Here is a 48,658-nt window from a genome sequence, read left to right as displayed (position 1 = left end):
TCACCACCCCCCCCTCCGTCATCCTCGGGTTTGTCCCGAGGACCCATTCGTCCGCCGCACGAACCGCAAGGGTGGGGTCGCGGCCGGGACCCCAGGGCAACCGTTCGCGGCAGCTTGCCGATGGGTCCTCGGGACGAGCCCGAGGATGACGGATTGGGGGAGGGTGCCGACAAGGATGACTCTCCCCTCTCCACCCCCTAACCTGCCGGACCAAATCCCTGGGGAGGGCGTCATGAAGCTTGTTGGGAAGGTCGCGCTGGGCGCGGTCGCCATCGTTGCGGTGCTGGTCGCGGTGGTGCTGGTCCGCACCTTCACCTGGAAGCCGCCGGCGGCGGTCGACCTCACCACCGTCACCCTGGCCCAGGCCCCCGCCATCGACCAGGCCCGCGCCGCCCAGCGGCTCGGGGAGGCCATCCGCTTCAAGACCATCTCCAACCAGGACAAGGCCGCCAACGACTGGGCCGAGTGGGACAAGCTCCACGCCTGGCTGGCCGCCACCTACCCCGCCGCCCACGCCGCCATGACCCGCGAGATCCTGCCCAACAAGGCCCTGGTCTATACCTGGACTGGCAGCGACGCGGCGCTCAAACCCATCGTCCTGATGGCCCACCAGGATGTGGTGCCGATCACTCCCGGCACCGAGAAGGACTGGAAACACGCTCCCTTCGGCGGCGAGATCGCCGAGGGTTCGGTTTGGGGCCGGGGCGCCATCGACGACAAGGGCAGCCTGGTCGCCATCTTCGAGGGCCTCGACGCCCTGGCCGCCTCCGGGTTCAAACCCAAGCGCACGGTGATCATTGTCAGCGGCCAGGACGAGGAGGTCGGCGGCACCGGCGCCCAGGCCGCCGCCGCCCTGCTGACCAGCCGGGGCATCAAGGCCGACTGGGTCCTCGACGAAGGCTCGGCCGCGATCACTGAACACCCGATCACCGGCGGCCCGGCAGCGATCATCGGCGTGGCGGAAAAGGGCTACGCCACCCTGCGCATCACCGCCCGCGCCCCTGGCGGCCACAGCTCCGCCCCGCCCAAGGAGACCGGCGTCGCCACCCTGGCCAAGGCGATCACCGCCATCAGCGAGGACCCATTCCCGCTGAAGCTCTCCGGTCCCGGCGCCGACATGGTCCGCGCCCTCAGCGGCGAGGCGGGCTTTGTCATGCGCATGGCCCTGGCGAACGAGTGGCTGTTCGGCCCGCTGATCAAGGCCCAGTTCGCCCAGACCCCGGCCGGCGCCGCCCTGCTGCACACCACCATCGCCCCGACCATGCTCAAGGGCAGCCCGAAGGAAAACGTCCTGCCCCAAGACGCCACCGCCTGGATCAACTACCGCATCGCCCCCGGCCAGACCCGCGACGCCGTCATGGCCCGCGCGAAAGCCGCCGTGAAAGGCCTCAACGTCGAACTGGCCTGGGAAGGAAGCCCCAACAACCCCTCGCCCGTCTCCCCGACCGACACCGACGGTTGGCGCGTCATCGCGGCTCTCGCCTCGGACGGCGGCAAGCTGCCCGTCGCCCCTGGCCTGGTCGGCGCCGGGACCGACAGCCGCTACATGACCGGCGTCTCCGACAACATCTACCGCTACCAGCCCCTTCTGGCCTCGCTGGACACCTTCGGCATGATCCACGGGACGAACGAGCGGATGACGCTGGATAACCTCAGCCGCATGACCACCTTCTACGCCCGGCTGGTGGCCACGGCGGCGGGGTAGGGTCCAAGGTGACTGTCTTCCGGCGCAGCTGGATGACTGTCACCGTCCAGCGCCGGACGGTGACAGTCACGCTTCGCGAGACAGTCACCAAGCCAGAAAATTGTCGAGTGTTGTCGGGACTCCCGCTCCCGGTCCGTCCTAGGCTCGACCCCGGCTGATCGGGACAGTGAGAGGACCCCCCATGCGCATGATTTTCGTCAACCTGCCGGTCAGGGACGTCCAGGCCAGCCGCAAGTTCTTCGAGGCCCTGGGCTTCGAGATCAACGAGCAGTTCTGCAGCGAGGACAGCGCCTGTGTGGTGTTCGCAGAGAACGCCTACGCCATGCTGCTCAGCCACAAGCACTTCCAGAACTTCATCAAGGGCGACATCGCCGACACGTCCAAGGGCAAGGAGGTGCTGACCTGTCTCTCCTGCGAGAGCCGCGCCGAGGTCGAGGCGCTCAAGAAGAAGGCTCTGGCCGCTGGCGGGTCCGACTGGGTGGCGCTTCAGGACTACGGCTTCATGTACGGCGACAGTTTCCTCGATCTGGACGGCCACGTCTGGGAGCTGATGTGGATGGACCAGGAAGCCGCCGCCCGCGGCGACCACATGGACATCGAAATCAACCCGGCCGGCGCCTGATGAACGAGAAGGTCGAAGTCGAGAACGTCAACCATCCCGGCAAGACCGAACGGGTTGACCGGGCCAAGTATGAGGCGATGCGGGCGGCCATGCTGGCCGCCCTGCCGTCCGGCGGCGCTTCCCTCAACGCCGCCGAGCTGAAGGCCGCCATCCTGCCGGCCCTGCCGGACGCCCTGTTCCCCGGCGGGTCCACCGCCGGCTGGTGGCTCAAATGCGTCCAGCTCGACCTCGAGGCGGGCGTCATCGGCCGCGAGGGCAAGCCCCTGCGCTTCCGCCGCACCTGACCCCTCACGCCACCCGCGACAGCTTCCCGAGATCCCGGATGATCCAGCGACCCATATGCTTGTCCAGGATCCCGGCCGCCTTAAGGGCACTGATCTCCCGCTGAACGCTCTGGCGGGTGACATCGAAGTGGTCGCCGATGTCGCTCTGGGTGATCGGCACGCGGATGGTGCAGCTCTGCCCGACCCGGGCCTCGCCGCAGCGCTGGGCCAGGCTTTCGAACAGGATGGCGATCCGCTTGCCCAGCCGGTGGTTGGCCCGCATGTCGCGGCTGGCCATCTGCCGCGAAATCGAACCGGCGAACTTGCGGCACAGCGCCTCCGGAATTTCCGGATGGGTCCGGTAGAGCGCCCAGAAGTCCTCCGCGCTCAGCACCCGCACCCGGCAATCGGTCATCGCCAGGGTGGTGTGGTGATAGGGCCGCCGGGCGATCACCGCGGTCTCGGAGAAGCAGTTGCCGGGCGAATAGATGGTGATGATCGACTGGCGCCCGTCCTCCAGCAGCCCGACCAGCTTCACATAGCCGCTCTCCATCTGGTGCATGCGGCTGGGCGACTCGCCCGCCCGCTTCAGCGGCTCGCCGGCCGCGAAGTCGAGCGTGGTCATCCGCTCACGAATCGCGGCCGCCACGGTGGGCGGCAGCTCGGCGATCCAGTTCTCGTCGCTGGTGATTCCGTTCATGGCGGCGTCTTGGGCGCGTTTCCCCTTGATAGGCTTTGACCATACCCCGTCCGGCTTGGGGCGAAAATTTCGCGGAATGTAAAAAAGGTGTCACGGCTTTCGGGCCTCCGCCCGCCACACCTCACGCCAACGAGCCCAGACGGCGTCCAACGCCGCGGCATCGGGAGGAGGATAACCATGAAACACCGCAAGACCCTGCGCACCCTGCTGTGCGCCGCCACCGCCCTGTCCGGCGCCGCCATGGCTGCGCCCGTTCTGGCCCAGGAGGCCGAGCCCGCCGCCGTCGAGCCCGCCGCCGTCGAGGAGGTGATCATCACCGCCCGCAAGAAGGCCGAGTCCCTGCAGGACACCCCGGTCACCGTCACCGCCTTCAGCGGCGAGAAGCTGCAGGAAGAGGGCATCACCGACTTCCAGAAGCTGGCCGACGCCACCCCCGGCCTGACCATCGACGCCTTCCCGCGCGCCGCCCCGCGCCCCTTCTTCCGCGGCATCGGCAGCAGCAACCAGAGCGCCGGCGGCGATCCCAGCTCCGTCGCCTTCCTGGACGGCGTCTACCTCGGCCGCGGCGCCATGCTGGCCGTCGACACCTTCGACCTGGAGCGGGTCGAGGTGCTCAAAGGTCCGCAAGGCACCCTGTGGGGCAAGAACGTGGTCGGAGGCGCGGTCAACTTCGTCACCGCCCGGCCCCAGCCGGAGTTCCTCGGCCGGGCCGCGGTCACCGTCGCTGAGTTCGACCAGCTCAACGCCAACCTGATGCTGAACATCCCGTTGGGCGAGTCCGTCGCCTTCCGGGGCTCGCTCGGCCGCCAGTACAACGAGGGCTTCCGCAAGAACACCAACACCGGCGAGGGCCTGGACGACGACAACCGCTGGAGCGGCCGCGCCCACCTGTTGGTCGATGTCGGCGCGACCTCCAGCCTGCTGTTCAGCGCCGACTACGTCACCGACGACCTGGCCGGCGGCGCCCGTTTCAACCTGCGCCCACGCGGCGACCGCGATATCGACAAGCCCCGCAACGCCAACCCCGACCGGCCGGGCTTCATCGAACGCGACACCGGCGGGCTGAAGGTCGAGTACAACACCGATGCGCTGGGCTGGGCCTCGCTGACCGGCATCGCCAGCTGGCGCACCCTCGATTACGACAGCTCCGAGGACCTCGACGGCACCGACGTGGCGGGCAACGCCGCCGCCGGTCTTGGCCCGGTCACCGGCCTGCAGGTCCTGGCCAAGGAGGAGGCCGACAGCTACTCCACCGAGTGGCGGATGGCCTCGCGCGGAGACGGCCCGGTCAGCTGGACCGCCGGCCTCTTCTACCTGAAGGACGAGGTGCGCCGGGAGCGGGAGACCGAAACCGCCGCCGTCGATCTCACCGAAAACCGCTTCATCGGCGAGAACACCACCAAGAGCTTCGCCGCCTTCGGCGAGGTCGAATACGGCTTCGACTTCGGCCTCAATCTGTTCGCCGGCCTGCGCTACACCGACGAGGAAAAGGAATACACCGTCACCCGCCTGACCGGCGCCCAGAGCGCCCCGACGGTCAACTTCACCACCCGCGGCAATCCCGGCGTCAGCAGCGAGCAGATGGTCACCTGGCGGGTCGGCGGCGACTGGCGGTTCAACGAAAACGTCTTCGCCTTCGCCAGCGTCTCCACCGGCTTCAAGTCGGGCGCCTTCCAGGAGCAGCCCAACGTCGCCACCGCCCGCATCCCCACCGATCCGGAAGAGGTGATCAACTACGAGGCCGGGGTGAAGACCGACTGGTGGAACCGCCGCCTGCGCGCCAACGCCTCGATCTTCCTGGCCGAGTACACCAACCTCCAGACCATCCAGTCCGTGCCTGACGCCAGCGCCGGCCCGGGTGGGGCGACCATTGTCACCGACACCGGCGATGCGACCATCTTCGGGGTGGAAACCGAGTTCCGCTTCGTCCCGGACGACCACTGGGAGGCCGGCCTCAGCTACACCTATCTCGACGCCACCTTCGACAGCCTGATCCAGACCTCGGCCATCCTGGCCGACGGCACCCCGGTCCGGGCAGACCTGGCCGGCAACCGCCTCAGCCGCACTCCGGAACACGCGGTCAGCGCCGACGTCAGCTACACCACCAGCGAATTCTCCTGGGGCTGGGTGAAGCTGGGCGTCTCGGCCAACTATGAGAGCGAGGTCTTCGACGACAATGCCAACGACTTCGTCGAGTACCGCAAGGCCCGCACCCTGGTGGACGCCAGCGTCACCTGGCACTTCAACGACAGCTACAGCCTGCAGCTCTGGGGCCGGAACCTGACCGACGTCGAGTACCGGACCCACCAGGTGGAGACCGGCGGCGGCTTCTTCGTCCAGTACGGCCCGCCCCGCCAGATCGGCCTGACCCTGACCGCCGAGTTCTAGAGACTGTCCTCCCTACGCCATCCCGACCCCCGGTCGGGATGGCGGTTCTTTGTTTGCGTCGCGGAGCCTGCCATGCCCACCCCCGTCAAGGTTCTCGTGCCCTCCGGCGTCCTCGGCTCCGGCTGCCCGGAAGACGCCTTCCAGCGCGGCGTATCGCTAGGCCCGGACGCCCTGGCCGTCGACGGCGGCTCCACCGACTCCGGCCCCTACTACCTCGGCGCCGCCGTCTCGAAGATGACCGACGCCGCCACCAAACAGGATCTGCGCCAGCTGATGCTGGCCCGCGACCGGCTGGGCGTGCCCCTGATCGTCGGCTCCTGCGGCACCAGCGGGACCAACGCCGGCGTCGACTGGATGGCCGGCCTCTGCGAGCAGATCGCGGTGGAGGAGGGCCTCACCGCCAAGGTGACCCTGGTCTATTCCGAACAGACCGCCGCGGGCCTCGCCCCCTATCTCGCCAACGGCGCCATCACCCCCCTGCCGCCGATGGGCGATCTTGCCCAATCGCGGCTGGACGAATGCGACCACATCGTCGGCCTGCTCGGCTACGAGCCCCTGGCCAAGGCCATCGCCGAGGGCGCCGACATCGTCCTGGCCGGCCGCACCACCGACACCGCGGTGATCGCCGCCGTGCCGCTGATGCGCGGCCTGCCCGCCGGGGCCAGCTGGCATGCGGCCAAAACCAGCGAGTGCGGCGGCCTTTGCACGGTCCACACCCGCCGTGGCGGCGTTATCCTGACCATCGACGACGAAGGCTTCGACATCGAACCCCTGGCCGCCGACAACGCCTGCACCCCCTTCACCATCTCCGCCCACCTGCTCTACGAGAACGCCGACCCCTACCGGCTGACCGAGCCCGGCGTGGTGCTCGACGCCCAGGGGGCCAGCTATGCGGCGCTGGACGCGCGCAGCGTCCGCGTCACCGGCTCCCGGGCCGAGGCCCGGCCCTACACCATGAAGCTGGAGGGCAGCGGCGCCGCCGGCTTCCGCACCATGGTCTTCACCGCCATCGCCGACCCGAAGATCATGGACCGCATCGGCGACTGGCTGGACCGGCTGGAAACCTTCCTGCGCGAGGGCATCGACCGGGTTCTGCGCATCCCCGCAGTCGACTACCGGCTGGACCTGCGCCCTTACGGCTGGAACGCTCTCGACCCCCGCCACGGGCCGACCGATCGGCCGCCGCTCGAGGTCGGGCTGATGGTGCTGGTGACCGCCGCCACCCAGGCGCGGGCGACCGAGATCGCCAAATACTGCAACCCCTACCTGCTGCATTTCCCGCTGAACCAGGACGACCCGCTGCCCAGCTTTGCCTTCCCCTTCTCGCCGGCCGAGGTGGCGCTGGGGCCGCAGTACGAGTTCAAGCTCAACCATGTGGTCCATCTCGCCGACCCCTGCGAGCTGGCGACCACGCGCACCTTCGTCGCCGGCCTGGGAGAGTTCCATGTCGCCGCTTAAGGACGTGGCCCGCTACGTCCGCTCCAAGAACGCCGGGCCCTTCTGGGTGACCATCGACGTCTTCTGCGACGACCGGGCCGCTTACGAGCGCCTCTGCGCGGCCCCGGCCCTGGGCGCGGTGGCCATCGCCGACCTCTACGGCGTCGGCTCCAACCAGGTGCGGATCTTCCACGATGACAATCTGAAGGTCCTGAAGATCTCCTTCCCCCGGCCCATCGCCCAGGGCTCGACCGAGGATGTGGACTCCCACGCCGGCCAGCAGTTCGTGCCGCTGCTGTCGGTCATGGTCTGAGCGCCATGAGCCTCGCCCTGCTCGGCTTTGCCATGGTGGCGGTGTTCATGACCCTGGTCATGACCCGACGGACCTCCGCCGTGGTCGCCCTGATCGTCGTGCCGGTCATCTTCGCCCTCATTGCCGGGGCGGGGGTCGATACCGGCCCGATGATGCTCAAGGGTCTGGTTCAGACCGCACCCACGGCCATCATGCTGATGTTCGCCATCCTCTACTTCGGGGTGATGGTCGACGCCGGCCTGTTCCAGCCCCTGGTCCGCCGCATCGTCGGCTGGGCGGGCGAGAACCCGGTCAAGCTGATGCTCGGCCACGTCGCCCTGGTGGCTATCGTGGGGCTCGATGGAGACGGGACCACCACCGTGCTGGTCACCGTCTCGGCCCTGCTGCCGGTCTATCGCAAGCTGGGAATCAACGTCCTGAAGTTCGCCGTCCTCGGCTCGATGACCTTCATCCTGATGAACATGAGCCCCTGGGGCGGACCCGCCGCGCGGGTGGCCGCCTCGCTGAAGATCGACCCTTCCGAGCTGTTCGTCCCCATGCTGCCGGTCGTGGCCGTAGGCCTGCTGTCCGTCTTCCTGCTGGCCTGGCGCTTCGGCCTGGCCGAACGCCGCCGCCTGGCCGCCGCCCCGCCGGCGCCTGTTCCTCAGGAAGACGCCCCCCGCATCGACGACGCAGCCCTGGCCGGCGCCTTCCAGAGCGACACGGCGGCCCTGCGACCTAGGCTGATCTGGGTGAACTTCGCGCTCACCGCCGTCTTGATGGTCGCCGTGGTCATGCGGCTCGCGCCCCTGCCGGCCCTGTTCATGGGCGGCGTCGCGCTGGCGCTGATGATCAACTATCCCCGCCTGGCAGACCAGCGCGAGCGGCTCCTGGCCCACAGCGGCAATGTGCTCAGCGTCGGCATCCTGGTCCTGGCGGCGGGCGCCTTCACCGGGGTGATGACCGGCACGGGGATGATCGGGGCCATGGCGAACAGCCTGCTCACCGTCCTGCCGCCGCAGGCCGGGCCCTACCTTGGCCCGATCACCGCCCTCATCAGCATCCCGGCCAACTTCCTGCTGTCCGCCGACGCCTGGTACTTCGGGGTCCTGCCGGTGATCTCGGAGACGGCCGGTCACTACGGCGTCACCCCCGAACAGATCGGCCGCGCCTCCTTGCTGGGCGGGCCGGTGCACAGCCTCAGCCCGCTGGTCGCGGCCGTCTACCTCAAGTGCGCCCTGCTCGACATCGAACTGGCCGAGCTGCAGCGCTACGCCTGGAAATACGCCCTGGCCCTCTGCGGGGTGCTGATCGCCGCGGCCCTGCTGTTCGGGGTGGTGCCGCTCGCGGCGGCGCCGCTGGCGGCGGGCTGATCAGCCCTCGACGGCGGTGTCCGGCCGGTCGCCGCCCAGCGCCAGCTCCTCGCGCCACTCGCCCTTCTCGTCCTCCCAGGTGATCGCTGCGGTCTCACCGCCGACCTGCTGCTCTGCCGCCGCCCGCCGCGCGGCGGCCGCCGCCTCGTCGTGGCTCCGAAAAGTCTCCGAATAGGTGCCATCCACCTGGTAGGCCCAGCCGCCGTCATGCTCGACGATGTGATAGGTGACCTTGGTCATGGGGGCTCTCCTCAGGCTCTCCTGGCAGTAAGACGCCCGGCGGGCGACGGTTGCAATCATCCGATGGTTTCACCCGGGTAAAAGTCCGCCGCTGGCTTGCGGCTTGGCGCCGGTCGGCTAGGGTCGGGCCGAGTATTGGGGGAGTCAGCCGTGGCCAGAGCCCGGAAACCACAGGCGGAATCAGGGGTAGAGGCGGCGGCCAGACCGGCGCTGACCACGGTCGATCCGATCGAGCTGGCGCTCGACGCCGAGGCGCGCGGCGCCCCGGCCGACGGCCCCGCGCAACGGGTGCTGCGCAAGCACGAGAAGCTGATCGACTGGCAGATCGCCGGCCAGCGCGCCGGGTTCGCCCTGAAGGTGCTGACCGGCCTGGCCGGGCTGGCGGCGGCCTTTGTGGTCGGCTGGGCGGTCTGGGACGCCTCCCGCTACCAGGGGCTGGTGGTCCAGGCCTTTTCGGCCCCGCCGGACCTGGCGACCCGGGGCGTGACCGGCGAGGTGATCGCCGGGAAGCTGCTCGACGAGCTGGTCCGCATGCAGGCCGGCACCAACTCCGTCCGCGCGGCCGGCAGCTACGCCATCGACTGGGGCGACAAGGTCGAGGTCCAGATCCCCCAGACCGGCGTCTCCATCGGCGACCTGCAGCGGATGCTCCGCGAGCAGTTCGGCCGCGAGACCCGCATCTCCGGCGTCGTCTACCGCCTGCCCGACGGCCGGCTGTCGGTCACCGCCCGCACCGGCGGCGCCGCCGGCGAGACCTTCGTCGGAACCGAGGCGGAGTTCGACAGCCTGGTGCTCAAGGCCGCCGAGAGCGTCTACGGCCAGACCCAGCCCTACCGCTACTCGGTCTATCTGAAGACCACCGGCCGCACCGAGGAGGCGGTCAAGGTGCTGGCCGCCTTCCAGGGCCGCAAGGATATCGAGGCCGCCTGGGCCCTGCGCGGCTGGGCCTATATCGATATGGACGCCGGTCGCCCGCGCGATGCCCTGGCCAAGATGCGCCAGGCGAACGCCATCGCCCCGGATACGGCCGCCTTCCTCTACACCCTGCACCAGGCGCAGGCCCGGCTGGGCCACGAGGAGGCCGCCCTGACCTCCCTGCGCCGCGCCAAGCAGCTGTTCCGCAGCGGCCGCAGCAAGGAGATCTCGCCGGACGGCCTGGCCACCATGGTCTTCCTGCTGGACAGCCAGGAAAAGGCGCTGACCGGCGACTATCGCGGCCTGGCCGAGATGGAGCGACCCAACGAGGGCTTCGGCCTCGGCGGCCAATCGGCCGTTATCGACAAGGCCATGGCCTGGGCGCCGGCTCATGAGCCCGAGAAGGTGATGGCCCTGCTGGCCATGCAGCCCCTGTGGAACGACAGCGATCCGCTGCACCGGCTCAATGACGGCCGCCACCACTATGCGCTCGCCGCGAGGCTGACCGCCGCCGGGGACTGGGCCGCCGCCGTCCCCCATTTCAGGGCCGCCTGGTCGGGGATCGAGGCCGTGGCCGGCGCGGAATCGACCAAAAGTTTCGTCGGCTCCCCGATCGCCGAGGCCCTGGCGCGCACCGGTCGTCTGGACGAGGCGCGGGCGATGCTGGCCGGCATGCCGGAGGACTGCGACGAGTGCCTGCGGACCCGCGCTACCGTCGCGGCGCTGGCCGGCGATCGGGCGGGGTCCGACCGCCTGTTCGCGCGGTTGATCGCGCGGGCCCCGTCGATTCCGGCCGGTTATGTCGCTTGGGGTGAGGCGCGCCTGGCCCGTGGCGAGGCCGCCGAGGCGCTCAAGCTGTTCCGCCAGGCCGCTGAGCGCGGCCCCCGCTGGGCGGACCCGCTGAAGCTGGAGGGCGACGCCCTGATGGCGCTGGGGCGCGGCGGCCAGGCCCGCCAGGCCTACGCCCGCGCCGCCCGGCTGGCTCCCCGCTGGGGCGCCCTGCACCTGGCCTGGGGCGAAGCCCTGGCCAAGGCGGGCAAGGCGGACGAGGCTCGTCGGACATGGCGGCTGGCCGCCGGAATGCTGCTGTCTCCCGCCGACCGGACGCGGCTCAACGCCCGCCTCGCCGGTCGCTGATTGACGCCCCCGGCCCCAGTCGTTAGCCCAGCCCCATGACCGACCTGCCCACCGGCCTTTCCGCCCTGCGCGACCGCTACGATGTCCTGCTCTGTGATGTCTGGGGCGTGATCCACAACGGCCGCGAAAGCTGGCCGGACGCCTGCGCGGCCCTGGTCCGCTGGCGGGCGGAGGTTGGCCCCGTGGTGCTGATCTCCAACAGCCCGCGCCCTTCCAAGGACGTGGTCGCCCAGCTCGACAGCCTGGGCGTCCCCCGCGAGGCCTGGAGCGCCTTCGTCACCAGCGGCGACGCCACTCGCGCCCTCCTGGCTCCCCGCGCGCCGGGCCCGGCTCTGAAGATCGGCCCCGACCGCGACTGGCCCCTCTATGACGGCCTGGGCGTGGTCTTCGGCCCGGTGGAAGAGGCGACCTTCGTGGCCGTCACCGGCCCCACCAACGACGAGGTCGAGACGCCGGAGGACTACCGCGCGTCTCTCACCGCCGCCGCGGCGCGCGGCATCCCGCTGATCTGCGCCAACCCCGACCGGGTGGTCCAGCGCGGCGACAAGCTGATCTACTGCGGCGGCGCCCTGGCCGATCTCTATGAGACCCTGGGCGGCGAAGTCCTCATGGCCGGCAAGCCCTTCACCCCGATCTATGAGCTCAGCCTGGCGGAGGGCGAGGCCCTGCTCGGCAAGCCGCTGGACCGCTCTCGCGTGCTCTGCATCGGCGACGGGGTGATCACCGACGTGAAGGGCGCCAACGACCATGGTCTGGACTGCCTGTTCATCGCCAAGGGCATCCATGGCGTGAAGGCGCTGGGCGCCGACGGAAAGCTCGACGCGGCCAAGGTCGCCGTCCTGCTGGACGAAGAGGGCGTGACGGCCGCCCACGCCATGGCCGATCTGGTGTGGTGAAGGAGACAACGATGCAGGGCCTGTTCCTCGAAGATCTGACCATCGGCCAATCGGCCGAAATGACCCGCACCGCCGACGAGCGGACCATCCAGCTGTTCGCCGAGGTCAGCGGGGACGACAACCCGCTGCATTTGGACGAGGCCTATGCGGCCACCACCCAGTTCAAGGGCCGCATCGCCCACGGCATGCTGTCGGCCGGCTACATCTCCGCCGTGATCGGCACCCAGCTGCCCGGCCCGGGCTCGGTCTATATGAGCCAGACCTTGAGCTTCCGCCGCCCGGTCCGGGTCGGGGACGAGGTCCACACCGTCTGCACCATCAAGGAGATCGACCTGGAGAAGGCCCGCGCCACCATCGACACCGTCTGCTCGGTGAACGGCAAGGCGGTGCTGACCGGCGAGGCCCTGATCCTGGTTCCCCGGCGCGGATGAGCCTGAAGATCGTCCATGGCTGGAAGTCGCTGGACCCCGCCGACCGCGGCGCGGCGGTGGCGCTCGGCAACTTCGACGGGGTGCACCTGGGCCACCAGGCGGTGATCGCCCAGGCCGCTGCGGCGGCCCGCCAGAGCGGCGCGCCGCTGGGGGTCATCACCTTCGACCCGCACCCCCGCCGCCTGTTCCACCCGGACGAGCCCAGTTTCCGCCTGATGACCCTGGACCAGCAGGCCCGCGCCCTGGAAACCCTCGGCGTCGAGCGCTTCTACGTCCTCAACTTCGACTTCGAGATGGCCAGCTTCTCGGACCGCGAGTTCGCCCAGTTCGTGCTTCATGAGGGCCTAGGCGTCGCCCATGTGGCCGTGGGCTTCGACATCAGCTTCGGCAAGGGCCGCACCGGTAGCCCAGCCCTGATGAAGGCCTACGGCGAGGCCTTCGGCTTCGGCGTCTCGGTCGCCGAGGCGGTGGGAGAGGGGGAGGGCAAGTTCAGCTCCACCGGCGTGCGCGAGGCCCTGCGCGACGGCCGTCCCGAACTCGCCGCCGCAATCCTCGGCCGCCCCTTCGCCATCGAGGGCGTGGTCCGCCGGGGCCAGCAGCTGGGCCGCCAGCTGGGCTTCCCGACCGCCAACGTCTTCATGGCCGACTACGTCACCCCCCGCCTGGGCGTCTACGCGACGAGAACCCGCCTGCCCGGCGGCCGCCTCCTCCCCGGCGTCGCCAACATCGGCAACAACCCCACCACCGGCGAGGTCGAGACCCGGCTGGAAGTCTGGATCTTCGATTTCGACGAGGACCTCTACGGCCAGGTCATTGAAACCGAATTGGTCGCCTTCCTCCGGCCGGAGGAGAAGTTCGGGTCGATCGAGCTGATGGTCGAACAGATTCACCGCGACGAGGCGGCGGCGCGCCAAATCTTGGCCAGCTAGCCTTCGCTCTCCCCCATCGCAGATGGGGGAACCATCCTCTGGCGAGCGCTGCAAGCGAGCCAGACCGAGGGGGTCCCCACCGGCGGTGGAATGCCAATTCCCGACCGCCGGCGCTGCCCCGCCTCCTGGTCCGTCGCTATCGCTCCAAACCGTCCTCCGCCCCCTCTCGGGGGCGGAGAGCGAAGGCGGCGCGCCGGCCGAAAAGAAAAAGGGCCGGACGTTTCCGTCCGGCCCCCAATCTTCAGCGGTGAAGGGCGATCAGCCCAGCGCCGCCATCAGTTCCGGGACGACCGTCTTGTAGTCGCCCACGATGCCGTAGTCGGCGACCTGGAAGATCGGCGCGTCGGCGTCCTTGTTGATGGCCACGATGACCTTGCTGTCCTTCATCCCGGCCAGATGCTGGATGGCGCCCGAGATGCCGACCGCGATGTAGAGGGCCGGGGCGACGACCTTGCCGGTCTGGCCGACCTGGTAGTCGTTGGGGGCATAGCCCGCATCGACCGCCGCGCGGCTAGCGCCGACGGCGGCGCCCAGCTTGTCGGCCAGGGGCTCGATCACCTTGCTGAACTCCTCGGCCGAGCCCATGGCGCGGCCGCCGGAGACGACGATCTTGGCCGCCGCCAGTTCCGGACGGTCGGACTTGACCATCTCTTCGCTGACGAAGGTCGTGCCCGAGCCGTTGGCGCCGGCCGAGGCCGATTCCACCGAGGCCGAGCCGCCTTCACCCGCCGCCTTGAAGGCGGTCGGACGGACGGTGAGGACCTTCTTGGCGTCCGAGGACTGCACGGTCTCCAGCGCGTTGCCGGCGTAGATCGGCCGCACGAAGGTGTCGGCGCTGACCACCTCGATCACGTCGGTGATCGGGGCGACGTCCAGCTTGGCGGCGATGCGGGGGGCGTAGTTCTTGCCGCCCGAGGTGGCCGGGATCAGGACGGCGTCGTAGCCGCCCATCAAGCCTTCGACCGTGGCCGCCTGAGCTTCGGCGACGCCGTGGCCCAGATCGGCGCTGTCGGCCAGCAGGACCTTGCGCACGCCTTCGATCTTGGCGGCCGCGTCGGCGACGGCCTGGGCGCCGGCGCCCATGACCAGGAGGTCCACGTCCCCGCCGAACGCCAGGGCGGCGGTGACGGTCTTGTGGGTGGAGTCGCGCAGGTGCGCGTTGTCGTTATCCGCGACGACCAGGACGGCCATTAGAGCACCCCCGCTTCGGTCTTGAGTTTGGTGACGAGTTCGGCGGCGTTCTCGACCTTGATCCCGGCCGAGCGCTTCGGCGGCTCAGTGACCTTCAGCACCTTGAGGCGCGGCGCCGTATCGACGCCGTAGTCGGCGACCGCCTTCATGGCGATCTCCTTCTTCTTGGCCTTCATGATGTTGGGCAGGGAGGCGTAGCGCGGCTCGTTGAGGCGCAGGTCGGCGGTGACGATCGCCGGGGTCGGTACGTCCAGCACCTGCAGGCCGCCGTCAACCTCGCGGGTCACGGTCGCCTTGCCGCCGGCCACTTCGACCTTGGAGGCGAAGGTGGCTTGCGGCCAGCCCAGCAGGGCCGAGAGCATCTGGCCGACCGCGGCGTTGTCACCGTCGATGGCCTGTTTGCCCATGACCACCAGGTCCGGCTTCTCCTCGTCGACCACGGCCTTGAGCAGCTTGGCCACGGCCAGGGGCTCAACGTCGGTGTCCGACTGGATCAGGATGCCCCGGTCGCCGCCCATGGCCAGGGCGGTGCGGATGGTTTCCTGCGCCTGCTGCGGGCCGATGGAGACGATGACCACCTCGGTGGCGACGCCCTTTTCCTTGAGGCGCACGGCTTCCTCGACCGCGATCTCGCAGAAGGGGTTCATGCTCATCTTGACGTTGGCCAGATCGACGCCGGTCTGATCGGCCTTCACCCTGGCTTTGACGTTGTAATCGATAACCCGTTTGACCGGGACCAGCACCTTCATGGGTATTGTCCGCCCGTGTTGCGTTGCGAAAAATCTTGCGCGGACAGGCTGATACTAGCTTGGGCGCGCATTGCAAGTTTCCCCAAGGGGCAACAGGGGCCGAAAATCGCCCCGTTCCGCGTGGCTGGATAGGCTCCCGCATTTCCGCTAGAGCGCAGCGCCATGAACATCACAATCGACCGGCTCAAGATCATCTTCCTCGGCATCTTCGCCGTGGCCGTGGTTGCCATCTGGGGCTACCAGATCTTCTACGTCTGGCCGGCCAAGGCCTGCGAGCGCGACCAGCGCTGGTGGGACGGCGCCACCCGCACCTGCGCCACCCCCATCTTTATCCCTGACATCACCGGCCGTCCGGCCGGCGTCAGCCGCGAGGACTGGTCCAAGCAGCAGGCCGCCAAGGCCCAGCAGCGCGAGAGGATGGGACCGAATGCGCAGGGTTCGACCCCCAAGGTCGAGGCGCCCAAGCCCGCCGAAGCGTCCAGCCCGGCCGAAAAGCCCGCCGCCAAATAGCCTAGCGGTTGGCCCCCGGCGTCCACAGCACATCGCCGGCGCCCTTTTCGTTGGCCCAGCGGCCGGCCACAAACAGCAGGTCGGACAGGCGGTTCAGGAATTTCAGCGCCGCCGGGCTCACCACCTCATCCTCAAGGGCCGCCAGCGCCACCGCCTCGCGCTCGGCGCGGCGGCAGACGGTGCGGGCCAGGTGCAGGGCGGCGGCGGCGGGCGTGCCGCCGGGCAGGACGAAGCTGGTCAGGTCCGACAGCTCGCCGTTCAGCAGGTCGATCTCGCGCTCCAGCCGGTCCACCTGGCTCTGGACGATACGCAAGGGCTCCCATTCCAGCTTCTGGCCGCGATCGGGCGTGGCAAGGTCGGCGCCCAGGTCGAAGAGGTCGTTCTGGGCGCGCATCAGAATGCCGTCCAGAACCGCATCGCCGCCGGTATGCAGCCGGACTAGCCCCAGGCAGGCGTTGGTCTCGTCCACCGCCCCATAGGCGCTTACCCGGGGATGGGTCTTGCTGACCGGCTCGCCGCTGGCCAGCCGGGTGCCGCCGCCATCGCCCGTGCGGGTGTAGATTCGGTTGAGCGTGACCATTAGCTCTTCGTCCGCCACCAGAAGGCCGCCACCAGCACAAGGATGGCGATGAACTGCATCACAACCCGGAGCCTCATCAACTTGTTGGATTTGGAGCGACCGGTGTCGCCTCCGCGCCACAGGGCATAGAGGCCGAAGCCCAGAGTGATCAGGACCGCGGCCAGGGCAAGCGGGATGAGGAGGTCGAAGATGTCGCGCACGGCCCACCTTACCGCCCGCGATCCCTTCTGAGCCAAGGATTTCTGCGATCCGTGGTCGCCCGAATTGAAATTCTCCCGTTCGGCGCCATGTGTTCAATGATCGCGTTCAGTGAGTGCAAATGTCGCATTTCCGACAGAGATCGTTGAATGATATCGGTATCATCAGCTCAGTTCTGTAGCGCGTGATATAGTTTTTACGTCTTGATCTCGCCTTTTGCAGTCGATAAAGGCGCGCCCCCACAACCGCTGACGGCGGTTCGCTGAACATGATCGACCCCTTACCGCGGATCGGTTCGGCCAAATGTCACAGCGGGAAGGCATGAGAGGCTCGAAGGTTATGGCAGCCATGCCGAGACCGGCGGACAGTCCGTCGGCCGATGAAATGAACGAAACCATGGCGGAAGTCCGCCAGTTGATCACCGATCTGCGCGATGCGGCGCAGGACGGCCGGGAGCTCGCCCGTCGTTATTCCGAGATCCTGCAGAACGTAGTCGACGAGTACTGCGTTGAATTCGAGCAGCGCGCCGCCAGCGCTCTCGCCAAGTTGGAGTCCAATCGATGAACCATATCCCGATGCGCGTGATCGCCTCCCCGGCCGTGCGTCCCGCCAAGCCGACCCGCCGCGCGCTCGCCAAGCAGCGCACCCGCGAGAAGGTTCTGGCCGCCGCCCGTCAGCTGTTCACCGAGCGTGGCTATGAGGGCGCCACAATCCGTGACATCGCCAAGGCCGCCGGCATGTCGACCGGCGCGGTGTTCGCCAGCTTCGCCGACAAGAGCGAACTGTTCGACGAGATCCTGGCCCAGGACTACGCCCTGCTGAACGAAGCCATGCAGGACGCCGCCCGGAGCAGCGACGATGTCGCCGCCAACCTGACCAACCTGTTCTCGGTGGCCTATCGCTTCCACATGAGCCAGCTGCCCCTGCTTCAGGCCGGAATCTCCGCGTCCTGGACCCGCAGCGATGTGGCCGAGAAACGCAACCGAGAGGCGCTGAAGCCGGTCCAGACCCTGGTCAGCGACACCCTGCGCAGCGGTGTGGAGCGCGGCGAACTGTCGCAGCGCGCCGACCTGCGCTTGATCGCGGGCGTTCTGTGGGACGTTTACCTCGCCGGTTACCGTCGCGCAGTGTTCGACGGATGGACTGCAGACGACCTGACCTCACGCCTGTCGGATCAGATCAATCTGATCCTGGCCGGCGCGCGTAGTTAGAGGCGCAAACAAGACGCCTCGGCACTGTCGGGGCGTCTTTTCATATCAACCCCGGGGGAACAGTTGGGGGTACGGGACGCTCAAAAGGCGGCGACGCGCGAGAAGGTGCTGTCGGCCGCCCGTGATCTCTTCCATGAGATCGGTTACGAAGAAACGACGATCCGCGCGATCGCCGATCGGGCGGGCGTCTCCGTCGGCAGCGTCTTCACTACCTTCAGCTCCAAGGCCGATGTTCTGAGCCAGGTGATGGCCGACCGGGTGGAGCCCTTGCAGGCCGAGCTGGTCAGGGTGCTGCCCTATCTGCGGGGGTCCACGGCCGATCGCATCTGCTCGATCTTCGCCATTCACTACGATTTCGAATGCCGGCGGGTGAAGCTGTTCCTGGCCCACATCGCCGCCTCCTTCAGCCCCTCGCTGGAGGAAACCACCATACCGTTCGGCCGCAATCAGGGCTTCCGGGGCATGCTGCTCGACATCCTGGCCGAGGGCATCACGCGGGGCGACATCCGGCCTGACGCCGACCTCGACCTGGTCCTGGAATGTCTGATGGCCGCCTACGCCTGGAACTACAGCCATGCGGCCCAGCTCGGCGCCGACGCGGTGGCCCTGACCGCGAGGATGGACAAGCAGGTGCATATCATCCTGTCGGGCGTCCGGCCGCAGACGAGCTATGGGGCGATGTAGGCTCCAATTCCTCCCCCGCCTCGCGCGAGGAAGGAACTCAACCCGCCCCTCAGTTCCCATCCTCAAGCAGGCGCCGGGCGATCACCTGCGCCTGGATCTCACCCGCGCCTTCGAAGATGTTCAAAATCCGCGCGTCGGCCAGCACGCGGCTGACCTCGTATTCCATCGCAAATCCATTGCCGCCGTGGATTTGCAGGGCGTTGTCGGCGGCGGCCCAGGCGACGCGGGCGGCGATCAGCTTGGCCATGCCGGCCTCCAGGTCGCAGCGCTTGCCCTCGTCCTTCTGGCGGGCGGCATAGTAGGTCAGCTGGCGAACCCCCATCAGCTCGGCGGCCATCATGGCCAGCTTGTTGGCCACGCGGGGGAAGCCGAAGATCGGTCCGCCGAACTGCTTGCGGTCCAGCGCGTAGTTGAGGCCCAGTTCCAGTCCACGCTGGGCGACGCCGACCGCGCGGGCGGCGGTCTGGATGCGGGCGCTCTCGAAGGTGGCCATCAGCTGCTTGAAGCCCTGGCCCGGCTGGCCGCCCAGCAGGTTGGCAGCCGGAACGACGAACCCGTCGAAGCCGATCTCGTACTCCTTCATGCCGCGATAGCCGATCACCTCGATCTCGCCGCCGCTCATGCCGGGGGTAGGGAAGGGCGCGCTGTCGTCACCGCGCAGCTTGGGGGCCAGCAGCATGGAGAGACCGCGGTAGTCGGTGGTGTCCGGCTCGGTGCGGACCAGCAGGGTCATCACATCGGCGCGGGCCGCATGGGTGATCCAGGTCTTGTTGCCGGTGACGATGTAGCGGTCGCCCTCCAGCACCGCGCGAGTGCGCAGGGCGCCCAGGTCCGAGCCGGTGTTGGGCTCGGTGAACACGGCGGTCGGCAGGATCTCGGCGCTGGCGATGCGCGGCAACCATTCGGCCTTCTGCTCATCCGTGCCGCCGGTCAGAATCAGCTCGGCGGCGATCTCCGAACGGGTGGCCAGGGAGCCGACGCCGATCCAGGCGCGGGAGAGTTCCTCGGAGACCACGCACATGGCGGTCTTGCCCATCCCCGCGCCGCCGAACTCTTCAGGAATGGTCAGGCCGAAGACGCCGAGATCCCCCAGCTCCTTGACCAGGTCCAGCGGGATCAGCTCGTCGTTCAGGTGCCACTGGTGGGCAAACGGGATGACCTTCTCTTCCGCGAAGCTGTGGAACTGGTCGCGGATCATTTCGAAGGTTTCGTCCAGGCCGGTGTCCTCGACGGTGGCCTTGCCGCGCGCCTCCGCCACCAGCTGGGCCACCCGGCTCTTCACCGCCTGGCCGCCGCCTTCCTGGACGAAGCGCATCAGGGCAGGGGCAAACAGCCGGTTCATGGTCTCGCGGCTGGCGGTCAGGTCGGCGGGGCGAATGATCTCGCCCTGGTTCATCGGGATGCCGCCGATCAGCTGGGCGGCGTATTCGCTGAACAGCAGCTGGGCCAGCAGAGCGTCGGTCTCGCTGAATTTGCCGGCGGCCTCCAGGCTTGACGCCCAGCCGGCGACCTGGGTCATCAGCTCGGCGTAGCTGGCATACCAGCCGAAGCCATGCACCGCGTGCTGCTCGGCGTCGGCCAGCTTGCGGTCGATGCGCCCGCCGCCGGTGATCTTCGCCTTCACCGCCCCTTTCGCCTCGGCCACGAAGGCCTGAACCGCCCCGGCCGCCTCGTCCAGCAAGGGGACCAGGCCCTCCAGGATCAGGCTGTGATCGGCGACGGGAGCGGTGGCGGTCATGCGAACGATATCCCCGGATTTCTTGTGCGGCGCACTATAGATATTCCGCAATTGCACACAACACAGGGGCGCGGCGCACGATTTTGCCGTCGGCGTTCGGCGCGCTATCACAGCTCCAGGCAGTCGAAAGGGCCCCCTATGATCGTCGTCCATCACCTGAACGAAAGCCGTTCCCAGCGGATCCTGTTCGTGCTCGAGGAACTCGGGCTGCCCTATGAGATCAAGCACCACGCCCGCGACGCCACCACCCGCCTGGCGCCGCCGGAGCTGAAGGCCGTGCATCCGCTGGGCAAGAGCCCGGTGATCGTCGACGGGGCGACCACGGTGCACGAGAGCGGGGCGATTATCGACTACATCATCCGCCGGCACGGCGGTGGCCGGCTGGCGCCCGATCCGGCGACGCCCGCCTATGACGCCTACCAGCAGTGGCTGCATTACGCCGAAGGCAGCGCCATGCTGCCGCTGATGCTCAACATGTATGTCAGCCGTCTCGGCGAGGGTGGCGCGCCGCTGCACCCGCGTATCCAGAGCGAGATCGCCAACCACCTGGACTTCGTCGACCAGAGCCTGTCGGGCCGCGACTACCTGCTGGGCTCGGACCTCACCGGCGCGGACGCCCAGATGAGCTTCGTGCCGGAGGTGGCCAAGGCCATGGGCCAATTGGACAAGTATCCGGCCATGGCCGCCTGGATCGCCAGAATCCACGCTCGACCGGCCTGGAAGGCGGCGCTGGATAAGGGCGGGGAGTATCTGCTGGGGCGGTAAGCCCCCCTCACCCGAACGGATCGTCCAGGTACCCGTCCAGGAAGTCGAACACCGTCGCCTTTAGCATGGCGTGGGGGATGGCATTGAAGTGGTCGCAGCCCTGCAGGGTGACGGCCTTGGCCCCGGGGATGGTATCAGCGAGCGCCTGCGGGTCGCCGGCCAGGGCGTCGCGGCTTCCGGCCACCACCAGGGTGGGGCAGCGTACGGCGAACAGCTCGTCGGCGTCGAACTCGCGGGACGGGGCGCGGACGAAGGCGGCCAATGCCAGGCGGTCCTCTCCCTGTTCGTCGGCGAAGTGGCGGAAACTCTGGAGGAGCGGTTCGGCGATGGTGGCCGGATCGTCGGCCTCCATGGCCTGGGCCATGCGGTCGTCGCGCGGCGTTGGCGTCAGCAGTCGTCCGCCGACGCCGCCGAGCACCAGGTTGGCGATCCGCTCCGGCGCGGACATCGCCAGCCCCAGCGACAGCCGCGCGCCCATAGAATAGCCGACCAGGTCGGCCCGGCCGATGCCCAGATGGTCCAGCAGGCCGGTCAGGTCGCCCAGCAGCGTCCCGCGCGAATAGAGGGCCGCCTCGTGCGGCTTGCCGCTGGCGCCATGGCCGCGCAGGTCCAGCGCGATGACCCGTTGGCCCCGGCGTTCGAAGGCGGCGTACCATCCGGTGCGTTTCCAGGCCTCTTCGCGGTTCGAAGCGAAACCGTGAACCAGCAGCACGGGCGGGCCGCCGGCCACGCCCGTGTCGTCGAAGGCGATGGTCACGCCGTCCGATGCGGTGAACTCTGCCAAATTCGTCCCTCGCCAGGCTATTTCGTCACGCATTGCGCGCGACAGCGTCAGGCGCTCCTCCCGATACGGAACAGTGCCGCCCCGGGGCCGCCGCGTCCATACGCGGAATCTGAGTCATCTGGCCGCAGACCTGTGTTCTCGCCGTCCTAGCGGCGTCGCGCGGCCCGTGGCATGGGCGCGCCCATGAAAAAGGATACGAAAACCATCTCCAAGACCCTCTCCTACTGGCTGCGCCATGCGCCGGAAGCGGGAAATCTGGTCCTGGAACCGGCCGGCTGGGCGCCGGTCGATCACGTGCTGGCCTCGCTGAAGACCGTCAGCTTCGATGAGCTGACGACCGTGGTCGAGGAAAACGACAAGCAGCGGTTCGAGTTCAGCGGCGACCTCGAGCGCATCCGCGCGCGCCAGGGCCATTCAATTGAGATCACCCTCGACCTGCCATCCACCACGCCGCCGGCGCGCCTGTTCCACGGCACGGTGAAGCGGGCGCTGGACGCCATCTTCGCCGAGGGGCTGAAGAAGATGGCCCGCCACCACGTCCACCTGTCGCCGGACCTGGAGACCGCCCGCAAGGTGGGCGCGCGGCGGGGCGCGCCGGTGATCCTGGTGGTCGACGCGGCGCGGATGGCCGCCGACGGCCATGTCTTCATGGTCAGCAGCAACGGGGTCTGGCTGACCGACGCCGTGCCGGCCGCCTATCTGTCCTTCGTGGAGGCTACCGCCGCCTGAACCGCCAGGGCCTGCACCGTTTCGCGCACGTCGTGGACCCGGACGGTGGCCACGCCGGCGCGGGCGCCCTCGAGAGCGACAGCCAGGGAGCCGCCGAGCCGTTGGTCGGCCTGGGTGGCGAGGGAGTCGATGGCCGCGATGAACCGTTTGCGGCTGGCCCCCAGCAGGATCGGGAAGCCGGAGGCCACGAAGCGGGGCAGGGCGGCGATCAGGGCCAGGTTGTGGGCCGTCGTCTTGCCGAAGCCGATGCCGGGGTCGAGCTGGATGCGCTCACGGGCGACGCCGCCGGCCATCGCCGCTTCGGCGCGGGTCAGCAGGAACGCCTCCACCTCGGCGACCACATCGTCGTAGCGGGGGTCGTCCTGCATGGTGCGCGGCTCGCCCAGCATATGCATCAGCACCACGTCGCAGCCGAGCCCGGCGGCGGTCTCCACCGCGCCGGGCTCGCGCAGGGCGGCGACGTCGTTCCAGATGGTCGCGCCGGCGGCGATGGCCGCGCGGGCCACGTCGGGTTTCAGGGTGTCGATGGAGATCGGCGCGGCGGTGCGGGCCCGCAGGCCTTCGATCACAGGGACGACGCGGGCGATCTCCTCGGCCGCTGCGACGGCCGTGGCGCCGGGGCGGGTCGACTCGCCCCCGATGTCGAGGAGGTCGGCGCCGTCGGCCAGCAGGGCCAGACCGTGCGCAACGGCCGCGTCCGGCCGGTCATGCCGCCCGCCGTCGGAGAAGCTGTCCGGCGTCACGTTGACGATGCCCATGACCATAGGCGGGCGATGTGCATTTTCCCACATTTTTGAGTGATGCGACGGCGCGGCGCTTCGCTCAAGAGAGCCGGATGAAAACCCTGTCTCGCCTTGCCCTCGCCGCCGCTCTGTCGCTGTCGGTCTGCCTGCCCACCACGGCCCAGCCGCTGCTCAAGCTGGCCCCGCCGCAGTCGCTGTTCCGGGAGGCGGTGACCCTGGCGCAGTTCACCCGGGGCACCCTGCGATTCGTGCTGCTGCACGAGCTCGGCCACGGTTTCGTCGATGTCTATGAGTTGCCGGTGCTGGGCCGGGAGGAGGACGCGGCCGACCGGTTCGCCATCTTCTGGCTATCGCCCGACGGGGCCGGGGAGGACGGGCTGGACGCGGTCGGGGCGATGGAATGGTGGATGGCCTCGGCGAAGATGAACCCGACCGCCCGCGCCGACCTGCCCTGGTGGGACGAACACGGTATGGACGAACAGCGGGCCTTCCAGATCGCCTGCCTGCTTTACGGGCGGGCGCCGGACGATTTCGGGCCGCTGGCCGGGCGGGTGGGTATTCCGCAGGACCGCCGGGACAGCTGCCGGTTCGAGGCGGCGCAGAACAGCCTGAGCTGGGGAAAGCTGCTGAAGGCGAACGTTTCCAACCTGCACAGCCTGGACAGCTTCTTCACCACCCTGACCTACGAGCCGGCCTCGCCGTCCACCGCGGATGCCGCCGCCTTGGCCAAGCGCCTGGGTCTGCTGGAGGAGGTGCGTGAAATCCTGCGCCAAATGCGCTGGGCGGAGGGCCAGGAGACCATCCGGATCGTGGCCCGCGACTGCAAGGTCGCCAATGCCTTCTGGAGCCCCGCCAGGAATGAGCTGACACTCTGCTACGAACTGGTCAACCAGGTGGTCGAGGTCGGCGTCGCGGCGGGCTTCCGCTGAAAGAAAAACCCCCGGCGGGGAAGCCGGGGGTCGATCCCTAGTCTGCGTTCCGGGCCGTCGCCGTGCCCGGACGGGGCGAGATCGGCACGGCGACCGAGGGGCCGCCGGGGCGGCGGGTCTCGGGCTCTTCGCGCTTGGGCTTCACACCGTTCAGCACGCCGTTGATCTCCTCGCCGCTGAGGGTCTCGTACTCGAGCAGGGCCTGGGCCAGGGCCTCGAGGTCGGCGGCCTTCTCGGTCAGGATGCGCTTGGCCTCCTGGTAGCCGTCGTCAACCAGCCGCTTGACCTCCGCGTCGATCTTGCGGGCGGTCTCCTCGGAGACGTTCTGGGTGCGGGCCACCGAATGGCCGAGGAACACCTCTTCCTGGTTGTCGCCGTAGGCGACGAAACCCAGCTCGTCGGAATAGCCCCACTGGGTGACCATGGCGCGGGCCAGGTTGGTGGCGGCCTTGATGTCGCTGCTGGCGCCCGAGGTGATGTTCTCCTTGCCGAAGGTCAGCTCCTCGGCGACGCGGCCGGCCATCATGATGGCCAGGCGGGAGGTCATCTGGACGTACTTCATCGAGTAGCGGTCGCCTTCCGGCAACTGCATGACCATGCCCAGGGCCCGGCCGCGCGGCACAATGGTGGCCTTGTGTACGGGGTCGGCGGCGGGAACGTTGAGGGCCACCAGGGCGTGGCCGCCCTCGTGGTAGGCGGTCAGCCGCTTTTCTTCCTCGTTCATGGCCATCGACCGGCGCTCGGCGCCCATCATGACCTTGTCCTTGGCCGACTCGAAGTCGTGCATGGTGACCATGCGGCGGTTCTTGCGGGCGGCGGTCAGCGCGGCCTCGTTGACCAGGTTGGCCAGGTCCGCGCCGGAGAAACCGGGGGTGCCGCGGGCCAGGGTCTTGGTGTCGACGTCGGCCGATAGGGGCACGTTGCGCATGTGGACGCGCAGGATCTTCTCGCGGCCGGTCACGTCGGGGTTGGGCACCACGACCTGGCGGTCGAAGCGGCCTGGACGCAGCAGGGCCGGGTCCAGAACGTCGGGGCGGTTGGTGGCGGCGATCAGAATGATGCCTTCGTTGGCCTCGAAGCCGTCCATCTCGACCAGCAGTTGGTTGAGGGTCTGCTCGCGCTCATCGTTGCCGCCGCCGAGGCCCGCGCCACGGTGCCGGCCGACGGCGTCGATTTCGTCGATGAAGATGATGCAGGGGGCGTTCTTCTTGGCCTGCTCGAACATGTCGCGCACGCGGCTGGCGCCGACGCCGACGAACATTTCCACGAAGTCCGAACCGGAGATGGTGAAGAAGGGCACGCCCGCCTCACCCGCGACGGCGCGGGCGATCAGGGTCTTACCAGTGCCGGGGGGGCCGACCAGCAGGGCGCCCTTGGGGATCTTGCCGCCCAGGCGCTGGAACTTGGCCGGGTCCTTCAGGAAGTCGACGATCTCCTGCAGCTCTTCCTTGGCCTCGTCGACGCCCGCCACATCGTCAAAGGTGATGCGGTTCTTGTTCTCGGTCAGCAGCCGGGCCTTGGACTTGCCGAAGCCCATGGCGCCGCGGGCGCCGCCCTGCATCTGGCGCATGAAGAAGATCCAGACGCCGATCAGCAGCAGGATCGGCAGGGCCTGGGCCAGGACACTCCAGATGCTGAATTTCTCAGTGCGCTGGAAGTTGACGTCCACGTCCCTGGCTTCCAGCCGCTTCATCAACTCTTCGGTCGGCGGTGCGGTCGAATAGATGACGTTGCCGTCGGAGGTGGTCAGCTTGGCCCGGTTGCCGGCGAAATCGACCTTGCGCACTTCGCCGGCATCGACCTTGTCGAGCATGGTCGAATAGCTGATGTCTTCGCCGGCCTTCGGGCCGCCGGCGGGAACGGTGCGCTGGCTGAGCACACTGTAGATGCCGATCATCACGACGAGGATGACGCCCCAGACCGCCAGATTGCGCAGGTTCATGCTCTCAACTCATCCCAACAGATGTTGTGGCCACAAGGGTGGACTGAAACTCAAGATAGGACGCCCCCCGCCGCTTCGCCATGTTCCGCGACCGGATACGCCTCCGCTTCCCGGCTGATGAACCCCAGCGCCGCCTCGAAACGGGCCTGGACCAGCGACCGGGCGCGGACAATCGGGCTAGCTGCAAGGATCGGGCAAGTCCAGAGCCCGGCGCCGTCGGTGACCAGCGGCAGGGACCCCCTCGCCGCGGCCGGCAGGGCTTTCAGCGCGGTTTGCTGGGCTTTCGGCAGGTGGGCGGCATATCCCCAAAGTGGTTGCACTCTAACGCCCGGGGCGGTGGCGGTCAGGTCGAACCGGCCATCGAAGACGACGGGGGTGTGCCGGGACAGGACAGTGGGCGGCGATGGGCGCCGCGACAATTCGCCGGTCTCCCGGAAGACATGGAGATGGTCGGCGGCAGCTTCGATCCGGGCGCCGGCCAGGGTGGCGGTAAAGGGCTCGGACGTGGCGAGGCGGGTGAGGAGGGCGGTCAGGCTGTCGGTGCGGGGCGGGGTCGATGTGCCGGCGGCGCAGAGGCAGGCGGCGGCCAGTTCGCGTGACCCGATATCGCGCGGGAGGACGAGATAGCCCCAGCGCTCGGCCTCAACTCCAGAACTCCACCCTCTCCCCGTCATCCCGGCCGGAGCGGAGAAGCGCGGAGAGCCGGGACCCAGGGGGTGCGTGATCTCGATATTCGACGCAGCTTCGAGACCGGCGCCCTGTCCCTCCTGGGTCCCGGATAGTCGCTGCGCGCCTTCTGGGATGACAGAGGTTTTTGGGTTTGCGGTGGAGGCAAGCGTGTGCCGCGCCCGCGCCCGAGCGAAGCGCAGGTCGAGGTTTGCGGGGTCGTCGATCCAGGTGATGCCTCGGCCGGCGAGCCAGTCCTGCAAGGCGCCGCGCTTCAAACCCAGCAGCGGGCGGAGGACGAACACCCCGCGGCCTTCCGGCCAGGCGGGCGACGGTCCCCATTCACGGGCGTCAGGCAGGGTGGAGCCGGCGCCGCGCATGGCGGCGCTTTCGGCCAGGTCGCTGCCGGTGTGGCCCATCAGCAGGACGCGGGCCCCCAGCTCGCGGGCGGCCTGCGCCAACAGGGCGTGGCGGGCGGCGCGGGCGGCGGCGGGGATGCCGGTCTTCGGCTTCTGCCCCTCCCAACGAAGAATCCGATGCGGCCGGCCCCGATCAGCGGCCATGGCGGCGCAACGCTGGGCCCAGGCGGCGCTGTCCGGCTGCAGGCCGTGGTCGACGGTGAGGGCAACAACGGGGCGGCCGCTCAGGCGCGCCCAGCCGCTGACCAGGTGAAACAGGGCCAGGGAATCGGAGCCGCCGGACAGGGCCACGGCCAGGGGGGCCTGGCTGTGCCGCTCCAGCCGCGCGTCGAGCACCGCCCCGACCGCCGAGGCGACCGGGTCGCGGACCTGGACGGTCAGCCGGCGCACCGGGCCTGCTGGCTGACGGCCTGGGCGCGGGCCTTCACGCTGGCCGAGGCGTTGGGGTAGCGGCGCGGAAGCTCGGCCAGGGTAGCGCAGGCGTCGGCCGGCAGTTTCTGGGCCACCAGGGCGCGGGACAGTTCGACCACGGCATCGGGCGCCCAGCTGGTCTTGGGCCAGCCGCGCACGGCGCCGAGATAGGCGCTGGCGGCGCCGGCATTGTCGCCGCGGGCGCTTAAGGTCTTGCCCAGCCAGTAGCGGGCTTCCGGCGCCTTGGGGGTGTCGCCGAAGCGGTCGACGTAGCGGTCGAAGGAGACCTCGGCGCCGTTGTAGTCCCCGTCCGCCATCTGCTGGCGGCCGCGGGCGAACAGGGCGTCGGGGTCGATCGCCGTTTCCTCGGGGATGGCGGCGGCTTCCTCCGGGCCGGCTTGGGCGCCGGCGGTTTCCATGGCGGCGACCCGCTGTTCCAGGGCTGTCAGGCGGTCGCTCAGCACCTTGTTGTTGGCCTCGGAGGCGGCCAGGGCCTCCTTGGTGCGGTCCAGGTCGATCCGCAGCTCTTCGTTGCTGGCGTTGGCGCGGACCAGCGACTGCTCCAGGCTCTCGACCCGCTCGGTCAGGTCGGCCAGCATGGCCGGGGTCTCGGCGTCCTGGACGATCACCGGCTTTCCGGTATCGCGGCCCTGGAAGACGATGGCGCGCAGCTCGCGGACCACCTTCTCCATCTTCTCCAGCCGCCGGACCGAGCGATCGTCGAGCGGATCGGGCATCGGCGTCTGCGCCTGGGCGGCGAAGGCGGCCACGATGGCCAGGACAACGGCGGCATAGGGGGCGGCGGAACGGGTCTTCATGTCGCGACTGTGACCTTGGTGAGGCGTCAACAATACGGCGGAAAGCTTACGAAAAAGGGGGCCGCGTGAGCAGCCCCCCTGATCGTGCGCGGCTCAGGCGGCTTAGCGCGCGCCGTCGGTGATGATCGTCTGGCCGTTGCGGTTGCGCTGGTAGGCGTCTTCGCCGTAGCCGGGGTCGACCGGGCGTTCCTTGCCGTTGGACAGGGTGGCGATGCGGCTGGGGGCCACGCCGCGCTGCACCAGGTATTCGCGCACCGCGTTGGCGCGGCGGCTGCCGAGGGCCAGGTTGTACTCGCGGGTGCCGCGTTCGTCGCAATTGCCCTCGATGCGGATGCGCACGTTCGGATACCGGCGCAGCCACGCGGCCTGGGCGTCCAGCACCGGCATGGCGTCGGCGCGGATGTCGAAGCTGTCGAGGTCGAAGTAGACGAAATCGCCTACGTTGATGATGAAGTCCTGGCTGGAGCCGGGGATCGGGCGGCTGTCGACCGGGCCGGGGCCGGGCGGCGGCTGGTAGGGGCGGTCGGGCTGCGACGGACCCGGGCGCGGGCCGGGATCGGGATTGGGCTTCGGCTTGCTGGCGCAGGCGGCCAGCGAGGCGGCGGCGGTGGCGATCAGCGCCATCTTCAGGACGCTCTGGGTGTTGAAGCGCATCGGGCTTCCTCCTCAGTTAGATTTTTCGGCCCGATAGTGGCGCCGATCCAAAGTACGCGTACGACGGAAAGCTCCTCTGATCCTCACAATGCCGTGGGTTCGGTCGGCGAGGACTACAATTCATTTGCGGGTTGAACGCGCCGATCTCCCCTTTAGTCCAGCAGCGGCGACCAGGCCGGGTCGGAACCCGAACCCTGGTAGGGCGCCGGACGTAGAATGCGGCCGGTGATGTCCACGTTCCAAAGGCGCGGCTCGCCGCCCCGGCCCTCGCGGAAGAACATCAGCACCCGGCCGTTCGGCGCCCAGGTGGGGCCCTCGTCCAGGTAGCTGGTGGTCAGGATGCGCTCGTCCGAACCGTCGGGTTTCATGACCCCGATATGAAAGACGCCGCCCGATTGCTTGGTGAAGGCGATGAAGTCGCCCTTGGGGCTCCACACGGGCGTGGTGTAGCGGCCGCCGCCGCGGGAGATGCGGCGCACGCCAGAGCCATCCGAATTCATCACATAGAGCTGCGGACTGCCGCCCCGGTCGGAGTTGAAGACGATCTGGCCGCCGTTGGGCGAGAAGCTGCCGGAGGTGTCGATGCCCGGGTCGCTCGTCAGCCGCGTCTGGCCCCGGCTGCGCAGGTCCATCAGGTAGAGGTCGCTGTTGCCGTTGCGCTCGACACTGAACACCACCCGCTTCCCGTCCGGCGAGAAGCGCGGGGCGAAGACCATGCCGGCGAAGCGGCCCAGAGTCTCCTGGCGGCCGGTCTCGATGTTGAACAGGTAGATGGACGACCCCGTCGGCCTCAGGGCCATGTAGGTGATCTCCTGGCTGCCGGCCGAGAAGCGGGGGGTCATGACGATGTAGCTGCCGTCGGTCAGGTAGCTGTTGTTCGCCCCGTCCTGGTCCATGATCGACAGGCGCTTGACGCGTTTGCCGCGCGGACCGCTCTCGGCGATGAACACCACCCGGGTGTCGAAATAGCCGGTCTCGCCGGTCAGGCGCTCGTAGATCTGGTCGCTGATCTTGTGGGCCACCCGGCGCCAGTTTTCCGGGGTGGAGGTGAACTGCAGGCCCAGCAGGGGCGAGCCATCGCCGACGTTCCAGAGGCGGAAGTCGACCCGCATGCGGCCGTCGGCCTCGACGGTGACCTGGCCGTTGACCAGGATTTGGGCGTCGATGGCTTTCCAGGCGTCGAAGCGCGGCTGGACCGCGATGTTCAGGTCCCGCTCGGGAAAGGCGGACGGATTGATCGGGGCGAAGAAGCCGGAGCGTTCGAGGTTGGCGCTGATCACCTGGGCGATGTCGGCGCCCCGCCCGCCGCCGGTGAAGGCCGGCACGGCGATGGGCACCGGCTCGATATTGCCTTGGTTGATGTCGATCTCGACCTGGGCGGCGGCGACGCCGGGCAGGGCGGCGGCGCCCATGATCAGGGCGCAGAGGGCGATCAGCAGCGAGCGGAGAGTCATCGGCGGGTCCTCATGGCTGGCGAGCATGGCCAGGGCGATGGACGGGAATGAGGCGGCGCGGTCAGATGCATGCGTTGACCACGTTGAAGTTCATGGAGATGCGTTGGCCGGCCAGCCCGTCGGGCACGTCGCGGAAGGGCACGGCCTGGCGGATGGCCGCGATAACCCGGTCGCTTTCGGGCTGGATCAGGTGGGCGGGGCCTGAGGTCTTGGTCACCTGCGGGTTGCCCATCAGCTGACCGAGCGGCGAGAGGCGGAACTCGACGGTGATCCGCACGCCGCGCGCGCCCTCGGCGAAGCAGTTAGGCCGCCAGCGACGCTGGACCTGGGCCTGCAGGCCCTCCAGGGCGATACCTTGGGGCCCGCCGCCGAGGTTGCCCTTGGGTTGCGGCGTCGGCGAGGTGGGCGGGCGCTCCGGACCCTTCTTGCCGCCGGTCTTGGGCTGGCCGCCGCCGCGCTTGTTCAGTCGGCTTTCCAGGTCGTCGAAATCGAGTTCGGCGCGCTTTGCGGGCGCGGGGCTTGGCGTCGGCGGCTTGGGCTTTTCAGCCGGCTTGGCCTTGGGCGGCAGGGGCTGAGGCGTCGGCTCCGGGGCCGGCGGGGCCACCGGTTCGGGCGGGACCGGGATCGGCTCCTCGGTCAGGGCGTCCAACTCCTCGGGACCTTCGATGGTCTTGCGGAGTTCGGGTGGGCCGTCGCTGACGATGGTCACCGGCACCCCGGCGATGGCCAGGGGCTTGGGATCATGCGGCCAGGCAAACAGGGCCAGCGCCCCCAGCCCGGCGTGAATGGCCAGGGAGGCGATGAGCGCCGGCGCGATCTGGCGGCGTTCGCGGGCCAGGTCCTAGTCCCCCGCCTCTTCCGAAACCGGCCCGGAGGTCGGGCCGCCGGTGTCGGTGATCAGGTTGATCTTCTTGAAGCCGCCGGTGCTGAGCGCGGCCATCACCTGGGCGACGGCCTTATAGGTCGCTTCGGCATCGGCGCGGACGTAGACGGGCCGTTCGAAGTCCTGGTTGGCCAGGGCCGAGATTCGGGGTTTCAGCGCCTCGAAGGGGATCGGCTCCTCGCCGACATAGAGGCTGCCGTCCTTGCGGACGGTCAGGGTCAGGGGCTCCGACTGGTCCTGGAGCGAGCCGGCCTCGGTCTTGGGCAACTCCACCGACACGCCACTGGTCAGCAGCGGGGCGGAGATCATGAAGATGATCAGCAGCACCAGCATGACGTCGACCAGGGGGGTGACGTTGATCTCTGACAGGGCGCCGCGTCGGCCGCGTCCCCGTCTGCGGCGTCGCCCGCCGCCCGCCCCGAAGGCGTCGTTGGCCGAGAGCGCCATGCCTCAGACCTTCTCGGCCAGGCGGCGCTGTATGGCGGTGGACAGGTCGTCGGCGAAGCTTTCCAGCCGGCCGGCGAACTTGCCCGCGTCGGTCGAAAACTTGTTGTAGGCGATGTAGGCCGGGATGGCGGCGATCAGGCCGATGGCCGTGGCGAACAAGGCTTCCGCGATAGCAGGGGCGACGACCGGCAGGGACGTGTTCTGTTCCAGCGCGATGTTCTGGAAGGCGTTCATGATGCCCCAGACGGTGCCGAACAGGCCGATGAAGGGGCTGGCGGTGGCCACGATGGCCAGGGTGCCCAGGCCCTCTTCCGCCTTCTGGCTCTCGCGGGCGATGTTGCTGTCGAGGACGCGGTCGATCCGCTGGATCAGAAGGGCGGTCTGGGTGTCGCCTATGTGACCCTTGGCGCGGGTGTCGCGCCATTCGCGCAGGGCGGCGTTCAGCAGGCGGGGCAGGGGGTGCTTGGAGTTGCCAGCCTCCTGGGCGACCTCCTCCAGCGGGCGGCCGGAGCCGACCTTGTCCTCGAAGGCATTGGCTTGGCGGTTCAAGCCACTGAAGCGGACGGCCTTGTCGATGATCACCGCCCAGCTGACCAGCGACAGGATGGCCAAGCCGATCATCACCCCCTTGATCACCCAGTCGGCCTCAAGGAACAGGGACAGGAAGGAAAAGCTCTCGGCCGTGACGGCTTGCGGTTCCATGCGGCGATCAGGCTCCCCCGATAGGTGTCATCTTACCGGCATCATCTGCGCGGCTTTGGTGACAATAAGGCGTCGGAATGACTTGTGCCTTACTGGTTAACCAGAGGTGACCGCCGATGCACGCCGACTCGTGGCTGGCGTGCAAAAACGGGACCTATTCCGGCAGGAACCAGGGCCGCAGCTTGTCGGCCATGCCGGGGGGCGGCTTGGCAGGGCGGCCGTCGAGGCGGATGCAGGCGGCGTTCACCACGGCCGCGGCGATCAACTCCTCGCCCCGGGTGATGGTCTGGCTGACGAACAGGCGGGGGCCCTTGACCCGGTCGTATGTGGTGCGGACGACCAGGGCGTCGTCGATGCGGGCCGGGCGTTTGAAGTCGATCTCCATGCGGGTGACCACGAAAGCGATGGGGGACTCGCCGTCCAGCAGATCGGAGTGGGAGACGCCGGCGAGACGCAGGAAGTCGCTGCGGCCGCGCTCGAAATAGCGGAGGTAGTTGGCGTGGTAGACGACGCCGGAGAAGTCGGTGTCCTCGTAGTAGATGCGCACCGGCAGGCAGTGCTCGCGGCCGATGAAGACGCCTGAAGTGGGGGCGGGGAGGTCGGTCATGGGTGGCCGTCTCAGCTTTGAACCGCGTCCGTCATACGGGTCAGCGCTTCGATCAGGAAGGCCCGGTCGTCCTCGACGCTGCGACGAGCCGGGATCAGGGTGAGCAGTGACGCCAGAACTACCGGAAGCGCCAGCAGCGGCCAGAGGCGTTCATGCCAGCCGCCGGCCACGACCACCGCTCCGACAATGCCGAGGCCGGCGATGGCGGCTCCGACCCAGCCGATGGAAAGGAAGGCGGCGAGGGGATGCAGGCCGGGTTTGCAGATCAGGGTGGTTGCCTCCCCCTCGATGAGTTGGACTTCGAGGCAGCAGCGGAAGAGGCCGCGCCAATGCATGCGTCGGCGCATGTTCGCATGGCTATGGCCGACCTCACCGATGACCGGATTGGACCCGAAAATGGCCCAGGGGCTGTCCAGGCCGGCGCGTATCCGCGCAACGCATGCCGCCTTGTCAAAGGGGGACACGAGCCGAATGTCAGCCGAGGAGAGTGGACGGTCGATGAGGCACCTGTGGGTACTGAAGTCAAACAAGCCAGGATTGCCGTCAAAACTTCTCTCGTCTCAATAGCCGATTTCGCCATGAGCCATTGAAGGGGCCAGCTCGATCAATCCTCCTCGAATAAGGCGCCCTGCGCTTTCGGTGGGGCAACCGGTTCCTTCAGGCCGAGGTGCAGGTAGGCCTTGCCGCAGGCGACGCGGCCCCGGGGAGTGCGCTGGATGAAGCCCTGTTGCATCAGGTAGGGCTCGATGACGTCCTCGACGGCGTCGCGGGCCTCGGCGATGGCGTAGGCCAGGGTTTCGACGCCGGCGGGGCCGCCGTTGTAGTGCTCGATCAGGGCGCGGAGATAGCGGCGGTCGAGGCTGTCGAGGCCGTGTTCGTCGACCTCGAGGCGGGCCAGCGCTCGGGCGGCGTGCTGCTGGTCGATGACCTCCGCGCCATCGGCGGCGGCGAAGTCGCGGACCCGGCGCAGCAGGCGGCCGGCGACGCGGGGCGTGCCTCGGGAGCGGGCGGCGATTTCGCCGGCTCCATCGTCGCTGACCGCGATACCCATCTTGCGGCTGGCGTGCTCGATGACCTTCTTCAGTTCCGCCTGGGTGTAGAATTCCAGGCGGATGGGGATGCCGAACCGGTCGCGCAGGGGCGTGGCCAGCAGGCCCGCGCGGGTGGTGGCGGCGACCAGGGTGAAGGGGGCCAGATCGATGCGGATCGAACGGGCGGAGGGGCCCTCGCCGATGACCAGGTCGAGCACCTGGTCCTCCATGGCGGGGTAGAGGATCTCCTCGACGTTGCTGCTCAGGCGATGGATCTCGTCGATGAACAGGACGTCGTTGGGCTCGAGGTTGGTGAGGATGGCGGCGAGGTCGCCGGCCTTGGCCAGTACCGGACCGCTGGTGGCGCGGAAGTTGACGCCCAGCTCGCGGGCGACGATCTGGGCCAGGGTCGTCTTGCCCAGGCCCGGGGGGCCGAACAGCAGCACGTGGTCGAGGGGCTCGCCGCGATTGCGGGCGGCGTCGATGAAGATCTTGAGATTGGCCTTGGCCTGCTGCTGGCCGACGAACTCGGCCAGGGTTTGCGGTCGGAGGGCCTTGTCGGGGGCCTCGGTGGGGGCCTCGTTGGGGGAGACGATGCGTGTCATCTACCCAGTTCCTGCAGCCCGGCCTTGATCAGGGCGGAGACCTCCGCCTCCTCGCCCAGCCGCAGATGGGCCTGTTCGATCACCCGGCGGGCCATGGATTCGGCGACGCCGAGGCCCATCAAGGCCGAAACAGCCTCTCCGGCCGCGCTCGGTTGCACCGTCCGCGCCGGCGCCGCGTTCGGCGCGAACACCGCCGGGCCGTCGCTGATCGGCTTGTCCTTGAGTTCGGTGACAATGCGTTGGGCGAGCTTGGGGCCGACGCCGTTGGCGCGGCCGATCAGGGCCTTGTCCTCGCGAGCCACGGCGCCGGCCAGTTCGGCCGGACTGGCCACGTCGAGGACGGCCATCGCCGCCTTGGGGCCGACGCCCTGGATGGCGCGCAGCAGGACGAAGGCGCGGCGCTCGTCGCGCGCGAGAAATCCGTAGAGCTGGGGGCCGAGCTGTTCGCTCCAGGGATTTTCGGTGTGGAGGACGGTCTCTTCGCCGATAGGGGGCAGGCGGCCGAGCGTCTTGGCGCCGCAGCGGACGACATAGCCGACGCCGCCGACGTCGATCAGGCATTCTTCCTCGCCGATCTCGGCGACGATGCCGCGCAGCCGGCCGATCATGCGACCTTCCCCAAGGCCTTGCGCAGGCTGTGGTGGGTGACCTGGCCGATGGCGCGGGCCTTGCGGGCGTGGGCGTGGGCGATGGCCACGGCCAGTGCATCGGCGGCGTCGGCGGTGGCGCCCCCGGCGGTGGGCAGCAGGCGGGCGATCATGTAGGCGACCTGGCCCTTGTCGGCCCCGCCGGTCCCGACCACCGACTTCTTGACCTCCTTGGCGCTGTACTCCGCCACCAGCAGGCCGGCGCGGGCCGGGGCGATCATGGCTGCGGCGCGGGCATGGCCGAGCTTCAGCGTCGACTGGGCGTTAGTGTTGAGGAAGGTCTCCTCGACGGCGGCCTCGTGCGGACCATAGGTGTCGATCACACCAGTGATGCCCTCGAACAGGCAGAGCAGGCGGTCGGAGAAGGGCGCCTTGTCATCCGGTGAGATAACACCGTGCGCGACCCAGCTGAGCCGGGCCCCCTCGACGTCAATGACGCCCCAGCCGGTCTTTCGCAGGCCCGGATCGAGGCCGAGGAGTCGGATCGCGTTCGCCATATGTTTCCCTACATTGGCGAGGATTCTGAAGAAAGTGCAAATGGGGGGCGCGCGGGAGCGGGGGGACATGTTCGGATTTCGCAAGAAATCCGTACGTGTCCCCTTTTTTTTCGAAGACAGGGGACACGTACCATTTGCTGCGCAAATGGAACATGTCCCCTGGGGTCAGTGATTGCGCGGGGCGATCTCGAATTCGACGACCTGCGGGTTGTCGCGGAGCATGGCGGCCAGCTTGTCCATCTTGGCGCGGTTGTTGGCGCGGACGGTGGCGCCGTGCTCGATGAGCAGGCCCTTCTTCATCAGGCGGTGGCTGAAGGGAGCGGGGTCGAGGCCCAGTTCGAGGATCTGGCGGCGCAGTTCGGCGGTGTCGGGCGCGGAGTCGCGCTTGTAGCGGATGGTGATCTCGGCCAGCGCCTGCTGGGGCAGCAGCCGGTCGAGCAGGCGGAAGACCGAGAGGATCAGCAGGGCCAGGACGGTGCCGGCGATGGCCACGCTCCAGAAGCCGACGCCATAGAGGATGCCCAGGGCCGAGGTCACCCAGATCGAAGCCGCCGTGGTCAGGCCGTGGACGGTAAAGCCCTCGCGGAAGATCACCCCGCCGCCGAGGAAGCCTACGCCGGTGAGGATGCCGTGACTCATGCGGACGGGATCGATGCGTATGACGTCCTGGGGGGTGTTGGCGCCGGTCCAGGCCAGCTGGTGGTTGGCGGCGACCATCAGCATGGCGCTGGTCAGGCAGAGCAGGGCATGGGTGCGGAAACCCGCCGGCTGGCCGCGATGGCCCCGCTCGACGCCGATCAGGCTGCCGGCGATCAAGGCGCCCAGCAGCGGCAGATAGAACTCGGGATTGAGCACCCGAGCGTCCAGGAAATCCATGAAATACCCTCCGGGAGCGGATGATTACGCTGTTTGCGGAGAATGGAAATAGGTTCGTGAATCTAAGGGGTTGGCCCCGGCTGGCGTCCCCACTCTCCGTCATCCTCGCACTTGTTGCGAGGACCCATGGCCGGTCGGCCCGCGAACCTCTGCCATGGGTGTGCGGCTGCGCACCCACTCCGCCGTTCGTGCGGCGGACAAATGGGTCCTCGGGACGAGCCCGAGGATGACGATCTTGGGGTGTGGGTGTGGGGTGCGGTTGGTGGGTAGGGGGGCGTGGCGAGAAGCGGGGTTACCCCAGCTTCGCCATCTCTTCGTCGCTGATGTCGAAGTTGGCGTAGACGTTCTGGACGTCGTCTTCCTCGTCGAGGGTGTCGATCAGTTTCATGATGGTGGCCACCGCGTCACCCTCGACGGGGACGGTCAGCTTGGGGCGCCAGGTGAGGGCGGTGGTCTTGGGGTCGCCCAGTGTGCCGGCCAGGGCGTCGACCACGGCGGTCAGGTCCTCGAAGGCGGTCCAGATGACGTGGCTTTCCTCGTCGCTCTCGACGTCTTCGGCGCCGGCCTCGATGGCGGCTTCCATGACGGCGTCTTCCGAACCGGCGGAGGCGGGGTAGGTGATCTGGCCCATGCGGTCGAAGTTGAAGCTGACCGAGCCGGTCTCGCCCAAGGCCCCGCCGTTCTTGGCGAAGATGGCGCGGACGTTGGCGGCGGCGCGGTTCTTGTTGTCGGTCAGGGCTTCGACGATGACCCCGACGCCGCCGGGGCCGAAGCCTTCGTAGCGGATTTCGTCATAGCTCTCGGCATCGCCGCCCTGGCCCTTCTTGATGGCGCGTTCAATGACGTCCTTGGGTAGGCTCTCGGCCTTGGCGTTGTTCACCGCCAGGCGCAGGCGCGGGTTCATCGCCGGGTCGGGCAGGCCGGTCTTGGCCGCCACGGTGATTTCGCGGGAGAGCTTGGAGAACAGCTTGGACCGGGCGGCGTCGGCGCGGCCCTTGCGGTGCATGATGTTCTTGAATTTTGAGTGGCCGGCCATGGTCGGTCTTCTGTCTGGACGTGAATTCGGGAGCGGCGTTCTAGCGTCCGGCGGCGGCTCTGTCATCCGGGCGCGGATTCAGTCTAGCCTGCCGCAAACAATGGGAGGCGGGGATGAGCCAGGACGAGGTCCGCAAAGGCGGCCATCTGACGGTGATCGGCGGGGCGTCGGCCGGGACCATCTTCGAGTGGTACGATTTCTATCTGTACGGCTCGCTGGCCGGGTTCATCTCCAAGCATTTCTTCAGCGGGGTGAACGAGACCACTGGCTATATCTTCGCCCTGCTGGCCTTCGCGGCGGGGTTCTTCGTGCGGCCGTTCGGGGCGGTGGTGTTCGGGCGGCTGGGCGACCTGTGGGGGCGGAAGAACACCTTCCTGGTGACCATGCTGCTGATGGGCGGCTCGACCTTCGTGGTCGGGCTGCTGCCGGGATACGACACCATCGGGGTGGCGGCGCCGATCCTGCTGGTGGCGATGCGGCTGTTGCAGGGGTTGGCGCTCGGCGGGGAGTACGGCGGGGCGGCGACCTATGTGGCCGAGCATGCGCCGCCGGGGAAGCGAGGCCTGTATACCAGCTTCATCCAGACCACCGCGACGCTCGGGCTGTTCCTGTCGCTGATCGTCATTCTCGGGGTACGAGGCCAGACGGGCGAGGACGCCTTCGCCGACTGGGGCTGGCGGATCCCGTTTCTGGCCTCGATCCTGCTCTTGGGCGTGAGCCTGTGGATCCGGCTGAAGCTGGGCGAGAGCCCGGTGTTCCAGAAGATGGTCGAGGAGGGCCGAGCGGCGAAGAAGCCGCTAAGTGAGGCGTTCGCGGACGGCAGGAACTTGAAGCTGGTGATCCTGGCGCTGGTTGGGCTGACCGCCGGCCAGGCGGTGGTCTGGTACACGGGCCAATTCTACGCCCTGTTCTTCCTGGAGAAGACCTTGAAAGTGGACGGGCCGACGGCCAACACGTTGGTGGCCATCGCGCTGCTCTTGGGGACGCCGTTCTTCATCGTTTTCGGCTGGCTGTCGGACAAGGTGGGGCGAAAGCCGATCATCCTGGCCGGCTGTCTGATCGCGGCGTTGAGCTTCTTTCCGCTGTTCAAGGCCCTGACCGTGGCGGCCAACCCGGCCCTGGCGGCGGCGAGCGCCAGCGCCCCGGTGCGGGTGATCGCCGATCCGGCGGCCTGCAGTTTCCAGTTCGATCCGGTGGGCAAGACCGCCTTCACCCGCAGTTGCGACGTGGCCAAGTCAGCCTTGGCCTCGGCGGGGGTGAGCTATGAGAACGTCGCCGCCCCGGCCGGGAGTCTCGCGGTGGTCGAGATCGGGACGGTGAAGGTGGCATCGTTCGAGGGCGCGGGCATGTCGGGGAAGGCCTTCGCCGAGGCCCAGACGGTCTGGCGCAAGGACCTCGGCGCGGCGTTGGCAGCCGCCGGCTATCCGGCCAAGGCCGAAGCGGCCAAGGTCGACAAGCCGCTGGTGGTGGCCATCCTGTTCGCGCTCGTGCTGCTGGTGACCATGGTCTACGGGCCGATCGCGGCGGCGCTGGTGGAGATGTTCCCGGCCCGCATCCGCTACACCTCGATGAGCCTGCCCTATCACATCGGCAACGGCTGGTTCGGCGGCTTCCTGCCGACCACGGCCTTCGCCATGGTCGCCGCCACGGGCAACATCTACTTCGGCCTCTGGTATCCGGTGGTGGTGGCCGCCGCGACGGCGGTGATCGGCTGGCTGTTCGTGCGCGAGATGAAGGGCGCGGACATCGAGGCCTAAATCCGGAGTGCGACCTACAGCTCGTTCCACCAGTAGAAGATCCAGCGCTCCCCATCTCGACCCGCCGCGAAGCAGCGGTACGGGTTGGACGGGCTGGGCAAAAGGTGCGCGGTCAAGGTTGGCCAGCGGTCGGGCCTACGACCGGAGGGATCTACGCACAGCCAACCGAAGTTGGGGTTTTCGAGGTTGTCGACATACGTGGCGGCGTCGGTGACGGTCAGCGGGCCGTTGTTCCGCGCGGCGAAAGCTTCCCGAAGGGCTGCGTCCGCGCTCGGCGGAGCGGGGTTCAGGGGGCGCTGATCGGTGATGAGACCATCCAGCGCCGAGCGACGACCCAAGGTTCTCTCAACCGAAATCTGGTCGAGCCAAGGCCCGCTCCGGCGCCGATGACAGACGCGGTCCCCGCCGCAGGTAACGATGCGGCTTTCGGCTTGGACCATCTCGGAAACGGCGCGCTGATAGTCCTGTTCGTCGTCATCTCCCCAAATGTCGACCTGACCGGTCAGCACGACCTCGCTGAAGCGGTGCAAGGTGTTGAGCGCGTCCTGTTCCCGAACAAAGCCGTCCTCGTCGGCCTCCACCGTATAGGCGCCGCGCCAGCGGAATAGGCTGAGGCAGCTGGACGGTGTTGGCGTGAGGCTGTCGCAGACATAGCAGGCCTGCCGGCTGCACTGGTCGACGAAGCCCCGGATGCGGACCGTGCGGCCTTCAAGCGCCGCGCCGCCGGCCAGGACCTGGGCGGCTGTCTTGTCGACTGGAGCCTGAGCGAGCGCGGGCGCGGCGAGAAGGCTTCCGACGAAGGCTAGGACGGCGAGGCGCATGGACGAAGGCTACACCTCTCTCCCGGAAATGGGAGGGAGGTCGTCGGTCTTCGAACGCCTACTCCGCCGCCTGCAGCGTCTTGTCGATCTTGATGGTCAGTTCGCCGCTTTCGTAGCGCTTGGCCATCGCCGCGGTGCTGAGCGGCTTGATCTTGCCGGCCCAGCCCTCGGCGCCGAACTCTTCGAAGCGCTGCTGGCAGATCTTGCGCATGGCTTCCTTGGCGGGCTTCAGATAGGCGCGCGGGTCGAACTCGCCGGGCTTCATGGCCATCACCTTGCGGATGGCGCCGGTCATGGCCATGCGGTTGTCGGTGTCGATGTTGATCTTGCGCACGCCGTGCTTGATGCCGCGCTGAATCTCTTCCACCGGCACGCCCCAGGTCTCCGGCATCTCGCCGCCATAGGCGTTGATGATCTCCTGCAGGTCCTTCGGGACCGAGGAGGAGCCATGCATCACCAGGTGGGTGTTGGGCAGGCGGCGGTGGATTTCCTCGATGACGTTCATGGCCAGCACCGCGCCATCGGGCTGGCGGCTGAACTTGTAGGCGCCATGGCTGGTGCCCATGGCGATGGCGAGGGCGTCGACCTGGGTCTTCTTGACGAAGTCCACGGCCTGGTCCGGGTCGGTCAGCAGGGCCGAATGGTCCAGCTTGCCCTCGAAGCCGTGGCCGTCCTCGGCCTCGCCCATGCCGGTCTCCAGGCTGCCCAGCACGCCCAGCTCGCCCTCTACGGAGACCCCGCAGCTGTGGGCCATCTCGGTCACCCGGCGGGTGACATCGACGTTGTACTCGTAGCTGGCCGGGGTCTTGCCGTCCTCTTCCAGGCTGCCGTCCATCATCACGCTGGTGAAGCCGTACTGGATGGCGGTGGCGCAGGTGGCCGGGCCGTTGCCGTGGTCCTGGTGCATGCAGACGGGGATGTGCGGATAGATCTCGACCAAGGCGTCGATCAGCCGGGCCAGCATGATGTCGTTGGCGTAGCTGCGGGCGCCGCGGCTGGCCTGGATGATGACCGGCGCGTCGACGGCGTCGGCCGCCTCCATGATCGCCAGGCCCTGTTCCATGTTGTTGATGTTGAAGGCGGGCAGGCCGTAGTCGTGCTCGGCGGCGTGGTCGAGCAACTGGCGCAGGGTGATGCGGGCCACGGGGAACTCCTTGCGGGCGTGTTCTGATTTTGTGGGTCGGGTTTAGCCGCGAGCGTGCGCGGAGTCACCCCCGGCTGTCACGGGGGCGTGATCAAGATTGGCGTGGCGGCCGGGTGGCGTCCAGGATGAAGGCGACGATGTCGAGTTCAGGCCTGGGCACGTAGGGCTTGCGGTTGAACAGCGGCGGCGGCTCGGCCGCCGCGTCGGGCGCTTCCCAATAGTCGAGCAGGGCGTCTTGGGAGGGGGTCTTGAGGCGCAGTTCGAAGACGCTGTTGGACTTTAGGCTGTTGGAGGGCTTTAGCGCAGACTCGTGGTCCACCAGCAGGATGATGGCGTGGTCCGGCAGGCCCTCCTCCGCGCCGCTGCCGGAGGTTTCCCGCAGGCAGTCCTCCATGTCCCGCGTCAGCTCAGCCTCTTTCAAGGCGCCCCGGTCGAAGGCGTTGCGGGTCGCGGCCGCTAGGGCGTTGCACTGGGTGGTCGAGTTTAGCCGCAAGACGATGTGGTCACCGCGCCGGCCGATCTGGTGGACTTCGGTGAAGGCGCCCAGGGCCATTAGTCGGAAGGCGTGAGGCCAGCCGATACCGCCACGGGCGACCAGGGCGCGCGGTGGCGTCCCGTCGATACGAGCCCGCTTCAGCCCGGCGATCTGCTCCGTCCGGGTCTCTGCGCGGGTCCGCTTGCCCAGCTCGATAGCCGGCGGGATCAGCGCCGGGGTGAATGCCACGACGAAGAGCAGGATCGACAGGACGAAATTCTGCCTGTTGGCCGCCTTGATCGCGAAGCCGATGCAGGTCACGGCAAAGATGGCGGCCAGGATGTAGGGCAGGGCGTAGGCGGCCAGGATCGCCCCGAGCAGAATGTTCCAGCCGTCCAAAATGCGCTCCCGGTTCCGACGCATCTTGAGCTCTCGCGTCTAAGTTCGGGTTAAGAATCTCAGGCTGGCGATTGGCAGGAGCGGACGACGCGGTTCGGCCTTAGAGTGCCGGCCAGAGCGGGGAGAAGACGATGCAAAAGGCGGTTATGGCGGCGGCGTTGGTCGCCGGACTGGCGGTGACGGGGCCGGCGCTGGCGGGGGATTTCTATCCGATCACCATCGAGTCCGAGCAGGTCATCCTTCTCGACCTGTCCTCTGTGGTCAGCGAAGGCGCGGTGACGCGAGTCAAGTTCGTCTGGGTGGTGGCGGACGCAGCTGGACAATCGGGCGAGACCGTCGGTCACATCGAGGTGCTGGAAGAATTCCGCTGTGAGGCCCTGGAGAGCCGGCGGGTCGGCATGACCACCTTCGCTGAGGATGGCCGCGTTCTGGCGCGATCCGACACCCAGATGCCCTGGGCGGCGAACAAGCCGGGCACCTATGGCGGGACGATGGTCCAGACGGTCTGCGACCCCGCCTCCCGCGATCCGGATCAGGTGGCCTCGATCCCGACGGCGGACCTGGTATCCGCCGTGCGCGAGTACATGGCCGAGGCCGACTAGAGCGCCGCGATCTGATGGAATCACATCGCGCCGCTCTAGGGTCTTGCTGATCGCGTGTTTGATCCGATTACCGGTTCCCACTGATCGGAACGCGCTCTAGGGCGGCGCGGCCTCCTGCGGCAGGCCGTCGGCGATCTCGTAGTAGTCACCCTTGTCGGCGACGAAGATGTGCTTGCTGAGCTTCAGGCCGGTCGGCTTGTCGAGGGCGCCCATGGCGAAGGCGATGCGCTTGCCGTGGATGGGGTCCCAGAACAGTTGCGAGCCGCAGGTTGCGCAGAAGCCGCGGCGGACCTTCGGCGAGGAGGCGTACCAGCGGAGGGCGTCCTCGCCCTCGATGGTCAAGGTCTCCTTCGGCACGTCGGCCGAGGCCCAGAAGTGGCCGGACGCCTTGCGGCACATCGTGCAGTGGCAGGCGTCGGAGTGGTCGATGCCGGCGGTGGTCGAAAAGCGGACCGCGCCGCAGAGGCAGGAGCCGGTATGCATGGGGTGTCGGCGCCGGGCTGGCCGGCGCCGCTCCTTAAAGTCAGGCGGGGCGGTGCATGGCGCACAGCTTGTTGCCGTCGGGGTCGCGTAGGTAGGCGAGGTGCATCTTGCCGAGGTTGCTGATCCGCTCACCGGGCGGGTCTTCGATGGACGTGCCGCCGGCCTCGACGCCGGCGTCATGCCAGGCCTTGACCTGTTCGGGGGAGTCGCAGGCGAAACCGATGGTGCCGCCGTTGGCGTGGCAGGCCGGCTGGCCGTCGATCGGCTGCGAGACCGCGAAGGCGCCCTTGGGGCTCATGTAGAACATTCGGTGGCCATCGACGAACGACGGGCCGATGCCGAGCGTGCCCATGATCTTGTCGTAGAAGACCTTGGACTTCTGGAGGTCGTTGGTGCCGACCATGACGTGCGAGAACATTGTGGTTTCTTCCCCTTGTGACGGCGCGAGTTGCTTGGCGTCCGTTCGCAAAAGGGATGCAGGAAGATGGGGCCAGGGGCAAGTCGCTCTCCGCCCCCGCGAGGGGGCGGAGGACGGTTCGGAGCGTGCGCGACGGACCAGGAGGCGGGGCAGCGCCGGCGGTTGGAGAGGTTCCTTCTGAACCGGCGGTGGAACCCCCTCGGTTTGGCTCGCTTGCAGCGCTCGCCAAAGCCACTCCCCCACGATGTGGGGGAGAGCGATGATCGGCTACTCTATCCTTAGACTTCCAGCGCTTGAACGCCCGGCAGGTCCTTGCCTTCCATCCATTCGAGGAAGGCGCCGCCGGCGGTCGAGACGAAGGTCATTTCAGCGGCCACGCCGGCGTGGTTGAGGGCCGAGACGGTGTCGCCGCCGCCCGCCACGGCGACCAGCTTGCCTTCGGTCGCCAGCTTCGCAGCATGCTTCGCGGCCGCGACCGTGGCGGCGTCGAAGGGGGGAAGTTCGAAGACGCCGAGGGGTCCGTTCCAGATCAGGGTGGCGGAGGCGTCCATGGCGGCCAGCAGGCGCTTGGTCGTCTCGGGGCCCGCGTCGAGGATGCGGTCGTCGGCGGCGATCTTGTCGAGGCCCTGGGTCTTGTGGGCGGCGTTCGCCTTGAACTCGGTGGCGGTCACCACGTCGACGGGGAGGAGGATTTCGCAGCCGGCCGTCTTGGCCGATTCCAGGATCTCGCGGGCGGTGTCGCCGAGGTCGTGCTCGCAGAGGCTGGCGCCGACATCGATGCCCTGGGCGGCCAGGAAGGTGTTGGCCATGCCGCCGCCGATGGCCAGGTATTGCAGCTTGCTGACGAGGTTGTTCAGAAGGTCGAGCTTGGTCGAGACCTTGGCGCCGCCGACGATGCCCATGACCGGGCGCTTGGGCGAGCCGAGCGCCGCATCGAGGGCTTCCAGTTCGCGCTGCATGGAGAGGCCCGGATAGGCCGGCAGCAGGCGTGCGACGCCTTCGGTGGAGGCGTGGGCGCGGTGAGCGGCGCTGAAGGCGTCGTTGACGTAGAGGTCGCCCAGGGTGGCGAGCTCGGCGGCGAAGGCGGGGTCGTTCTTCTCTTCACCCGGATGGAAGCGCAGGTTTTCCAGCAGGGCGACGCCGCCGTTCTCCAGGCTGCCCACGACCTTGGCGGCGTCGGCGCCGATGCAGTCGTCCGAGAAGAACACTTCCTGCTCCAGCAGGTCGGCCAGCGGCGCGACCACGGGCTTGAGGCTCATCTCCGGCACGCGCTTGCCCTTGGGCCGGTCGAAGTGGGCCAGCAGGATGGTCTTGGCGCCCTGGGTGCTCAGGTAGCGGATGGTCGGCAGCACGGCTCGCAGGCGGGTGTCGTCGGTGATCGCCCCGTCGGCCATCGGCACGTTGAGATCGACCCGGACCAGGACGCGCTTGCCGGCGAGGTCGGCGGTTTCGAGGGAGCGGAAGGGCATGGGCTACGTCCGTTCTAACTATCCCCGTCATCCCGGCCGCAGCGCGAAGCGCGGAGAGCCGGGACCCAGGACCACCGCACGGGCGGTTGATACAGCGAGATCACGCACCCCCTGGGTCCCGGATGAGCCGTTCGGGCTGTCCGGGATGACGGAGGTGGCAGGGTTTACAGGAACTTCGCCATCACCAGGGCGGTGTCGCTCATCCGCGTCGCGAAGCCCCATTCGTTGTCGTACCAGGTCAGCACCCGGGCCAGCTTGCCGTCGACGACCTGCGTCTGGGGCAGGGCGGCGGTGGAGCTGGCGGCGATGTGGTTGAGATCGGTGGAGACGACCGGATCGGTGGTCACGTCCAGCACGCCCGACATCGGGCCGTCGGCCGCGGCCTGCAGGGCGGCGTTGATCTCTTCCACGGTGACGTCGCGGCCGGCCACCACCTTCAGGTCGACGACCGAGACGTTGGGGGTCGGGACGCGGATCGAGCTGCCGTCCAGCTTGCCCTTCAGGGCCGGCAGGACCAGGCCCAGGGCCTTGGCGGCGCCGGTCGAGGTGGGGATCATGCTCAGGGCGGCGGCGCGGCCGCGGTAGAGGTCCTTGTGCATGGTGTCGAGGGTCGGCTGGTCGCCGGTGTAGGCATGGATGGTGGTCATGTAGCCACGCTCGATGCCGAACAGGTCGTGCAGCACCTTGGCCACCGGAGCCAGGGCGTTGGTGGTGCAGCTGCCGTTGGAAACGACGATATCGTCGGCGGTCAGGGTCTCGTGGTTGACCTTGTAGACGATGGTCTTGTCGGCGTTGTCGGCCGGGGCGCTGACCAGCACGCGCTTGGCGCCGGCGGTCAGGTGGGCGGATGCCTTGTCCTTGCTGGTGAAGATGCCGGTGCACTCGAAGGCGATGTCGACGCCCAGATCCTTGTGCGGCAGGTTGGCAGGGTCCCGCTCGGCGGTGACCTTGATCTTGCCCATGCCGACGTCGATCCAGTCCTCGCCGGTCGTCACCTTGCCGGGGAAGCGGCCGTGGACGCTGTCGTAGCGCAGCAGGTGGGCGTTGGTCTCCACCGGACCCAGGTCGTTGATGGCCACGACCTCGATATCCGTGCGGCCATGCTCGGCGATCGAGCGCAGGACGAGACGGCCGATACGGCCAAAGCCATTGATGGCGACGCGAAGGGTCATGGGTGAAGGGCTCCCGCCAACGATTTCGTGATTGGCGGCGGGTTTTGCGGTTGGGGGCCGGGAAGTCAACCCTTGCAGGGGTCAAGAGGGGTTACGGGATGTATCGGCTAGGACCGTAAACCCTCTCCCTCCCACGCCTTCGGCGCGGGCCCCTCCCTCTCCCTCGCGGGAGAGTGGCAAGTTCGTGCCTGAACTCCATAAATCCAGGACGGATCGTCCAAGCAGCCCCTCTCCCGCGAGGGAGAGCGAGGGGCCCGCCTGCGAAGCAGGTGGGAGGGAGAGGGTTTAAGAACCCCGGACGACTTTAACCTTGCCCGCCGCTTCCACCGCCCGCGCCCGGGCTTCATCCGTATCCGCGCCGCGAGCGATGGCCACGCCCATCCGCCGTCGCTCGAAGGCCTCCGGCTTGCCGAACAGGCGCAGGTCGGCGCCGGGAACGGCAAGCGCCTCTTCCACGCCCTCGAACGCCACGCCGGTCGCTTCCATGCCGCCGTAGATCACCGCGCTGGCGCCAGGGCGCTCCAGGGTGACGTCGACCGGCAGGCCCAGGATGGCGCGGGCGTGGAGGGCGAACTCGCTGTAGGTCTGGGTGGCCAGGGTGACGAGGCCCGTGTCGTGGGGGCGGGGGCTGACCTCGCTGAACCAGACCTCGTCGCCCTTCACGAACAGCTCGACGCCGAACAGGCCGCGGCCGCCCAGGGCCGCCGTGACCTTGCCGGCCATGTCGCGAGACCGCTCGAGGGCCAGGGCGCTCATCGCCTGGGGCTGCCAGCTTTCGACATAGTCGCCCTTGACCTGGCGGTGGCCGACCGGGGCGCAGAAGTGGGTGTCGATGGCGCCGTCGGGGCCGGCGCGGACGGTCAGCTGGGTGATCTCGTAGTCGAAGGCGATCCGGCCCTCGACGATCACCCGCGCCTCGGCGACCCGGCCGGCGGAAAGCGCGTAGTCCCAGGCTGCCGCGATGTCGGCGGCGGTCTCGACGTAGGACTGGCCCTTGCCGGAACTGCTCATCACCGGTTTGACGAAGCAGGGGTAGCCGACCTTGTCGGCGCCGGCCTGAAGCTCTTGAAGCGTCGAGGCGAAGGCGTAGGGGCTGGTCGGCAGGCCCAGGTCCTCGGCGGCCAGGCGGCGGATGCCCTCGCGGTTCATGGTCAGCTGGGTGGCGCGGGCGGTGGGGATCACCGTGGCCAGCCCGTCAGCCTCGATCCGCGCCAGCTCATCGGTGGCTATTGCCTCGATCTCCGGAACGATCAGGTGCGGCCGCTCGTCCTCGACCAGGGCGCGCAGGGCGGCCGCATCGGTCATCTGGATGACGTGGCTGCGGTGGGCGACCTGCATGGCCGGGGCGTCGGCGTAGCGGTCGACGCCGATCACCTCGACCCCAAGGCGCTGCAGCTCGATGACCACCTCTTTGCCGAGCTCGCCGCAGCCCAGCAGCATCACCTTGGTGGCGGTCGGGGAGAGCGGCGTGCCGAGTTTCATTGCCAGTTCTTCCCCTTCTTGGCGGCGTCGATGGCGTCGGTGAGGGCCGGCCTGGCGCCCCGCTTGCGCAGCTGGTCGGTCTTCATCACCACGGCCTCGTTGCAGGCCTGAACGGCATGAGGGACCGACGCCATCTGCATGGCCACGCCCTGGGCCTTGGCGTCGATCCACAGGACCAGGCTGTCGGCCCCGTCGATGACTTCGTCGCAGTCGCGCTCCTGGCGCTTGGCCTTGGCGCCGGCCTTGTAGAAGTCGAGCAGGGCCGGGGCCTGGACGGCGCCCAGCTGGCTGCCGTCGCCGACATCGATCAGGGTCTCCGGCTTGACCAGCTCCGCCGGCAGGTACTCGGCCCAATTGATCGGCCGGCCTGTGCCGAGGTCGTAAGTCAGGTGGGTCTGATTGATCGAGGGGTGGGCGCCGCCGCAGGAGGCGTAGTCGCTGGCCACCAGGGTCAGGAAGGGCTGGCCGGTCATCGGGGCGGTGACGGCGCGTTCGAACTCGACCTCAGGGCCCTTGCCGCAGTCCTTGATCGCCTTCTTGGCGCGGGCGTCAGCGCGGCCAAGCGCCTGGTTGATGCGCTCGATCTTCGGGCCCGCGGGATT

The 48,658-nt window shown here is 68.4% G+C and carries 53 protein-coding genes (1 of these 53 cut by a window edge); 20 read left to right on the top strand and 33 right to left on the bottom strand.

Annotated features, from left to right (window positions below; translation table 11 throughout):
- Positions 1-232 precede the first annotated feature (232 nt).
- The 3 genes from GVN21_RS05330 to GVN21_RS05320 all read left to right on the top strand — a co-directional run bounded on the left by GVN21_RS05330 (position 233) and on the right by GVN21_RS05320 (position 2,611).
- Complete coding sequence (locus GVN21_RS05330; RefSeq protein ID WP_166573684.1) at positions 233-1,705, top strand: M20 family peptidase; 1,473 nt, start codon at positions 233-235, stop codon at positions 1,703-1,705.
- 181 nt (positions 1,706-1,886) lie between these two features.
- Positions 1,887-2,327: a VOC family protein gene (locus GVN21_RS05325; RefSeq protein WP_166573683.1), complete on the top strand. Its 441-nt coding sequence runs from the start codon at positions 1,887-1,889 to the stop codon at positions 2,325-2,327.
- Positions 2,327-2,611, top strand: coding sequence for a hypothetical protein (locus GVN21_RS05320; RefSeq protein WP_166573682.1), 285 nt, complete (start codon positions 2,327-2,329; stop codon positions 2,609-2,611). Before GVN21_RS05325 ends, GVN21_RS05320 begins: the two co-directional genes overlap by 1 nt.
- Positions 2,612-2,615: 4 nt before the next feature.
- Here the strand turns inward: GVN21_RS05320 and GVN21_RS05315 are convergent, their stop codons facing one another.
- Positions 2,616-3,290: a Crp/Fnr family transcriptional regulator gene (locus GVN21_RS05315; protein ID WP_166573681.1), complete on the bottom strand. Its 675-nt coding sequence runs from the start codon at positions 3,288-3,290 to the stop codon at positions 2,616-2,618.
- Positions 3,291-3,467: 177 nt separating this feature from the next.
- On the opposite strand from GVN21_RS05315, the gene GVN21_RS05310 reads away from it, so the two are divergent.
- From GVN21_RS05310 to GVN21_RS05295, 4 genes are all read left to right on the top strand, one after another.
- Positions 3,468-5,678: a TonB-dependent receptor gene (locus GVN21_RS05310; protein WP_166573680.1), complete on the top strand. Its 2,211-nt coding sequence runs from the start codon at positions 3,468-3,470 to the stop codon at positions 5,676-5,678.
- A 72-nt stretch (positions 5,679-5,750) separates the two neighbouring features.
- On the top strand, positions 5,751-7,136 hold the full coding sequence (locus GVN21_RS05305; protein ID WP_166573679.1) for an acyclic terpene utilization AtuA family protein: 1,386 nt from the start codon (positions 5,751-5,753) through the stop codon (positions 7,134-7,136).
- Entirely contained in the window at positions 7,123-7,428 is a 306-nt protein-coding gene (locus GVN21_RS05300; RefSeq protein WP_166573678.1) for a DUF4387 domain-containing protein, read from the top strand. Before GVN21_RS05305 ends, GVN21_RS05300 begins: the two co-directional genes overlap by 14 nt.
- 5 nt (positions 7,429-7,433) lie before the next feature.
- Positions 7,434-8,780 (top strand): citrate:proton symporter, encoded by a 1,347-nt coding sequence (locus GVN21_RS05295; protein ID WP_166573677.1) that lies wholly within the window; start codon positions 7,434-7,436, stop codon positions 8,778-8,780.
- Here the strand turns inward: GVN21_RS05295 and GVN21_RS05290 are convergent, their stop codons facing one another.
- Positions 8,781-9,020 (bottom strand): DUF2188 domain-containing protein, encoded by a 240-nt coding sequence (locus GVN21_RS05290; protein WP_166573676.1) that lies wholly within the window; start codon positions 9,018-9,020, stop codon positions 8,781-8,783.
- Positions 9,021-9,170: 150 nt separating this feature from the next.
- On the opposite strand from GVN21_RS05290, the gene GVN21_RS20520 reads away from it, so the two are divergent.
- Genes GVN21_RS20520 through GVN21_RS05270 form a run of 4 tightly spaced genes read left to right on the top strand, consistent with a single transcriptional unit; the run spans position 9,171 to position 13,328 of the window.
- Positions 9,171-11,072: a hypothetical protein gene (locus GVN21_RS20520; RefSeq protein WP_205689938.1), complete on the top strand. Its 1,902-nt coding sequence runs from the start codon at positions 9,171-9,173 to the stop codon at positions 11,070-11,072.
- Positions 11,073-11,107: 35 nt separating this feature from the next.
- A complete protein-coding gene (locus GVN21_RS05280) occupies positions 11,108-11,968 on the top strand; it encodes a TIGR01459 family HAD-type hydrolase (RefSeq protein ID WP_166573675.1) in 861 nt (286 codons plus the stop codon).
- Positions 11,969-11,979: 11 nt separating this feature from the next.
- A complete protein-coding gene (locus tag GVN21_RS05275) occupies positions 11,980-12,399 on the top strand; it encodes a MaoC family dehydratase (protein ID WP_166573674.1) in 420 nt (139 codons plus the stop codon).
- Positions 12,396-13,328 carry a bifunctional riboflavin kinase/FAD synthetase gene (locus GVN21_RS05270; protein ID WP_166573673.1) on the top strand — a complete coding sequence of 311 codons (933 nt, stop codon included), beginning with the start codon at positions 12,396-12,398 and terminating at the stop codon, positions 13,326-13,328. The genes GVN21_RS05275 and GVN21_RS05270 overlap by 4 nt, the downstream gene beginning before the upstream one ends.
- 258 nt (positions 13,329-13,586) lie before the next feature.
- Here GVN21_RS05270 and GVN21_RS05265 read toward each other — a convergent pair whose 3' ends face one another.
- Together GVN21_RS05265 and GVN21_RS05260 are read right to left on the bottom strand one after the other, a co-directional pair.
- Complete coding sequence (locus GVN21_RS05265; protein ID WP_166573672.1) at positions 13,587-14,519, bottom strand: electron transfer flavoprotein subunit alpha/FixB family protein; 933 nt, start codon at positions 14,517-14,519, stop codon at positions 13,587-13,589.
- Entirely contained in the window at positions 14,519-15,268 is a 750-nt protein-coding gene (locus GVN21_RS05260; RefSeq protein ID WP_166573671.1) for an electron transfer flavoprotein subunit beta/FixA family protein, read from the bottom strand. The genes GVN21_RS05265 and GVN21_RS05260 overlap by 1 nt, the downstream gene beginning before the upstream one ends.
- A 162-nt stretch (positions 15,269-15,430) precedes the next feature.
- Between GVN21_RS05260 and GVN21_RS05255 the strand changes: the two genes are divergently transcribed.
- Positions 15,431-15,778 (top strand): hypothetical protein, encoded by a 348-nt coding sequence (locus GVN21_RS05255; RefSeq protein ID WP_166573670.1) that lies wholly within the window; start codon positions 15,431-15,433, stop codon positions 15,776-15,778.
- Position 15,779: 1 nt separating this feature from the next.
- Here GVN21_RS05255 and GVN21_RS05250 read toward each other — a convergent pair whose 3' ends face one another.
- Both GVN21_RS05250 and GVN21_RS05245 read right to left on the bottom strand, forming a co-directional pair.
- Entirely contained in the window at positions 15,780-16,358 is a 579-nt protein-coding gene (locus GVN21_RS05250) for a cob(I)yrinic acid a,c-diamide adenosyltransferase (protein ID WP_166573669.1), read from the bottom strand.
- Entirely contained in the window at positions 16,358-16,558 is a 201-nt protein-coding gene (locus GVN21_RS05245) for a twin transmembrane helix small protein (protein WP_166573668.1), read from the bottom strand. Before GVN21_RS05245 ends, GVN21_RS05250 begins: the two co-directional genes overlap by 1 nt.
- Positions 16,559-16,895: 337 nt before the next feature.
- On the opposite strand from GVN21_RS05245, the gene GVN21_RS05240 reads away from it, so the two are divergent.
- The 3 genes from GVN21_RS05240 (at position 16,896) to GVN21_RS05230 (ending at position 18,451) form a co-directional block, all read left to right on the top strand.
- Positions 16,896-17,120: a hypothetical protein gene (locus GVN21_RS05240; RefSeq protein WP_166573667.1), complete on the top strand. Its 225-nt coding sequence runs from the start codon at positions 16,896-16,898 to the stop codon at positions 17,118-17,120.
- On the top strand, positions 17,117-17,767 hold the full coding sequence (locus GVN21_RS05235) for a TetR/AcrR family transcriptional regulator (RefSeq protein WP_240902765.1): 651 nt from the start codon (positions 17,117-17,119) through the stop codon (positions 17,765-17,767). The genes GVN21_RS05240 and GVN21_RS05235 overlap by 4 nt, the downstream gene beginning before the upstream one ends.
- A gap of 63 nt (positions 17,768-17,830) precedes the next feature.
- Positions 17,831-18,451 (top strand): TetR/AcrR family transcriptional regulator, encoded by a 621-nt coding sequence (locus GVN21_RS05230; RefSeq protein WP_166573666.1) that lies wholly within the window; start codon positions 17,831-17,833, stop codon positions 18,449-18,451.
- 49 nt (positions 18,452-18,500) lie between these two features.
- On the opposite strand, the gene GVN21_RS05225 is transcribed toward GVN21_RS05230, so the two are convergent.
- Entirely contained in the window at positions 18,501-20,189 is a 1,689-nt protein-coding gene (locus GVN21_RS05225; RefSeq protein WP_166573665.1) for an acyl-CoA dehydrogenase family protein, read from the bottom strand.
- 138 nt (positions 20,190-20,327) lie between these two features.
- Here GVN21_RS05225 and GVN21_RS05220 point away from each other — a divergent pair, with 138 nt between their 5' ends.
- Positions 20,328-20,954, top strand: coding sequence for a glutathione S-transferase (locus tag GVN21_RS05220; protein WP_166573664.1), 627 nt, complete (start codon positions 20,328-20,330; stop codon positions 20,952-20,954).
- 7 nt (positions 20,955-20,961) lie between these two features.
- Here the strand turns inward: GVN21_RS05220 and GVN21_RS05215 are convergent, their stop codons facing one another.
- A complete protein-coding gene (locus GVN21_RS05215) occupies positions 20,962-21,738 on the bottom strand; it encodes an alpha/beta fold hydrolase (RefSeq protein ID WP_166573663.1) in 777 nt (258 codons plus the stop codon).
- A gap of 183 nt (positions 21,739-21,921) precedes the next feature.
- Here GVN21_RS05215 and GVN21_RS05210 point away from each other — a divergent pair, with 183 nt between their 5' ends.
- A complete protein-coding gene (locus tag GVN21_RS05210) occupies positions 21,922-22,467 on the top strand; it encodes an RNA 2'-phosphotransferase (protein ID WP_166573662.1) in 546 nt (181 codons plus the stop codon).
- Here GVN21_RS05210 and folP read toward each other — a convergent pair.
- Complete coding sequence (gene folP / locus GVN21_RS05205; protein ID WP_166573661.1) at positions 22,434-23,225, bottom strand: dihydropteroate synthase; 792 nt, start codon at positions 23,223-23,225, stop codon at positions 22,434-22,436. The two genes, GVN21_RS05210 and folP, sit on opposite strands and share 34 nt — an antisense overlap.
- A 77-nt stretch (positions 23,226-23,302) precedes the next feature.
- Between folP and GVN21_RS05200 the strand changes: the two genes are divergently transcribed.
- Positions 23,303-24,139 (top strand): DUF4344 domain-containing metallopeptidase, encoded by an 837-nt coding sequence (locus tag GVN21_RS05200; RefSeq protein ID WP_166573660.1) that lies wholly within the window; start codon positions 23,303-23,305, stop codon positions 24,137-24,139.
- A gap of 37 nt (positions 24,140-24,176) precedes the next feature.
- On the opposite strand, the gene ftsH is transcribed toward GVN21_RS05200, so the two are convergent.
- The 15 genes from ftsH to GVN21_RS05125 all read right to left on the bottom strand — a co-directional run bounded on the left by ftsH (position 24,177) and on the right by GVN21_RS05125 (position 37,834).
- Entirely contained in the window at positions 24,177-26,081 is a 1,905-nt protein-coding gene (gene ftsH / locus GVN21_RS05195) for an ATP-dependent zinc metalloprotease FtsH (protein ID WP_166573659.1), read from the bottom strand.
- A gap of 50 nt (positions 26,082-26,131) precedes the next feature.
- The gene (gene tilS, locus GVN21_RS21320) at positions 26,132-27,547 is read right to left on the bottom strand and encodes a tRNA lysidine(34) synthetase TilS (RefSeq protein WP_166573690.1); all 1,416 of its coding nucleotides are present in this window, start codon (positions 27,545-27,547) and stop codon (positions 26,132-26,134) included.
- Positions 27,544-28,395 carry a tol-pal system protein YbgF gene (gene ybgF / locus GVN21_RS05185; protein WP_166573658.1) on the bottom strand — a complete coding sequence of 284 codons (852 nt, stop codon included), beginning with the start codon at positions 28,393-28,395 and terminating at the stop codon, positions 27,544-27,546. Before ybgF ends, tilS begins: the two co-directional genes overlap by 4 nt.
- A 102-nt stretch (positions 28,396-28,497) precedes the next feature.
- Positions 28,498-29,049: a peptidoglycan-associated lipoprotein Pal gene (gene pal, locus GVN21_RS05180; RefSeq protein ID WP_166573657.1), complete on the bottom strand. Its 552-nt coding sequence runs from the start codon at positions 29,047-29,049 to the stop codon at positions 28,498-28,500.
- Positions 29,050-29,201: 152 nt separating this feature from the next.
- Positions 29,202-30,503 (bottom strand): Tol-Pal system beta propeller repeat protein TolB, encoded by a 1,302-nt coding sequence (gene tolB / locus GVN21_RS05175; protein ID WP_166573656.1) that lies wholly within the window; start codon positions 30,501-30,503, stop codon positions 29,202-29,204.
- Positions 30,504-30,564: 61 nt separating this feature from the next.
- Entirely contained in the window at positions 30,565-31,212 is a 648-nt protein-coding gene (locus tag GVN21_RS05170) for an energy transducer TonB (protein WP_166573655.1), read from the bottom strand.
- A 132-nt stretch (positions 31,213-31,344) separates the two neighbouring features.
- Complete coding sequence (locus GVN21_RS05165; protein WP_166573654.1) at positions 31,345-31,833, bottom strand: ExbD/TolR family protein; 489 nt, start codon at positions 31,831-31,833, stop codon at positions 31,345-31,347.
- A 3-nt stretch (positions 31,834-31,836) separates the two neighbouring features.
- The gene (gene tolQ, locus GVN21_RS05160) at positions 31,837-32,535 is read right to left on the bottom strand and encodes a protein TolQ (protein WP_166573653.1); all 699 of its coding nucleotides are present in this window, start codon (positions 32,533-32,535) and stop codon (positions 31,837-31,839) included.
- A gap of 154 nt (positions 32,536-32,689) precedes the next feature.
- Positions 32,690-33,142, bottom strand: a complete 453-nt coding sequence (gene ybgC, locus GVN21_RS05155) for a tol-pal system-associated acyl-CoA thioesterase (RefSeq protein WP_166573652.1) — start codon at positions 33,140-33,142, stop codon at positions 32,690-32,692.
- Between the two features lie 11 nt (positions 33,143-33,153).
- Complete coding sequence (locus GVN21_RS05150) at positions 33,154-33,489, bottom strand: hypothetical protein (protein ID WP_166573651.1); 336 nt, start codon at positions 33,487-33,489, stop codon at positions 33,154-33,156.
- A gap of 257 nt (positions 33,490-33,746) precedes the next feature.
- The gene (gene ruvB / locus GVN21_RS05145; RefSeq protein ID WP_166573650.1) at positions 33,747-34,778 is read right to left on the bottom strand and encodes a Holliday junction branch migration DNA helicase RuvB; all 1,032 of its coding nucleotides are present in this window, start codon (positions 34,776-34,778) and stop codon (positions 33,747-33,749) included.
- On the bottom strand, positions 34,775-35,386 hold the full coding sequence (gene ruvA / locus GVN21_RS05140; RefSeq protein ID WP_166573649.1) for a Holliday junction branch migration protein RuvA: 612 nt from the start codon (positions 35,384-35,386) through the stop codon (positions 34,775-34,777). The genes ruvB and ruvA overlap by 4 nt, the downstream gene beginning before the upstream one ends.
- A complete protein-coding gene (gene ruvC / locus GVN21_RS05135; protein ID WP_166573648.1) occupies positions 35,383-35,922 on the bottom strand; it encodes a crossover junction endodeoxyribonuclease RuvC in 540 nt (179 codons plus the stop codon). Before ruvC ends, ruvA begins: the two co-directional genes overlap by 4 nt.
- 165 nt (positions 35,923-36,087) lie before the next feature.
- On the bottom strand, positions 36,088-36,798 hold the full coding sequence (locus GVN21_RS05130) for an MgtC/SapB family protein (protein WP_166573647.1): 711 nt from the start codon (positions 36,796-36,798) through the stop codon (positions 36,088-36,090).
- A gap of 292 nt (positions 36,799-37,090) precedes the next feature.
- Positions 37,091-37,834, bottom strand: a complete 744-nt coding sequence (locus GVN21_RS05125; RefSeq protein ID WP_166573646.1) for a YebC/PmpR family DNA-binding transcriptional regulator — start codon at positions 37,832-37,834, stop codon at positions 37,091-37,093.
- Between the two features lie 113 nt (positions 37,835-37,947).
- Here GVN21_RS05125 and GVN21_RS05120 point away from each other — a divergent pair, with 113 nt between their 5' ends.
- Positions 37,948-39,591, top strand: a complete 1,644-nt coding sequence (locus GVN21_RS05120) for an MFS transporter (RefSeq protein ID WP_166573645.1) — start codon at positions 37,948-37,950, stop codon at positions 39,589-39,591.
- Between the two features lie 14 nt (positions 39,592-39,605).
- Here the strand turns inward: GVN21_RS05120 and GVN21_RS05115 are convergent, their stop codons facing one another.
- From GVN21_RS05115 to GVN21_RS05105, 3 genes are all read right to left on the bottom strand, one after another.
- Complete coding sequence (locus GVN21_RS05115) at positions 39,606-40,412, bottom strand: hypothetical protein (protein ID WP_166573644.1); 807 nt, start codon at positions 40,410-40,412, stop codon at positions 39,606-39,608.
- Positions 40,413-40,470: 58 nt separating this feature from the next.
- Positions 40,471-41,556, bottom strand: coding sequence for a class II fructose-bisphosphate aldolase (gene fba, locus GVN21_RS05110; RefSeq protein WP_166573643.1), 1,086 nt, complete (start codon positions 41,554-41,556; stop codon positions 40,471-40,473).
- A gap of 91 nt (positions 41,557-41,647) precedes the next feature.
- Positions 41,648-42,454, bottom strand: coding sequence for a hypothetical protein (locus GVN21_RS05105; RefSeq protein ID WP_166573642.1), 807 nt, complete (start codon positions 42,452-42,454; stop codon positions 41,648-41,650).
- 107 nt (positions 42,455-42,561) lie between these two features.
- Between GVN21_RS05105 and GVN21_RS05100 the strand changes: the two genes are divergently transcribed.
- Positions 42,562-43,032, top strand: a complete 471-nt coding sequence (locus GVN21_RS05100; protein WP_166573641.1) for a surface-adhesin E family protein — start codon at positions 42,562-42,564, stop codon at positions 43,030-43,032.
- Between the two features lie 96 nt (positions 43,033-43,128).
- Here GVN21_RS05100 and GVN21_RS05095 read toward each other — a convergent pair whose 3' ends face one another.
- The 6 genes from GVN21_RS05095 to GVN21_RS05070 form a co-directional block, all read right to left on the bottom strand.
- Entirely contained in the window at positions 43,129-43,515 is a 387-nt protein-coding gene (locus tag GVN21_RS05095; protein ID WP_166573640.1) for a GFA family protein, read from the bottom strand.
- 40 nt (positions 43,516-43,555) lie between these two features.
- Positions 43,556-43,933 (bottom strand): VOC family protein, encoded by a 378-nt coding sequence (locus tag GVN21_RS05090; RefSeq protein WP_166573639.1) that lies wholly within the window; start codon positions 43,931-43,933, stop codon positions 43,556-43,558.
- 278 nt (positions 43,934-44,211) lie between these two features.
- Complete coding sequence (locus GVN21_RS05085; protein ID WP_166573638.1) at positions 44,212-45,402, bottom strand: phosphoglycerate kinase; 1,191 nt, start codon at positions 45,400-45,402, stop codon at positions 44,212-44,214.
- 164 nt (positions 45,403-45,566) lie between these two features.
- Complete coding sequence (gene gap / locus GVN21_RS05080) at positions 45,567-46,574, bottom strand: type I glyceraldehyde-3-phosphate dehydrogenase (RefSeq protein WP_166573637.1); 1,008 nt, start codon at positions 46,572-46,574, stop codon at positions 45,567-45,569.
- 285 nt (positions 46,575-46,859) lie between these two features.
- The gene (purT, locus tag GVN21_RS05075; RefSeq protein WP_166573636.1) at positions 46,860-48,056 is read right to left on the bottom strand and encodes a formate-dependent phosphoribosylglycinamide formyltransferase; all 1,197 of its coding nucleotides are present in this window, start codon (positions 48,054-48,056) and stop codon (positions 46,860-46,862) included.
- Positions 48,053-48,658 carry the 3' portion of a hypothetical protein gene (locus tag GVN21_RS05070; RefSeq protein ID WP_166573635.1) on the bottom strand. It continues 129 nt past the right edge of the window, so only the last 606 of its 735 coding nucleotides appear in the window; its start codon lies off the right edge, out of view; its stop codon occupies positions 48,053-48,055. Before GVN21_RS05070 ends, purT begins: the two co-directional genes overlap by 4 nt.

Source organism: Caulobacter sp. SLTY (genome assembly GCF_009905535.1).
Taxonomy (GTDB): domain Bacteria; phylum Pseudomonadota; class Alphaproteobacteria; order Caulobacterales; family Caulobacteraceae; genus Caulobacter.
The sequence above is the reverse complement of the archived record's forward strand: the minus strand, read 5'-3'. Positions and strand labels throughout refer to the sequence as shown.

Coding starts and splice junctions, on each gene's coding strand:
- GVN21_RS05270 (WP_166573673.1), top strand. CDS start 12,396: ATGAGCCTGAAGATCGTCCATGGCTGGAAGTCGCTGGACCCCGCCGAC.
- GVN21_RS05330 (WP_166573684.1), top strand. CDS start 233: ATGAAGCTTGTTGGGAAGGTCGCGCTGGGCGCGGTCGCCATCGTTGCG.
- tolB (WP_166573656.1), bottom strand. CDS start 30,503: ATGACTCTCCGCTCGCTGCTGATCGCCCTCTGCGCCCTGATCATGGGC.
- GVN21_RS05295 (WP_166573677.1), top strand. CDS start 7,434: ATGAGCCTCGCCCTGCTCGGCTTTGCCATGGTGGCGGTGTTCATGACC.
- GVN21_RS05165 (WP_166573654.1), bottom strand. CDS start 31,833: ATGGCGCTCTCGGCCAACGACGCCTTCGGGGCGGGCGGCGGGCGACGC.
- GVN21_RS05210 (WP_166573662.1), top strand. CDS start 21,922: ATGAAAAAGGATACGAAAACCATCTCCAAGACCCTCTCCTACTGGCTG.
- GVN21_RS05300 (WP_166573678.1), top strand. CDS start 7,123: ATGTCGCCGCTTAAGGACGTGGCCCGCTACGTCCGCTCCAAGAACGCC.
- GVN21_RS05280 (WP_166573675.1), top strand. CDS start 11,108: ATGACCGACCTGCCCACCGGCCTTTCCGCCCTGCGCGACCGCTACGAT.
- GVN21_RS05290 (WP_166573676.1), bottom strand. CDS start 9,020: ATGACCAAGGTCACCTATCACATCGTCGAGCATGACGGCGGCTGGGCC.
- GVN21_RS05305 (WP_166573679.1), top strand. CDS start 5,751: ATGCCCACCCCCGTCAAGGTTCTCGTGCCCTCCGGCGTCCTCGGCTCC.
- GVN21_RS05240 (WP_166573667.1), top strand. CDS start 16,896: ATGGCAGCCATGCCGAGACCGGCGGACAGTCCGTCGGCCGATGAAATG.
- GVN21_RS05100 (WP_166573641.1), top strand. CDS start 42,562: ATGCAAAAGGCGGTTATGGCGGCGGCGTTGGTCGCCGGACTGGCGGTG.
- GVN21_RS05225 (WP_166573665.1), bottom strand. CDS start 20,189: ATGACCGCCACCGCTCCCGTCGCCGATCACAGCCTGATCCTGGAGGGC.
- tolQ (WP_166573653.1), bottom strand. CDS start 32,535: ATGGAACCGCAAGCCGTCACGGCCGAGAGCTTTTCCTTCCTGTCCCTG.
- GVN21_RS05275 (WP_166573674.1), top strand. CDS start 11,980: ATGCAGGGCCTGTTCCTCGAAGATCTGACCATCGGCCAATCGGCCGAA.
- GVN21_RS05255 (WP_166573670.1), top strand. CDS start 15,431: ATGAACATCACAATCGACCGGCTCAAGATCATCTTCCTCGGCATCTTC.
- GVN21_RS05125 (WP_166573646.1), bottom strand. CDS start 37,834: ATGGCCGGCCACTCAAAATTCAAGAACATCATGCACCGCAAGGGCCGC.
- gap (WP_166573637.1), bottom strand. CDS start 46,574: ATGACCCTTCGCGTCGCCATCAATGGCTTTGGCCGTATCGGCCGTCTC.
- GVN21_RS05260 (WP_166573671.1), bottom strand. CDS start 15,268: ATGAAGGTGCTGGTCCCGGTCAAACGGGTTATCGATTACAACGTCAAA.
- GVN21_RS05200 (WP_166573660.1), top strand. CDS start 23,303: ATGAAAACCCTGTCTCGCCTTGCCCTCGCCGCCGCTCTGTCGCTGTCG.
- ybgC (WP_166573652.1), bottom strand. CDS start 33,142: ATGACCGACCTCCCCGCCCCCACTTCAGGCGTCTTCATCGGCCGCGAG.
- ruvC (WP_166573648.1), bottom strand. CDS start 35,922: ATGGCGAACGCGATCCGACTCCTCGGCCTCGATCCGGGCCTGCGAAAG.
- ybgF (WP_166573658.1), bottom strand. CDS start 28,395: ATGAAGACCCGTTCCGCCGCCCCCTATGCCGCCGTTGTCCTGGCCATC.
- GVN21_RS05115 (WP_166573644.1), bottom strand. CDS start 40,412: ATGCGCCTCGCCGTCCTAGCCTTCGTCGGAAGCCTTCTCGCCGCGCCC.
- GVN21_RS05090 (WP_166573639.1), bottom strand. CDS start 43,933: ATGTTCTCGCACGTCATGGTCGGCACCAACGACCTCCAGAAGTCCAAG.
- ruvB (WP_166573650.1), bottom strand. CDS start 34,778: ATGACACGCATCGTCTCCCCCAACGAGGCCCCCACCGAGGCCCCCGAC.
- purT (WP_166573636.1), bottom strand. CDS start 48,056: ATGAAACTCGGCACGCCGCTCTCCCCGACCGCCACCAAGGTGATGCTG.
- GVN21_RS05265 (WP_166573672.1), bottom strand. CDS start 14,519: ATGGCCGTCCTGGTCGTCGCGGATAACGACAACGCGCACCTGCGCGAC.
- GVN21_RS05320 (WP_166573682.1), top strand. CDS start 2,327: ATGAACGAGAAGGTCGAAGTCGAGAACGTCAACCATCCCGGCAAGACC.
- GVN21_RS05315 (WP_166573681.1), bottom strand. CDS start 3,290: ATGAACGGAATCACCAGCGACGAGAACTGGATCGCCGAGCTGCCGCCC.
- GVN21_RS05150 (WP_166573651.1), bottom strand. CDS start 33,489: ATGCGCCGACGCATGCATTGGCGCGGCCTCTTCCGCTGCTGCCTCGAA.
- GVN21_RS05325 (WP_166573683.1), top strand. CDS start 1,887: ATGCGCATGATTTTCGTCAACCTGCCGGTCAGGGACGTCCAGGCCAGC.
- GVN21_RS05120 (WP_166573645.1), top strand. CDS start 37,948: ATGAGCCAGGACGAGGTCCGCAAAGGCGGCCATCTGACGGTGATCGGC.
- pal (WP_166573657.1), bottom strand. CDS start 29,049: ATGCGCTTCAACACCCAGAGCGTCCTGAAGATGGCGCTGATCGCCACC.
- GVN21_RS05085 (WP_166573638.1), bottom strand. CDS start 45,402: ATGCCCTTCCGCTCCCTCGAAACCGCCGACCTCGCCGGCAAGCGCGTC.
- GVN21_RS05220 (WP_166573664.1), top strand. CDS start 20,328: ATGATCGTCGTCCATCACCTGAACGAAAGCCGTTCCCAGCGGATCCTG.
- ruvA (WP_166573649.1), bottom strand. CDS start 35,386: ATGATCGGCCGGCTGCGCGGCATCGTCGCCGAGATCGGCGAGGAAGAA.
- GVN21_RS05310 (WP_166573680.1), top strand. CDS start 3,468: ATGAAACACCGCAAGACCCTGCGCACCCTGCTGTGCGCCGCCACCGCC.
- folP (WP_166573661.1), bottom strand. CDS start 23,225: ATGGGCATCGTCAACGTGACGCCGGACAGCTTCTCCGACGGCGGGCGG.
- GVN21_RS05095 (WP_166573640.1), bottom strand. CDS start 43,515: ATGCATACCGGCTCCTGCCTCTGCGGCGCGGTCCGCTTTTCGACCACC.
- GVN21_RS05235 (WP_240902765.1), top strand. CDS start 17,117: ATGAACCATATCCCGATGCGCGTGATCGCCTCCCCGGCCGTGCGTCCC.
- GVN21_RS05250 (WP_166573669.1), bottom strand. CDS start 16,358: ATGGTCACGCTCAACCGAATCTACACCCGCACGGGCGATGGCGGCGGC.
- ftsH (WP_166573659.1), bottom strand. CDS start 26,081: ATGAACCTGCGCAATCTGGCGGTCTGGGGCGTCATCCTCGTCGTGATG.
- GVN21_RS05105 (WP_166573642.1), bottom strand. CDS start 42,454: ATGCGTCGGAACCGGGAGCGCATTTTGGACGGCTGGAACATTCTGCTC.
- GVN21_RS05130 (WP_166573647.1), bottom strand. CDS start 36,798: ATGGATTTCCTGGACGCTCGGGTGCTCAATCCCGAGTTCTATCTGCCG.